The 56,533-nt window shown below is 67.9% G+C and carries 49 protein-coding genes and 7 pseudogenes; 29 read left to right on the top strand and 27 right to left on the bottom strand.

What is annotated here, in order from left to right:
- Positions 1 to 208: 208 nt before the first annotated feature.
- The 6 genes and pseudogenes from ACGFWI_RS07635 to ACGFWI_RS07610 all read left to right on the top strand — a co-directional run bounded on the left by ACGFWI_RS07635 (position 209) and on the right by ACGFWI_RS07610 (position 5,474).
- Positions 209 to 337, top strand: a complete 129-nt coding sequence (locus ACGFWI_RS07635) for a hypothetical protein (RefSeq protein WP_393905003.1) — start codon at positions 209 to 211, stop codon at positions 335 to 337.
- A gap of 248 nt (positions 338 to 585) precedes the next feature.
- A pseudogene (locus tag ACGFWI_RS07630) lies at positions 586 to 933 on the top strand (ABC transporter ATP-binding protein); the annotation flags it as partial.
- Between the two features lie 437 nt (positions 934 to 1,370).
- A complete protein-coding gene (locus ACGFWI_RS07625; protein ID WP_393905002.1) occupies positions 1,371 to 3,407 on the top strand; it encodes an ATP-binding cassette domain-containing protein in 2,037 nt (678 codons plus the stop codon).
- Entirely contained in the window at positions 3,404 to 3,700 is a 297-nt protein-coding gene (locus ACGFWI_RS07620; protein ID WP_393905001.1) for a hypothetical protein, read from the top strand. The genes ACGFWI_RS07625 and ACGFWI_RS07620 overlap by 4 nt, the downstream gene beginning before the upstream one ends.
- Before the next feature lie 137 nt (positions 3,701 to 3,837).
- Positions 3,838 to 5,031, top strand: a complete 1,194-nt coding sequence (locus ACGFWI_RS07615) for a protein-L-isoaspartate O-methyltransferase (protein WP_393905000.1) — start codon at positions 3,838 to 3,840, stop codon at positions 5,029 to 5,031.
- Positions 5,028 to 5,474: a GFA family protein gene (locus tag ACGFWI_RS07610; protein ID WP_393904999.1), complete on the top strand. Its 447-nt coding sequence runs from the start codon at positions 5,028 to 5,030 to the stop codon at positions 5,472 to 5,474. The genes ACGFWI_RS07615 and ACGFWI_RS07610 overlap by 4 nt, the downstream gene beginning before the upstream one ends.
- A gap of 460 nt (positions 5,475 to 5,934) precedes the next feature.
- On the opposite strand, the gene uvrA is transcribed toward ACGFWI_RS07610, so the two are convergent.
- Together uvrA and ACGFWI_RS07600 are read right to left on the bottom strand one after the other, a co-directional pair.
- Positions 5,935 to 8,403, bottom strand: a complete 2,469-nt coding sequence (gene uvrA / locus ACGFWI_RS07605) for an excinuclease ABC subunit UvrA (protein WP_393904998.1) — start codon at positions 8,401 to 8,403, stop codon at positions 5,935 to 5,937.
- A 519-nt stretch (positions 8,404 to 8,922) separates the two neighbouring features.
- Positions 8,923 to 9,486, bottom strand: a pseudogene (locus ACGFWI_RS07600) (class I SAM-dependent methyltransferase); the annotation flags it as partial.
- Between the two features lie 283 nt (positions 9,487 to 9,769).
- On the opposite strand from ACGFWI_RS07600, the gene ACGFWI_RS07595 reads away from it, so the two are divergent.
- Entirely contained in the window at positions 9,770 to 10,186 is a 417-nt protein-coding gene (locus ACGFWI_RS07595) for a nuclear transport factor 2 family protein (RefSeq protein ID WP_393904997.1), read from the top strand.
- Positions 10,187 to 10,335: 149 nt separating this feature from the next.
- Here the strand turns inward: ACGFWI_RS07595 and ACGFWI_RS07590 are convergent.
- From ACGFWI_RS07590 to ACGFWI_RS07580, 3 genes are all read right to left on the bottom strand, one after another.
- A protein-coding gene (locus ACGFWI_RS07590) for an IS5 family transposase (RefSeq protein WP_393905229.1) occupies positions 10,336 to 11,120 on the bottom strand; the annotation gives its coding sequence in 2 pieces (ribosomal slippage) (positions 10,336 to 10,796 and positions 10,796 to 11,120; 786 coding nt in all).
- A 225-nt stretch (positions 11,121 to 11,345) separates the two neighbouring features.
- On the bottom strand, positions 11,346 to 11,762 hold the full coding sequence (locus ACGFWI_RS07585) for a YeeE/YedE thiosulfate transporter family protein (RefSeq protein ID WP_393904996.1): 417 nt from the start codon (positions 11,760 to 11,762) through the stop codon (positions 11,346 to 11,348).
- Positions 11,762 to 12,412 carry a YeeE/YedE family protein gene (locus ACGFWI_RS07580; protein ID WP_393905228.1) on the bottom strand — a complete coding sequence of 217 codons (651 nt, stop codon included), beginning with the start codon at positions 12,410 to 12,412 and terminating at the stop codon, positions 11,762 to 11,764. Before ACGFWI_RS07580 ends, ACGFWI_RS07585 begins: the two co-directional genes overlap by 1 nt.
- A 1,899-nt stretch (positions 12,413 to 14,311) precedes the next feature.
- Between ACGFWI_RS07580 and ACGFWI_RS07575 the strand changes: the two genes are divergently transcribed.
- Entirely contained in the window at positions 14,312 to 15,598 is a 1,287-nt protein-coding gene (locus ACGFWI_RS07575; protein ID WP_393904995.1) for a protein kinase, read from the top strand.
- A gap of 1,164 nt (positions 15,599 to 16,762) precedes the next feature.
- Positions 16,763 to 18,016: a group II intron reverse transcriptase/maturase gene (gene ltrA, locus ACGFWI_RS07570; RefSeq protein ID WP_393904994.1), complete on the top strand. Its 1,254-nt coding sequence runs from the start codon at positions 16,763 to 16,765 to the stop codon at positions 18,014 to 18,016.
- Between the two features lie 166 nt (positions 18,017 to 18,182).
- On the opposite strand, the pseudogene ACGFWI_RS07565 reads toward ltrA, so the two are convergent.
- From ACGFWI_RS07565 to ACGFWI_RS07555, 3 genes and pseudogenes are all read right to left on the bottom strand, one after another.
- Positions 18,183 to 19,174 (bottom strand): annotated as a pseudogene (locus tag ACGFWI_RS07565) (IS5 family transposase).
- Between the two features lie 532 nt (positions 19,175 to 19,706).
- Positions 19,707 to 21,902, bottom strand: a complete 2,196-nt coding sequence (locus ACGFWI_RS07560) for an IPT/TIG domain-containing protein (protein WP_393904993.1) — start codon at positions 21,900 to 21,902, stop codon at positions 19,707 to 19,709.
- Positions 21,903 to 22,386: 484 nt separating this feature from the next.
- Positions 22,387 to 22,818, bottom strand: a pseudogene (locus tag ACGFWI_RS07555) (alpha/beta fold hydrolase); the annotation flags it as partial.
- 706 nt (positions 22,819 to 23,524) lie between these two features.
- Between ACGFWI_RS07555 and ACGFWI_RS07550 the strand changes: the two are divergent.
- Entirely contained in the window at positions 23,525 to 23,701 is a 177-nt protein-coding gene (locus ACGFWI_RS07550; protein ID WP_393904992.1) for a hypothetical protein, read from the top strand.
- A 93-nt stretch (positions 23,702 to 23,794) separates the two neighbouring features.
- Here the strand turns inward: ACGFWI_RS07550 and ACGFWI_RS07545 are convergent, their stop codons facing one another.
- Positions 23,795 to 24,100, bottom strand: a complete 306-nt coding sequence (locus tag ACGFWI_RS07545; protein WP_393904991.1) for a helix-turn-helix domain-containing protein — start codon at positions 24,098 to 24,100, stop codon at positions 23,795 to 23,797.
- 65 nt (positions 24,101 to 24,165) lie between these two features.
- Between ACGFWI_RS07545 and map the strand changes: the two genes are divergently transcribed.
- The 4 genes from map (at position 24,166) to ACGFWI_RS07525 (ending at position 26,504) form a co-directional block, all read left to right on the top strand.
- Positions 24,166 to 24,933 (top strand): type I methionyl aminopeptidase, encoded by a 768-nt coding sequence (gene map, locus ACGFWI_RS07540; protein WP_393904990.1) that lies wholly within the window; start codon positions 24,166 to 24,168, stop codon positions 24,931 to 24,933.
- Positions 24,934 to 25,024: 91 nt separating this feature from the next.
- Positions 25,025 to 25,282 (top strand): hypothetical protein, encoded by a 258-nt coding sequence (locus ACGFWI_RS07535; protein ID WP_393904989.1) that lies wholly within the window; start codon positions 25,025 to 25,027, stop codon positions 25,280 to 25,282.
- A gap of 149 nt (positions 25,283 to 25,431) precedes the next feature.
- A complete protein-coding gene (locus ACGFWI_RS07530; protein WP_393904988.1) occupies positions 25,432 to 25,878 on the top strand; it encodes a hypothetical protein in 447 nt (148 codons plus the stop codon).
- Between the two features lie 413 nt (positions 25,879 to 26,291).
- Complete coding sequence (locus ACGFWI_RS07525) at positions 26,292 to 26,504, top strand: sulfurtransferase TusA family protein (protein ID WP_393904987.1); 213 nt, start codon at positions 26,292 to 26,294, stop codon at positions 26,502 to 26,504.
- A gap of 420 nt (positions 26,505 to 26,924) precedes the next feature.
- Here the strand turns inward: ACGFWI_RS07525 and ACGFWI_RS07520 are convergent, their stop codons facing one another.
- Positions 26,925 to 27,923 (bottom strand): NAD(P)H-dependent flavin oxidoreductase, encoded by a 999-nt coding sequence (locus tag ACGFWI_RS07520; protein ID WP_393904986.1) that lies wholly within the window; start codon positions 27,921 to 27,923, stop codon positions 26,925 to 26,927.
- A 111-nt stretch (positions 27,924 to 28,034) separates the two neighbouring features.
- Here ACGFWI_RS07520 and ACGFWI_RS07515 point away from each other — a divergent pair, with 111 nt between their 5' ends.
- The 8 genes and pseudogenes from ACGFWI_RS07515 to ACGFWI_RS07480 all read left to right on the top strand — a co-directional run bounded on the left by ACGFWI_RS07515 (position 28,035) and on the right by ACGFWI_RS07480 (position 35,389).
- On the top strand, positions 28,035 to 28,454 hold the full coding sequence (locus ACGFWI_RS07515; RefSeq protein WP_393904985.1) for a winged helix-turn-helix transcriptional regulator: 420 nt from the start codon (positions 28,035 to 28,037) through the stop codon (positions 28,452 to 28,454).
- A gap of 331 nt (positions 28,455 to 28,785) precedes the next feature.
- A pseudogene (locus tag ACGFWI_RS07510) lies at positions 28,786 to 28,987 on the top strand (transposase family protein); the annotation flags it as partial.
- 112 nt (positions 28,988 to 29,099) lie between these two features.
- Positions 29,100 to 30,272, top strand: a complete 1,173-nt coding sequence (locus ACGFWI_RS07505; protein ID WP_393904984.1) for an FAD-dependent oxidoreductase — start codon at positions 29,100 to 29,102, stop codon at positions 30,270 to 30,272.
- A 707-nt stretch (positions 30,273 to 30,979) separates the two neighbouring features.
- Entirely contained in the window at positions 30,980 to 33,013 is a 2,034-nt protein-coding gene (locus ACGFWI_RS07500) for an ABC transporter ATP-binding protein (protein ID WP_393904983.1), read from the top strand.
- Positions 33,010 to 33,957 (top strand): NUDIX domain-containing protein, encoded by a 948-nt coding sequence (locus ACGFWI_RS07495; protein WP_393904982.1) that lies wholly within the window; start codon positions 33,010 to 33,012, stop codon positions 33,955 to 33,957. The genes ACGFWI_RS07500 and ACGFWI_RS07495 overlap by 4 nt, the downstream gene beginning before the upstream one ends.
- The gene (locus tag ACGFWI_RS07490; protein ID WP_393904981.1) at positions 33,954 to 34,259 is read left to right on the top strand and encodes an ArsR/SmtB family transcription factor; all 306 of its coding nucleotides are present in this window, start codon (positions 33,954 to 33,956) and stop codon (positions 34,257 to 34,259) included. The genes ACGFWI_RS07495 and ACGFWI_RS07490 overlap by 4 nt, the downstream gene beginning before the upstream one ends.
- 3 nt (positions 34,260 to 34,262) lie before the next feature.
- Entirely contained in the window at positions 34,263 to 34,769 is a 507-nt protein-coding gene (locus ACGFWI_RS07485; protein WP_393904980.1) for an SRPBCC family protein, read from the top strand.
- The gene (locus ACGFWI_RS07480; protein ID WP_393904979.1) at positions 34,769 to 35,389 is read left to right on the top strand and encodes a dihydrofolate reductase family protein; all 621 of its coding nucleotides are present in this window, start codon (positions 34,769 to 34,771) and stop codon (positions 35,387 to 35,389) included. The genes ACGFWI_RS07485 and ACGFWI_RS07480 overlap by 1 nt, the downstream gene beginning before the upstream one ends.
- On the opposite strand, the gene ACGFWI_RS07475 is transcribed toward ACGFWI_RS07480, so the two are convergent.
- From ACGFWI_RS07475 to ACGFWI_RS07445, 7 genes and pseudogenes are all read right to left on the bottom strand, one after another.
- Entirely contained in the window at positions 35,368 to 35,640 is a 273-nt protein-coding gene (locus tag ACGFWI_RS07475; RefSeq protein WP_393904978.1) for a hypothetical protein, read from the bottom strand. The two genes, ACGFWI_RS07480 and ACGFWI_RS07475, sit on opposite strands and share 22 nt — an antisense overlap.
- A gap of 456 nt (positions 35,641 to 36,096) precedes the next feature.
- Positions 36,097 to 36,756, bottom strand: coding sequence for a YceI family protein (locus ACGFWI_RS07470; RefSeq protein WP_393904977.1), 660 nt, complete (start codon positions 36,754 to 36,756; stop codon positions 36,097 to 36,099).
- A gap of 185 nt (positions 36,757 to 36,941) precedes the next feature.
- Positions 36,942 to 37,597: pseudogene (locus tag ACGFWI_RS07465) on the bottom strand (FAD-dependent oxidoreductase); the annotation flags it as partial.
- Positions 37,598 to 37,769: 172 nt separating this feature from the next.
- Complete coding sequence (locus ACGFWI_RS07460; RefSeq protein WP_393905227.1) at positions 37,770 to 38,177, bottom strand: VOC family protein; 408 nt, start codon at positions 38,175 to 38,177, stop codon at positions 37,770 to 37,772.
- Between the two features lie 216 nt (positions 38,178 to 38,393).
- A pseudogene (locus tag ACGFWI_RS07455) lies at positions 38,394 to 39,187 on the bottom strand (IS5 family transposase).
- Between the two features lie 45 nt (positions 39,188 to 39,232).
- On the bottom strand, positions 39,233 to 39,817 hold the full coding sequence (locus tag ACGFWI_RS07450) for a DinB family protein (protein WP_393904976.1): 585 nt from the start codon (positions 39,815 to 39,817) through the stop codon (positions 39,233 to 39,235).
- 158 nt (positions 39,818 to 39,975) lie between these two features.
- Complete coding sequence (locus tag ACGFWI_RS07445; protein WP_393904975.1) at positions 39,976 to 41,064, bottom strand: hypothetical protein; 1,089 nt, start codon at positions 41,062 to 41,064, stop codon at positions 39,976 to 39,978.
- A 225-nt stretch (positions 41,065 to 41,289) separates the two neighbouring features.
- Between ACGFWI_RS07445 and ACGFWI_RS07440 the strand changes: the two genes are divergently transcribed.
- On the top strand, positions 41,290 to 41,790 hold the full coding sequence (locus ACGFWI_RS07440) for a GNAT family N-acetyltransferase (protein WP_393904974.1): 501 nt from the start codon (positions 41,290 to 41,292) through the stop codon (positions 41,788 to 41,790).
- A gap of 64 nt (positions 41,791 to 41,854) precedes the next feature.
- On the opposite strand, the gene ACGFWI_RS07435 is transcribed toward ACGFWI_RS07440, so the two are convergent.
- The 6 genes from ACGFWI_RS07435 to ACGFWI_RS07410 all read right to left on the bottom strand — a co-directional run bounded on the left by ACGFWI_RS07435 (position 41,855) and on the right by ACGFWI_RS07410 (position 48,355).
- Positions 41,855 to 43,081 (bottom strand): Gfo/Idh/MocA family protein, encoded by a 1,227-nt coding sequence (locus ACGFWI_RS07435; protein WP_393904973.1) that lies wholly within the window; start codon positions 43,079 to 43,081, stop codon positions 41,855 to 41,857.
- A gap of 6 nt (positions 43,082 to 43,087) precedes the next feature.
- Positions 43,088 to 43,957, bottom strand: coding sequence for a carbohydrate ABC transporter permease (locus tag ACGFWI_RS07430; RefSeq protein WP_393904972.1), 870 nt, complete (start codon positions 43,955 to 43,957; stop codon positions 43,088 to 43,090).
- The gene (locus tag ACGFWI_RS07425; protein ID WP_393904971.1) at positions 43,950 to 44,939 is read right to left on the bottom strand and encodes a carbohydrate ABC transporter permease; all 990 of its coding nucleotides are present in this window, start codon (positions 44,937 to 44,939) and stop codon (positions 43,950 to 43,952) included. The genes ACGFWI_RS07430 and ACGFWI_RS07425 overlap by 8 nt, the downstream gene beginning before the upstream one ends.
- Complete coding sequence (locus tag ACGFWI_RS07420) at positions 44,939 to 46,234, bottom strand: ABC transporter substrate-binding protein (protein WP_393904970.1); 1,296 nt, start codon at positions 46,232 to 46,234, stop codon at positions 44,939 to 44,941. The genes ACGFWI_RS07425 and ACGFWI_RS07420 overlap by 1 nt, the downstream gene beginning before the upstream one ends.
- 633 nt (positions 46,235 to 46,867) lie before the next feature.
- Complete coding sequence (locus tag ACGFWI_RS07415) at positions 46,868 to 47,512, bottom strand: DNA alkylation repair protein (RefSeq protein ID WP_393905226.1); 645 nt, start codon at positions 47,510 to 47,512, stop codon at positions 46,868 to 46,870.
- A 252-nt stretch (positions 47,513 to 47,764) separates the two neighbouring features.
- Positions 47,765 to 48,355 carry a MarR family winged helix-turn-helix transcriptional regulator gene (locus tag ACGFWI_RS07410; protein ID WP_393904969.1) on the bottom strand — a complete coding sequence of 197 codons (591 nt, stop codon included), beginning with the start codon at positions 48,353 to 48,355 and terminating at the stop codon, positions 47,765 to 47,767.
- Here ACGFWI_RS07410 and ACGFWI_RS07405 point away from each other — a divergent pair.
- Both ACGFWI_RS07405 and ACGFWI_RS07400 read left to right on the top strand, forming a co-directional pair.
- Complete coding sequence (locus ACGFWI_RS07405; RefSeq protein WP_393904968.1) at positions 48,354 to 48,977, top strand: disulfide bond formation protein DsbA; 624 nt, start codon at positions 48,354 to 48,356, stop codon at positions 48,975 to 48,977. The genes ACGFWI_RS07410 and ACGFWI_RS07405 overlap by 2 nt on opposite strands.
- Entirely contained in the window at positions 48,958 to 50,214 is a 1,257-nt protein-coding gene (locus ACGFWI_RS07400) for an MFS transporter (protein WP_393904967.1), read from the top strand. The genes ACGFWI_RS07405 and ACGFWI_RS07400 overlap by 20 nt, the downstream gene beginning before the upstream one ends.
- Before the next feature lie 376 nt (positions 50,215 to 50,590).
- Here the strand turns inward: ACGFWI_RS07400 and ACGFWI_RS07395 are convergent, their stop codons facing one another.
- Entirely contained in the window at positions 50,591 to 51,220 is a 630-nt protein-coding gene (locus ACGFWI_RS07395) for a hypothetical protein (RefSeq protein ID WP_393904966.1), read from the bottom strand.
- A 21-nt stretch (positions 51,221 to 51,241) separates the two neighbouring features.
- Here ACGFWI_RS07395 and ACGFWI_RS07390 point away from each other — a divergent pair, with 21 nt between their 5' ends.
- Entirely contained in the window at positions 51,242 to 51,502 is a 261-nt protein-coding gene (locus tag ACGFWI_RS07390) for a hypothetical protein (protein WP_393904965.1), read from the top strand.
- On the opposite strand, the gene ACGFWI_RS07385 is transcribed toward ACGFWI_RS07390, so the two are convergent.
- Positions 51,499 to 51,693, bottom strand: coding sequence for a hypothetical protein (locus ACGFWI_RS07385; RefSeq protein WP_393904964.1), 195 nt, complete (start codon positions 51,691 to 51,693; stop codon positions 51,499 to 51,501). The genes ACGFWI_RS07390 and ACGFWI_RS07385 overlap by 4 nt on opposite strands.
- Before the next feature lie 5 nt (positions 51,694 to 51,698).
- Positions 51,699 to 52,103 carry a transposase gene (locus ACGFWI_RS07380; RefSeq protein WP_393904963.1) on the bottom strand — a complete coding sequence of 135 codons (405 nt, stop codon included), beginning with the start codon at positions 52,101 to 52,103 and terminating at the stop codon, positions 51,699 to 51,701.
- Positions 52,104 to 52,388: 285 nt separating this feature from the next.
- On the opposite strand from ACGFWI_RS07380, the gene ACGFWI_RS07375 reads away from it, so the two are divergent.
- Positions 52,389 to 52,808, top strand: coding sequence for an SgcJ/EcaC family oxidoreductase (locus tag ACGFWI_RS07375; protein WP_393904962.1), 420 nt, complete (start codon positions 52,389 to 52,391; stop codon positions 52,806 to 52,808).
- A gap of 206 nt (positions 52,809 to 53,014) precedes the next feature.
- Here ACGFWI_RS07375 and ACGFWI_RS07370 read toward each other — a convergent pair whose 3' ends face one another.
- Positions 53,015 to 53,923: a LysR substrate-binding domain-containing protein gene (locus ACGFWI_RS07370; protein ID WP_393904961.1), complete on the bottom strand. Its 909-nt coding sequence runs from the start codon at positions 53,921 to 53,923 to the stop codon at positions 53,015 to 53,017.
- An 87-nt stretch (positions 53,924 to 54,010) separates the two neighbouring features.
- On the opposite strand from ACGFWI_RS07370, the gene ACGFWI_RS07365 reads away from it, so the two are divergent.
- Positions 54,011 to 55,339, top strand: a complete 1,329-nt coding sequence (locus ACGFWI_RS07365) for an aspartate aminotransferase family protein (protein ID WP_393904960.1) — start codon at positions 54,011 to 54,013, stop codon at positions 55,337 to 55,339.
- A 250-nt stretch (positions 55,340 to 55,589) separates the two neighbouring features.
- Positions 55,590 to 56,435, top strand: coding sequence for an NAD(P)H-binding protein (locus tag ACGFWI_RS07360; protein WP_393904959.1), 846 nt, complete (start codon positions 55,590 to 55,592; stop codon positions 56,433 to 56,435).
- Positions 56,436 to 56,533 lie beyond the last annotated feature (98 nt).

The following is a 56,533-nucleotide window of genomic DNA, read 5'->3' as shown; positions in this document are numbered from 1 at the left end:
ACACGGAGAGGGCGCCGCGCCCGCAGGTGCAGCGCCGTCGTCTCCGTCAAGGCTCAGCCGTTCAGCTCGCGTCGGTCGACTCCAGGGCCGAGCGGGCCCAGCACACCGTAGGCGCCCAAACAACGCGGCCCCGCTGCCTGCCCTTCGGGCTCGAAGCGAAGACCCCTGGAATCCGCCGCTCGGCTGCCGCGGGCCGGAATGCATCTTCGTGGACGACGTCGAGGCGAACCTCCGGCCTGCCCAGGACCTCGGCATCACCACCATCCACGCACAACAGCCCGACCAAACTCTCCTACGCCTCAATGAGTTGCTCGGCCTGCCTATCGCTGCCTTGTGATGCCTCTGCCCGTGCCGTTCACCGACGGGCAGCAAGCCCAGCTGTCACACGAGCATCAGCCTCGGCGTTTCGGCCACCCCTGCATGCGCGGCCTTCCGCTGCGCCCCAAGGGTCGATGCACCGGGCACCCACCACCTTCCGCGCGCCCGTGCGGAATCCATACCGACTCAAACACGTGTGTTCGATATCGGCGCTCTGGTCGTTGACCCCGGTGGCGCCGATCGGACCCCAACGACCGTGCAGGAGGTATGCAGTTGACCTCGACTGATGCCAAAACGACGCAAGCCACAGAGCCGCCCCCCCCCCCCGCCGAGATCACCTATTCGGGGCAGTACTCCGTAAATCCGCTGGGCGAGGTCTTGTTCCGCAAGCTCTGCGGACAGCTCCCTTCGGTCCTGCCGCGTATCGCCAAGATGTCCTGGGACGTCGACCGTCCGGCCGTCCTGCTGCTGCTGGCCTGCCAGCTGCTCACCGGGGTGGCTGCCGGGGTGGTGCTGACCGCGACAGCCAGGGCGATGCGCCCGATTCTCGGCAGCGGTGCCGTTTCCGAACGGCTTGCTCAGGCGCTGCCGGCTCTCCTGGTGACCTCGGCCGCCTGAACCTGCGCCGCTCCGAGGCATCGGCACGTATCCGTCGGTGCCCTCCCAGCCCTGCCCTCAGCCCCGCGCGTCGGGGAGCCAACCACCTACTGCCCACGCAATCCCCCGAAAGAGCGGCCCGTGCTGTTCGAGTTCCCGCAGACGCTCACAGGCCAATTGCCATGCACTCTGCGCCAACGACTGGAACATGCGTTCACTATTTGCCCCCGAAGTACCCGTTACGGGGAGCAGTACGGGCCGTTCTTTAGAGCACCTGTGCCCACCAACGCCCTTCCGGGAGAAGTCATGAACTCTGTGTACGTCCACGCACATCACCCCATTCGATTCGAACGGCGGCAGTCCGCGCCCGTGGCGGCGGGCCCCCCTAGTCACGTAATTGACGCCTCTTCCCGTCGTACTCTCCACTCATCCCGTCCGGATACGTGGTGGCAGGCATGAAGCTATGGAGCGACGTGGCCCGCTTCGCCCGGGCTGTGAAGGACCAGCAGACAGACGCGGACGGCATTTCGGCGGCGGAGCGCGAGCTGTTCGGGGGACGGCTGCGCTGGGACCAGTCGTTCATTGAGCACGAAGGTGCGGTCGCCCGTATGCGGTTCGGGCAGATGGCCGCCGCTCTGCCGCGCATGGTGGGCGTCGTGTTACGGGCCGGGTGGACCGCAGACCGACGGGCATTGATCGGCCTGGTGGTCTCGCAGATCGCACAGGGTGTGACGGCCGCGCTCGGCCTGGTGGCCGTGAACGGTGTGCTCAACCAGTTGTTCGCGGACGGTCCGACCGGAGACAAGCTGCGGCAGTCACTGCCTGCGCTGCTGGTGCTGGCCGTCGTCTCCGTGGGGGCGGCCCTGCTGTCGGCCTGGTCGACAGCGATGTCCGGACGGCTGGAACCGCAGGTCGAGCGGGCCGTGACCACCCAGTACTACCGAGCCCTCGCACGGGTGGAAGTCGAGGCTACTGAACGGCCGGACGTGCAGCGGCACTTGGAGGCCGGGAAGTTCGGCACCGACTCCGCCAGGCGGATGCTCGGCCTGTCCGTTGGTGTCGCCGGCGTGGTGATCGGCATGGTGGCTGCGGCCGTCGTGCTGGCCTCGCTGGCCTGGGCCCTCCTTCCGATGCTGCTGGCCATCGCCCTGCCCAAGGGCTGGGGGGCTGTGCGGTCCGCCCGGCGCGAATACATTTCGCGACTGCACTGGGTGGATCACCGTCGGGCAGTGGCCACCCTGTTGCAGTACCTGACGATGCCGCACGCGGCGGGCGAGATCCGGGTGCACGCGGCCTCCGCGCTGCTGCTGCGCGGGTACGGGGAGATGTCGGGGCTGATGGAGACCGAACAGCGGCGCCTGGCCCGGGCTCAAGCTCGTACGGATCTTGCCGCCGGCGCGTTCTCCGGTCTGGCGTCCCTGGGCTGCTACGGGGTGCTGTGGTGGCTGCTGACGAGCGGCGGACTACCGCTGGCGGTCGGTGGCACCGCGGTGGTCGCAATCCGCAACTCCACCGCCCAGCTCACCTCCCTCGTGCAGCAGGTCAACCGCATGTATGAGGAGATGCTGCAGCTCGGCGACACCGAGGCGGCCACCGAGCTGGCGGCGAAGCACGCCATCCCGACGACGGGTGCGCCGCTCCCCTCCCCGGTGCGAGCGATTCAAGTACAGGACCTCTCCTTCACCTACCCGGGAGCGGCGGAGCCCTCACTGCGCGAGGTGAGCGTGACCGTGCGCCGGGGCGAGGTGACGGCACTGGTGGGCGCGAACGGCTCAGGCAAGACCACGCTGGCCAAGCTCCTGGCCGGACTGCTGCTGCCCGGCACCGGAGAAGTGTGGTGGGTGGGGGCGGACGGGGACCGGGTGGAGGTACGCGAGGCCGACCGGGCCCAGGTCTTCGGCTCCATCGGGCTGCTGGCGCAGGACTTCCCGCACTGGCAGATGACGGCCGCCGCAAATATCGCCGTCGGTGCCGGGGACCGCCCACGGGACATGAGCCAGGTCAAGGCCGCCGCACGGGCCGCCGATGTGGGCGACCTGATCGAGGGCTTGGAGCACGGATGGGACTCCATCGTCTTCAAGGGCTATGAACGCGGTGTGCAGCTCTCTGGCGGGCAGTGGCAGAAGCTGGGCAACGCCCGCAGCCGTTACCGCGACGCGCCGTTCCTCCTGGTGGATGAACCCACCTCCGCCCTCGACCCGCACGCCGAGATCGAAGCGTTCGAGCGTCTGCGGTCCGTGGCAGGCGATGGCACCGGGGTCGTGCTGATCACCCACCGTCTCGCCGCGACCGCCACCGCCGACCACATCTACGTCCTCGACGACGGGCGCGTCGCCGAACACGGCACGCACGACCAGCTCATGGCCGCCGGTGGCCTTTACCACGGCATGTTCCAAGCGCAGGCCGCCCAGTACGGAATCGCTCTTCCCCCGGCAGACGCACTCCCGGCACCTCGGCGCGAAGAGACACGTGAGCACAAGGAGGCCCGGTGAGCACCATCGAGGCGGGATCCCGTCGAGAACTCATGCCCCTCGGGGGCGACTACGCCCGGATGTTCACCCCTTCAGGCGGGCGGTCAGACCGTCCCGGTGGCCAACCACTGATGCAAGTGGTCTTCCGGGCTCGCCAGTGGTCGGGAACTCCGGAGGTCCGGGAGCCCGACAAGTGCACGGGCTGGGGCTGGTGGCACCCGGACGAGCTCCCAGCGCCGATCGTGCCCTACACCCGGGCCGCCATCGAAGGCATCCGTGCAGGCCGCCTCTACACGGAGATGGGCTGGTCATGACCGCTGAGACGCGCCGAGGAACGGACCGAACCGCCACGCAAGGCGGTGTGCCACCCCGGCGGGACAGTGCCCGGCCGACAGGGGCAGGCGGCCCAGGACCGGGCCTCGCAGGTGAAGCAGCGTCCGCGCGGGCGGAGATGGCCGCCCGGCTGGAGGCGGCCGGTGCCCTCGTTCCCGGCCGGGTGCACGAGGCACTGCTCGCGTTGCCTCGCGAGTTGCTCATGCCGCAGGCGTACGTCCGCCGCAGCGCGCTCGATGAACGTCCGCCGCGCTGGGACCTGCTGGACTGGTCGGAACCGGGTGACCGCGAGGAGCTGCTGGCTGTGCTCTACGGCGGCGAGAGCGTGCTCATCCAGCACGACGGGGAGCCTCTCGTGGGCCGGACTGGCCGTGCCCGGTCAGGCGGGGGGATCACGTCCATGTCGACCGTGATGAGCCTTACCGCCCTGCTGTTGCAGGAGCTGGACTTGCGGCCCGGACATCGGGTGCTCGACATCGGCGCCGGAGCGGCGGTGACTGCGGCGGTGGCCTGTCACATCTGCGGGGATACCGGCGTTGTCACCCTCGACCGGGATCAGCACATCGCGGTAGCCGCGCAGGCGCGATTGGGAGCCCTCGGGTACCGGCCCGCCGTGGTGAGCGGCAGCGGGGAGGCCGGCTGGCCGGAGCGCGCCCCGTACGACCGGATCTTCGTCTCGTTCGCCCTCCCCTGCGTGCCGGCCGCGTTGGTGAATCAACTCGCCCCAGGGGGGCGGCTGCTGATGCACATCACGACGACGTCGCCGTCGTGGCCCGCGCTGGCGGTGGTCTCCCGGAGCCCGGACGGGCGGGTCACCTCGCACCTGCGGGCGGTGGAGTTCGCCCACCGGGCGGGGCACGGCCGCCAGCAGATCTTCCTGTCCGCAGCCTTCCGCGAGCGCATCGCAGCGCGGTCCGCTGGTAGCGCGGAGGCTCCGCCCTTCCGATCCACTGAGGTACCGCCGTCGGATGAGGCCCGCGGCTTCTGGCTCGCGCTGGACGCCCTGCACCCGGGCCTGGTGCGGCACAGGGGGGTCGACGACCTGGTGATCGGCGCGCCCGGCTGCGGCTCCTGGATGGTCGCCCGCCCGGACGGGGCCAGCACGTGGACGGTCACGGCCAGCGGCCCGCGGGACATCTGGGCCGAGATCCGCGAGACGACCGTCCGGTGGCGGGCCGCCGGGGAGCCGGAGGTCTACCGGCTCGATCTTGAGTCCGACGGCGAACAGCGGGTGAGCGCCGGACGCGGGCAGGGCGCCTTGACGTGGCGGCTGCCCACGCCGCACACAGTCACCGAGGAGGCAACGCAATGACCACACCGCCAAGGGGAGACGAGCCAATGGGCATGAGTGCCGACAACCCCCTACGGTCCGGCGGGTGCTTGTGCCGGAGGATCCGCTTCACCGTCACGGGCGAGGCCGACTATCCCCACACCTGCAGTTGCACGCACTGCCAGAGGCTGTCGGGCGGCCCGATGATGTCCTGGGTCTCCTTCCCTCTGAGCGGCCTGACTTGGACCGGGGAGGGCGGCTATCCGGCGTGGCACTACACCTGGCCGGACTCCCGGCGTGGCTTCTGTCCGTGCTGCGGCAGCCAGCTGTGCGCTCTCGACGACGGGGCCAACAGCATCGCGATCACCCTCTCGGCACTGGATGACGCGTCCGGCCTCGTGCCGGTCAACCAGAGCTTCCGCGAGGACGCCGTCTCATGGCTGCCCCAGGTTCCAGATGCCCAGCACGGCAGCAGCGTCACCTGACCTCGCAACGAGCATCTGTTCCATTCCGGCCGTGGCAGTGGCCTCGCAACTACCCGCCTGTCCAAGTCCAGACCACCGGCGCTCGCGATCAGAGATCTGGGACCCGGTCAGACGTAGTGCCCCGACAGCCCGCGACCGGCCCGATCCGTCCGCGGCAGCCTGACCTGCTCGGGCGGTCCGGCCGCACCTGGCTCGCCTGCGTGCCATCCATCCCGTCTCGGGCGTGATCTCCAGGACTCCACCGATGTTGAGAATGACACAGCGCGAATTCATACGGTCCCCTCATTTGTTGCCCTGCATTGCCTTGCCCGTCCCAGCGCCTGACGATCCATGACCCTCTACTCGCGGGCACGGCACACGCCGCCGCCCACTCCGGGACGCCCTGGGCAAACGGAAACGGAAACGGAATCCGGAAAGGGAAGAAGACCCGCTCCGAGCCGTGGTCGGGCGACTCCCCCGCTCAGGAAGGCACAAGTCGCGGCGCGAGATAGGGCGCGGTGGCGCTGCGCTTGGCTCTGGCGACTTTGGTGGGCGGGCCGGTGGCGACCACCCGGCCGCCCGCGTCTCCGCCGCCCGGTCCAAGGTCGATGATCCAGTCGGCGGTGGCGATCGCATCCAGGTCGTGCTCGACCAGGACGACCGTGTTTCCGGCGTCGACGAGCCGGTGCAGTTGTCGCAGCAGCAGCGCGATGTCCGCAGGGTGCAGCCCTGCTGTCGGCTCGTCGAGCAGGTAGAGGGCGTGGCCGCGGCGGGCTCGCTGCAGCTCGGTGGCCAGCTTGATGCGCTGGGCTTCACCACCGCTGAGCTCCGTCGCCGGCTGGCCCAGCCGCAGGTACCCCAGCCCCACTTCCCGGAGCGTCTCGAGGCTCCGGGAGGCGGCCGGGACGTCGGCGAGGAACGTGGCGGCGTCGTCGACGGACATCGCCAGCACGTCGGCGATGTTCTTGTCGCGGTAGGTCACCTCTAGGGTCTCGGCGTTGTACCGCGCACCGTGGCAGGTCGGGCACGCTGCATAGGTCCCGGGCAGGAACAACAACTCGACCGCGACGAAGCCTTCGCCCTGGCAGGTCTCGCACCGCCCCTCCGGGACGTTGAAGGAGAACCGCCCGGCCGTGTACCCGCGCGCCCTCGCCTCGTCCGTCGCCGCGTACAGCTTGCGCACGGCGTCGAACATCCCCGTGTACGTCGCCAAGTTGGACCGGGGCGTGCGGCCGATGGGCCGCTGGTCGACGCGAACCAGCCGGTCGAACGACTCAAGCCCCGACGCGTCCTGCACGTCGACCTCAAGCCCAGCCTCGTCGGGCTCTTCCGGCGCCTGTCCGAGGTGGCTGCGCACGACCTCGGCGAGCACCTGCGTGACCAGCGTCGACTTGCCGGAGCCGGACACTCCGGTCACCGCCGTCAGCACGCAGAGCGGTACGTCAACGGACACATTGTGCAGGTTGTGACGGGAGACGCCGTGCAGGTGCAGCCAGCCCTGCGGCTTCCGGGGGCGATGGTCGAGCGGCTCGGCGCGCCCGAACAGGTACCGGCTGGTGGCTGACTCCTGGACCTGCTCGAGCCCGGGGACCGGACCGCTGTACAACACACGTCCGCCGCCCTCCCCCGGACCTGGACCGATGTCGACGACCCAGTCCGCTCGTCGTACGACGTCCATGTCGTGCTCCACGACGAACAGCGAGTTACCCGACGTCTTCAGGCGGTCCAGCACGTCCAGCAGCGGCTCCGCGTCGGCCGGGTGCAGGCCGGCGGAGGGCTCGTCGAGCACGTAGACGACCCCGAACAGGCCCGAACGCAGCTGGGTGGCGATCCGCAGGCGCTGTGCCTCGCCGGGTGACAGCGTCGTCGAGCGGCGCCCGAGACTGAGGTACCCCAGGCCGAGGTCGAGCAGTACCTCGACGCGCGTGACCACGTCGGCGCAGATCCGCACGGCGACCTCGGTCGTCTCCCCGGACAGTGCGGTCGACGTGGCGGCTGCGGCCTCGGACAGCTGGGCGACGGGGCTTAGCAGCGCGAGGAGTTCGGTGAGCGGCAGCGCGTTGACCTCGGCGATGGAACGGCCTGAGAAGGTCACCGCGAGCGCCTCCGGCCGTAGGCCGCTCCCGTGGCATACGGGGCAGGTCACGCTCCGGACGAACCGCATCGCCCGGTCGCGCATCCGCTCGCTCTTGGAGTCGGCGAGCACGTGCATGACGTGCTTACGGGCGCTCCAGAACTTCCCGTAATAGCCGTAGTCGATGCGGTCGGGCTCCGGCTCGATGAGGACGGACGGCTGCTCGTCGGTGTACAGCAGCCAGTCCCGGTCCTTCTTCTTGAGCCTGCGCCATGGTTTGTCGATGTCGATCCCCAGACCGCTCACGACGCTGCGCAGGTTGGCGCCCTGCCAGGCACCCGGCCAGGCCGCGATCGCGCCGTCGCGGATACTCAGCGATGTGTCCGGGACGAGCAGATCCTCGGCGACGTCGTGCACCACCCCCAGTCCGTGGCACCGCGGGCAGGCGCCGGCCACGGTGTTGGGCGAGAACGCTTCGGCTTCCAGCCGCGGGGCCCCCGCCGGGTAGGTTCCGGCACGGGAGTAGAGCATCCGCAGCAAATTGGACAACGTCGTGAGGGTGCCGACCGTCGACCGCGAGCTGGGGGCCCCGCGACGCTGCTGCAGGGCCACGGCCGGCGGCAGCCCGGTGATCTCCTGCACATGCGGTGCACCGACCTGCTGCAGCAGCCGGCGAGCGTACGGCGCGACGGATTCGAAGTACCGGCGCTGGGCCTCGGCGTAGAGCGTGCCGAAGGCGAGCGAGGTCTTGCCCGAGCCGGACACGCCGGTGAAGGTGACCATCGCGTCCCGGGGAACGTCGACGTCGACGTTCCTCAGGTTGTGCTCGCCGGCGCCCCTGACGTGCACGAAGTGGTCGGCTGCGTCGTCCTGCACGGCTCCTCCTTCACGACGGCTCACGGCCGGACCGCTGCGATCGGTGTCGTGTGCCGGAGAGCACGGGGCACGGCTCGCCACCGGCGACCGGCGACCGGCGACCGGCGACCGGCGACCGGCGACCGGCGACCGGCGACATCATCGGTGCAGGTGGCGGACGTGTAGTCCGTGCTGAGGGCAGTACGCCGGCCCCGGCGTACTGGGGCTCGATCCCCTCGGTCCCATCGCCCCAATCGGTCCCATCGCCCCCATCGGTCCATGAGCAAACAGAGGGGTGGACGGGACGCTGCACAGCGTGGCGCGATTCCGCACCCCATACTTCAGCCTGACCCCTCCGGTCAGCTTCAGCACCTGGGGAAGGAGCGGCTGCCATCGTCATCGACAGGATGAGCCACGGACTGGCCTACCACGCGATTGTCGCCGACGATTTTCCACGGCTGATCGTCGGTTCCCGATGGCAAGGTGTTGCCCGGATCGGTCCGTAGTTCCACCGGCCGGATTTGTCGATGCGATGCATTCTGGGCGTCGTGCGAGGAAGACAAACTCCCGATCCGGGCGGTCGGGAGCGTCGCGAATGTCCTCCACCACATACCCCTGCGCAATCAGCTCCGCCTCGACCTCCTGACGCTCACGGAAACGCAACGTCGATTCCGAGGTCAGCACCTGCCCGTCCGCAGCAAACACGTAGGTCCACCGGAACGTCACCAGCGGCCCACTCACCTCGACCAACTGGACCCAGCTCTCCACCACGCCGACGCCCGGAATCTCCGTCACGCCGTACGAAGCGTCGTGATTCCACTCCTCCCAGGCACGCCTGGCCGGGTCCCGGGTCTCGAACACCAGACGTCCGCCGGGCCGCAGTGCTTCGTAGGTCCCCCGCAGGGTCTTCCGCAACGCCCGTGGATCGACGATCGCCTGGGCCACATTCGCCGTCATGGTCGCGAGGTCGACCCGCAGCGGCGGGAGTGCCGTCGCATCACCGCAGATCCAACGCACCCGCTCGCTGCCCGGCTTGCCCCGAGCCACGTCGACGGAGGCCACGGCGGGATCCACGCCGACGACCTCGATCCCGCGATCAGTAAGACGTCATTTCATTTGGCGATACGGCGATGGCATATATCCGAAGTCCCGCAGGTCGGCCCTCTCGGCAAAAGATGACCGCACCGTGCCCGGTCGGATATGAGTGAGCGTTCTGGCCGGGCAGGCCCCGCGCCGCCAGTGCCGCGCCGCTGCACTGGCCGTAGGTGAGCTTGGTTCAGATGTATGGTCCACTCCACCCTGGCGCACGCCGACTACGGAGGGCGGCTCTCCTCCGGTGCGCCACACCGGTCGATTCTGATCATGTTCGCAAACGTACAATTCCGGCATGAGCGATAACCGTGCAGAGATCCAGGACCTCAATAGTCGCTACGCGATTGCTTTCGACTCTGGACAGCTTGACGAGTCCGTCGACTGTTGGGCCGAGGACGGCACCCTGGACGAGACCGAAACCGGTCTCGGCTTGTTCGAAGGCCGCGAGGCGATCCGCGTCTTCTTCCGCGACGCCCTCATGGCCAACTCCACGAAAGTCGTCCATATGATGTTCAACCACCTGATCACCAGCATCGAGGGTGACCATGGTGAAGGCAGGGTCAACTGTCTCGTCGAGATCGTGAAGACCGATGGCAGTTACGCGCGCGCCCACGTCACGTACAGCGATCGCTACGTCCGGGCCGCAGGCCAGTGGAAGTTCGCCAGTCGCGTCGTCACCTCGTCCTTCCCGCACGAGACACTCACGAGCTGATGCTCGGGTAGCCGATGCGAACCTCCTCGGCGTCCCGAGCAGCCCGTGACGCCGAAGGCAGCGTTGATCACGACATGCATGAGGAGGCGATGGTCGGCACGGCTGTGGTGGCCGCCCGGCTGTCAGCCCGCCACCCTGCACAGACCTCTTCATTTGGCGATGCGGCGGTGGCATATAAGGGTTGCCCCGATGGCTGTGAAGGCGAGGAAGTGCTCGGGGCTGCGTTCGTAGCGGCGGTGGAGGCGTCGGCATCCCGACAGCCAGGACACCGTGCGCTCTACGACCCAACGGTGTCGGCCCAGGTGCTTGGAGGACTCGGTGCCTCTGCGGGCGATGCGGTGGCTGATTTGCCGAAGGGAGAGCCAGCGCCGCAGGTGGGGGTAGTCGTAGCCTTTGTCGCCGTGGAGCTTGGTGGGCCGTCGGCGTCGGGGGCCGCGGCGGGAGCGGATGAGCGGGGTACCGCGGACCAGCGGGATGAGGGCCTGGCTGTCGTGGAGGTTGGCCGCGGAGACGCCGAGTGACAGGGGCAGGCCGTTGCGGTCGACGAGCAGGTGGATTTTCGATCCGTTCTTGCCGCGGTCGGTCGGATTCGGTCCCGTCAGCCGTCCCCTTTGAGGGCGCGGACGCTGACGGAGTCGACCGCGCACCGCGACCAGTCCAGCTCGCCCTGGGCGCCGAGCTCGTCGAGTACCAAGCGGTGGAGCTTGGCCCACACTCTTGCCTCGGTCCACTCGGTGAACCGGCGGAACGCGGTCACCCCCGAAGGTCCGAAGCCCGGCGGCAGTTGGTTCAATGTGCATCCCGAGGTGGCCACGAAGATGATCGCGGCCAGGACCTCCCGGTCACCGTGCCGCCGCCGGCCACCGCCCTGCGGGCGTTCCGGAGCCGGCAGAACCACCCGCTCGAACAACTCCCACAGGTCGTCCGCCACCATCCGCTCAACAAGCGATGCAGTCACCGTTCCAGACTGCCGCAAGATGCGTTCTGGCTGGCCGTCGACGCAACCGCCCGCACCCCGGCCGCTTCGCGGTCCGTGACGCCGCGGGAGCCGGGCTCTGCGTCGCCCAGTCCCAGGTGGGCATGGGCGACGCAAGCCGTCGGGGAGATCGTCAAAGCGAGAGCCCCAACCTCCATGGCTCGTGTCGGTGGGCGTTCTTGGTTATAGCCCGCAGGAGCCGCGGTCGAGGTGGAAGTACCGGGCGTTGGCCCAGCGGCACAACCGGATACCGACGATGACGCCGACGATGGTGATCAGGGCAGGCAGGTATCCGCTGGCGACCTGGATGACCGGGATTGCAGGGCACCCACCTGAGATCGCCCAGCCCGTACCGAACAACACCGCGCCGGGGATCACGCCGGCGTGGATGCGCCCTGGGGTGCGGCGGACCCGCAGCAGAGCGAACGCGCACACGAGGATCACCACAGCACCCGCGAAGGAGAGGAACATGCGCAGGTCCTGGAAGGTGAACATGCGGTTCAGCTCGGCGTATTCGCCGAAACCGATGTTGGTGACGGTATAACCGAGGGCCAGTCCGGTGATGATGTTGGCCAGCAGAATCGCGCCCCGGGTGCGCATCAGATCACCTTCCACAGGAGGAACGACACCGCGACGGCGGTGCCGAAGAACACGGCGGTCGCGACGATGCTGACCGGCCGCAGCCGGCCGCAGCCGCTGAGTCCGTGGCCGGAGCTGCACCCACCGGCCAGCCGAGTGCCGAAGCCGACCAGCACACCTCCCACGAACAGCATGGCGATCATGGTGGTCGAATCGGCGGTGACCAGGTCCCGAAAACCCGGGCCCATGTCGTAGCGGAGGTGGAAGCGCCCGGAGGCGACCGCGGCGATGAACCCACCGAGGAAGATCGACATCAGCAGGGCAGCCTGAGTGACCAGCGGGGCCGGGCGCAGGCTCGTGGCTGCCGGGCGCTCACTCGCTGCCGATTCGGCGTCGGCTTCGAGCGGCTGCGACTTCTCGTACGGAACCTGCGGCACGGTAGGCGTGCCGGTGCCAAAGTGCTCCGCTGTGGCTGCGGCAAGCGCCTCAGCGAGAGCTTGGTCGTCGGCGAACTCCTCGTCCATCCGCTCGAGCTGGTGTTCGCGACGCCAGTGCAGCACGCGATCCCACGCGGCCGACACCCCGAGAGACCGATCGGTGATGAGGGTGTGGTTGATGGTGATCAGAGCGAGCCCGATAGCGCCCGCCCACCAGGGCCAGTAGGGACTCATGCGGGTCCTCTCATCCAATCGGCAAATCGAGCCCACCAGCCGCGCTTTGAGCCGGGCGCAGCGAGGCGGTCTGAAGGTCGGGCAACCTGTGGTGACGGTTGGTGATGCCAGACACCTGCTCGCGTAGGTGTTGCCTCGAAATGGGCCATGGCCTCCGGTGTCGCGGTTCCAGGTCCTGACTGCTCATGTGGCCGGGTCGTCCGGGTGGCGCTGGATTGGTCCACCTCAGCCGGGGCTTCGAGGTGCCGCGCCTGGGCTCCGTTGGGCAGCAGGCTGATCGGCACGCGCTCGCCGGTGAGTGACATCTGGTAGCGCGCACAGCCGAGCCATCGATCCGCGCTGTCGCAGTAGTACTCGCGCCAACCTTGCAAGCTCGCCTTGAGTAGGGGGAAAAGGGGGCATCCTGCGGCGTGCGAGCAACCCACGTTGCTCCCTCCTGACTGGCGTACCACCCGTTGGGGGAGAGCGGTTGCTGTTCTCGATTCCTGCCCCCGCTGGCCCGGTCGACGGCCTGAAAAGCAATGCGGTGGCGGGCAGTGACAGAGGGCTCTGTGCCTCAATTCCTCGACCGGGCGCGATGCAATCATTGTTTCGGTGTGCCGAGCAACTCGGGGAATTTTTCCAAACAGGTCACTTGGCACTATTTAGTGAGATACTCCCGCGACGGATTTGCGGTGCGTGTCTCTCGTGTCCGGATATTTGCGACCGCTAGCGAGGCCGCTTGGATCGTGATTCGACTTCGTGATCGCGGCCCGCGCTGGCGCAAGTCAACCGTTTATGGAGAGGGTGTAAATTCTAGAGTTCCTTGCGGCGATGGCGTGAATGTCGCATATGTCAAACGAAGGGCTAAGGGAGAGTAATCATGTGTCAGCGTGCCGTCTGTCGGTCGTGCCGGAAGTTGACCTATGAGGGCTGCGGAAGGCATGTGGACCAAGTTCTCATGGGTGTGCCAACGGCTCAGCGGTGCATGTGTGAGCCCGCGGAACGCAAGCGTGAACGCACAGTCGAGGCGACGACTCGATCGGAATCTGTGCCGACCCGACAGAGCGGGGCGTCGCGACGCACACACGCTCCTGGGTACCCGGGGAGTCGGCCGGGCCGATCGAGAGGCGGCTTCTGGGATCGGCTCATCGATTGGGTGAAAAGACCGGCATGAGATAGTGATCCGAGTGCGCTCGCTTTGGGTCCCTTTAGTGCAGGGTGTTGGTTATTGGGCCATGAGAATGCGGATTTCAGAACTCCGGGGTGCTGCCAAGTGGCACCGAGCGCGGAGCCGGCACCGACACCCGCCTCTCGCGACGAACGTCATCGGCACTTTGCATGACAACATGCGCTTCGCCTGATGACCTCATCCACTTTCTGCGGGCCCGCTGCGCCAAAGAATGCCTTAGCGCGATGATCCTCCGGATGTAGAACTGACAGTCGCTCGTCGCCGACGTGAATGCCGGGCAAGCCGTCAACTGATGAGGGCAGCCCGCGGGGCATTGCCACGTGGGACGCCCGGGCTGCCGTATGCGCGCGGGAGCGGGCCGGCACGGGGGGAACCAGCCCGCTCCTGCGGTCGGCGCCCGAGCGAGCGCCTCGACCCTCACGATCGGGTCACTCCTTCCAGCGCGCTGTACCCCTGGAATGTCACTGGTGGCGAGAGATGGTCACCAATCCAGCACTCTTGTGAACAAAGCAACTTAAAGCCGTCACGACTCAGCCGCCAACCATGCGCGCATCCTTGCCCTCCGGCGGGACTGCCCGTAGCAGCCGGGCTCTACGCCACCCGGAAAGACAAGGTTGCAGGGCCGGTACGCTGAGGCCGCTGCGGCACCCCGCACCTTGATCCGCGCCCCACGGTGAGTCATGGCTTACGGCGATCAAGACGTCTTTGGGCATGAGGATGAAAAACAAGTGCTGATAGCGGGCCGATACCGGCTGCGAGACACCATCGGGCGGGGCGCGATGGGGGAGGTCTGGCGGGCCTTCGACGAGACGCTCGGCAGACCGGTTGCCGTGAAACTCCTGCTCCCCCACGGCTCCGACCCCACCGCGCTCTCCCGCTTCCGGCTGGAGGCACAGACCGCCGGTCGCCTCAGCCACCCGCATGTGGTCGGCGTTCTCGACTTCGGCGAGCACGAAGACCGGCTGTACCTGGTGATGGAGCTCGTCGATGGGGACAGCCTCGCCGACCGGCTCACCGTCTCCGGACCGCTGCCCGCCGAGCACGTGGCCCATATCGCCGCACAGGCCGCCCTTGGGCTGGCCGCCGCGCACCAGCAGGGCATCGTGCACCGGGACATCAAGCCGGCCAACCTCCTGCTGGGCACCGACGGCACCCTGAAGATAGGCGACTTCGGCATCGCCCGCTTCCTCGACGACCCCGGTGCCGCGCTCACCGCCACCGGTCAGATCGTCGGCACCAGCCTTTACCTCGCGCCCGAGCGGGCCCTGGGCCGCACCGCCGACCCGGCATCCGACGTGTACTCCCTGGGCTGCCTGCTCTACCAACTCCTCACCGGCCGACCGCCGTTTCAGGCGGACAGTGCGCTCGCGGTGCTTCATCAGCACCTCGATGCCGCCCCCGTCCCACCCCGGCGACTCGGCGCCGATCTACCGCCCGCCTTCGAAAGCTATCTGCTCAGTCTGCTGGCCAAGGAGCCCAAGAGCCGACCCACGGCTGAGGAGGTGGCGGCCTGGTTCGGACGCGAAGCCTGGCGAGGCGCGCCGGAGCCGCTGCCGAGCGAACACCAGCATCACGGCGGCCCGGACCGGCCGCACGTCACCGGCTCAAGGGCTGCCGCCCCTGCAAGCTCCCTCTCCGCTCCCACCGCCCACTCCGACCGCGCGTTCGCCCCGGTGGCGGACACCGAGTGGCAAACGAGCGTGCACCGGGCCGCGACCCGCCGCTCACACCTGCCGTTCCTCCGCCGTTCCCGGCTGGTGGCTGTGCTGGGCGGCGCCGGCCTCTTCACCCTGGCGTTGGTGGTGGGCATGCTGTGGTTCTCGCCCGACACCAGCTCAGCGCAGGTGCCGCAGACCAACCCCTCCACGACCACGAGCCCCGCCACGCCGTCCCCTTCAGCGTCATACGAGACTGCTTCACCCCCGGCACAGCCTGCCGAGCAGAAGCCGGAGAGAGCCCCCGAAGTCAAACCAGGCCCCAAGAAGGCCAACAAGCCCGGCAAGCGCAAGCACTGACAGGGCGCGGGGCCCGTAGTCCTCACACGGTCTGCATCGCCTGGCTCCTGTCGCCCCACCTGCGGCGAGGCGAATGCGCACCGGCCAGCAGGCTGAGCATGACCAGCAGGGCCAAACCTGCTGGTCAACCGCGCTTCGTGCGTGGGCGCGACGCATCGCCACGGACGTCCTTTGACCAGGTGGTTTCGGACAACGAAGCAGTCCCCGGGACCACCCACCACACCCCCGCCAGGACTCCTCAAGCGGGGGCTGCGGCTGTGCATGTCAGACCTCTGCCCGGCAGGGACATTCCTTCGCGCAAGCGATCCGCATCCCGTCGGCAGCGATGCCCGTGGCAGACAGCGCAACGGCGCCTGCGGAAATGCTCCGGTTCGGGGCAGCATCGCCCGCCGTGCCAGTGTCGTGCCAGATAGACCGGTAAACAGCGGTCACCAAGGGGCAGAGATTCAAGTGGGCACTCCTAGGCACTGTTTCTCGGATCATGTTCGGAGCCAGATCATGAGGGTCGCGACCGTGACGGTTCCGAGGTAGACGTAGGCGCGTTTCTCGTAGCGGGTGGGTGCGCCACGAGGCGCCATGGAATCGAGTGAGGTGAGAGACCTTCACCACCGGGTTGTCGTAGCAATCCGGTTGAAGCTGGGGGCAGTTCGGTTCGGGGGATGCCGAGCCGAGCGGTAAGCAGCCCCGACAACGCCGGGACGGTTTGGTACTGCCAGACGACCCGGGTCCGGCTAGCGAGGCAGGAAGGTGCACGCGAGAAATCAGTGCCTGACGCCCCGTAATTACGACACCGGCTCGAACCTGGCGGATCTGGGCCGGACGCAGTGCACGACCACCAGCGCTCGTCGGTGGTCGACTCCGAAGCCGACTCTACTCATCGGTGGGGAGGCCACGCCGAAAGTCTGCGGCGTAAGCGTGGCGATGCTGCCGGGGTAGAGCTGGGCACCTCACCTGTCGATCGATTTCGTGGTGAACGTGGGAACTGCCCGCGGGCGCCCCTATATCGGACATCCAGTCCGATCGGGGGCAGGCCCATCGCCGGCTGATGGCCGTCGGGCAGGACGGAGGCTCCGTAGTACTCCGAGGCCGGGAAAGCCGGTCACATGGGGAAGGGGGCCAGCAAGTCAGCAGTAAGGAGACTGGAATGCCAGGAGGCGGTCGCCGGTGAATGCCGACGAGCTGGAATGGGCCTTGATGAAGGCCGAACGCCGGGTACTGGAGATCCAGACCAAGCTGCACCGTTGGGCTGCCGATGATTCTCATCGCAGGTTCGACGACCTGTTCAACCTCGTGGCCGATCCCGCCTTCCTGTTGGTGGCGTGGGACCGTGTCCGGGGAAACAAGGGCGCCCGCACGGCCGGAGTGGATGGGAAGACCACCCGCTCCATCGAAGCCGGGCAGGGAGTCGAGGCGTTTCTCGACAATCTGCGGACCCAGATCAGAAACCGCAGCTTCCATCCGGTCCCTGTTCACGAGCGGATGATTCCCAAGGCGAATGGCAAGCTTCGTCGTCTCGGGATTCCGACCGTGGCGGACCGAGTGGTCCAGGCGTCCTTGAAACTGGTGCTGGAGCCGGTATTCGAAGCGGATTTCCTCCCGTGTTCCTATGGGTTCCGCCCGAACCGCCGAGCTCACGACGCGATCGCCGAGACTCGCTACCTCGCCAGCCACGGATACGAGTGGGTGGTGGAGGGCGACATCACGGCGTGCTTCGACGAGATCGCGCACGCGGCCCTCATGGAGCGGGTGCGGAATCGAATCGGGGACAAGCGGGTGTTGTCCTTGGTGAAGGCGTTCTTGAAGTCCGGGATCCTGTCCCGGGACGGAGCCTTCACGGACACACGCACCGGGACCCCGCAGGGCGGGATCCTGTCGCCGCTGCTGGCCAACATCGCACTCTCGGTCCTGGACGAGCACATCGCCCAGGGCCTCGGAGGACCAGATGGCACCTCCGAGGATCGGCGCAGGAGACGGCGCCGAGGATTGCCCAACTACCGGCTGGTCCGGTATGCGGACGACTTCCTCGTACTCGTCTTCGGGCGCCGTGAACATGCCGAGGAACTACGCGACGAGGTCGCAGAGGCATTGAAGCCAATGGGCCTTCGCCTGTCGGTGGAGAAGACAAATATCACGCACATTGACGAGGGCCTTGATTTTCTCGGATGGCGCATCCAGCGTCACCGGAAAATGGGCACTGACCGGCAGTACATCTACACCTACCCGGCACGGAAATCAGTGCGTTCCGCCACGGGCAAGGTGAAGGAGCTGACCGGACGGCAGAACGTCGGCTTGTCGCTGGAGTCCTTGCTCCACCGACTGAACTCGGTGTTGCGAGGATGGTGCGCGTATTTCCGTCCCGGAGTGTCGAACGTCGCTTTCTGTTACCTCAGCCACTACACGTGGATGAGGGTGACATGATGGATCCGACGCAAGCATCCCGGGATCACTTGGAAGCAGCTCCGTCGACGCTATTACGGCGGCGGCTGGTGGCCTGTCACGGAGGAAGCGGAACTGTTCAACCCGGCAAAGGTAAGCACGACCAGATACCGATACCGGGGAAAACTCATTCCGGCTCCGTGGCCCACTACGGCATGAGGAACTGAACACACCGAAACGGGATTTGTGGAGAGCCCGGTGCCCGGAGACGGGCACGCCGGGTTCGGGAGGCGGCTCGGGGAAACCCACTGGTGAAAATACCAGCAGGGCGCCCCGAGTCGACCTCACCGACGGCCCGGAAGCCCTTGAGGCGGTTGATGGCTCGCTCGACAGTGTTGCGTTTCTTGTAGCGTTCGCTGTCGAGTCCGGTGGGCCGGCCGCCGTCGGAGCCGCGGTTGTGCCGGTGCCGTTGCTGGTCGAGGCGTTCGGGGATGGTGTGCCGGATTCCGCGTCGTCGCAGGTAACGGCGGTTCTTGCGGGAGGTGTAGGCCTTGTCCGCCAGGACGTGGTCGGGTCGGCTGCGTGGCCGTCCGACTCCGGTGCGGGGCACGGAAACCTGCTCCAGCACCCGCTCGAGCTGGGGGCCGTCACCGTAGTGCCCGGGTGTCAGAACGAGCGCGAGGGGTCGGCATCGTCCCTCGGCGGCGAGGTGGATTTTGGTGGTGAAGCCGCCGCGGGAGTATCCCAGGCATTCGCCGATCTGACCACCTCCTCCAATCGGACGACCAGTTTCCGCAGCACCGGACCGACCCGGTTTGTCCCCTGCCCGGCCCCCTTTTGAGGAACCGCGGCTGGGGGCACCTTCCTCGCGCCGGCGGCGTGCTGGTGAGCCCGCACCGCGGTGGAGTCCACTGACACGTCCCAGTCGATTCGGCCCTCAGCGTCCTCGGCGGCCTGGACACGGGACAGCAGCATCGTCCACGTTCCGTCCGCTGACCAGCGGCGATGACGTTTGTAGACCGTCTCCCACGGCCCGAACCGCTCGGGAAGATCCCGCCACTGCACCCCCGTCCGCACCCGGTACAGCACCCCGTTAATCACCCGCCGATGATCACTCCACCGACCCCCACGCGCACCACCACGAGGCAAGAACGACTCCAGTCGATGCCACTCCGCGTTCGTTAAATCCCCACGACCCATGGAACCAGCCTGACCCCAACACCCCACCCACGTCCGGAGATCCGAGAAACAATGCCTAGCAGCTTGGAACTCGGATCCGACCGGGTGGAAGACTTCTCGGGAAGCGCTTTCGCCAAGCCGAGGATAGCCTCGCCGAACACACGGAGCGCAGCTCCTTGGTGCTGTCTGGTCGGCGTGCGGGAAGGACGGCGAGGGTGCATGCGACTCTGGCGCGGGGGATCTCGCAAGCGCTCGTCCTGGTGCGAACGATCAGCTGGCTTAAGCCACTTCGCGGGGCCCGATGCCGCGAAGTTCTCCGTGCCGGCCGCCGCATGACCTGAGCTCGTCCTCCGGCTGCGCCCTCAGGGAGGGCGTACGAACGCGATCCGTGTGCACGGTCGCCCGATGTGGGCGGCCGGGGACACGGATCGCGTTCTTCGTGCACGGTGGAGGCCGCTGTGTCGTGCCGGCCGGTCCTTCTCCGGCGGGCCCATGGCCGCTGACCCCGGCTGTGGGGGGTGGGCTCTGCGCAGACGGGGCGTCGGGGACGGTGTCAGAGGGCGAGGAAAGGGGCGTGGGCGGTGGACGGCTGGAGGGTGGGGGTGCCGGCGAAGGTGGCGTCGTAACCGCCGTTGAGGATGATCAGCAGGAGGCTGAGGACCTCGACGAGGCTTGCGGTGCCGTTGGCGTCGGTGATGGCGGTGCCCAGGAAGTGTCCGCCGGTGCTGAAGGTGATGATCTGGCCGGGGACGGGCAGTCCGGTGACCGTGTCGGTCAGCGTGGCGGTCAGGAACGGGAAGTGGAGTTGGAGGGGGAAGAGCTGGATGAGGGCGGGGGTGGCGGTGAGGCTGGTGGCGTGCGGGGTGACCACGGCTTGGTAGGTGAAGCAGCAGGCCAGGGTGGCGGTGCCGCCGGGGGTGGTGACGGTGACGGCGGCGGTGCCGGGGCTGCCGGGCGGGGTGGTGGCAGCGATCTGGGTGCCGGCGGGGTTGACGGAGACCGCGGTGGCGGGGACGCCGTTGAAGGTGACGGTGGCACCGGTCAGCCCGGTGCCGGTGATCGTGACCACGGTGCCGCCGGCCGCGGGGCCCTGTCCGGGGGTGATGCAGGTCAGCACCGGGACGGCGAGGTAGGTGAAGCCGCCCGGCACGGTGCTGGTGCCGCTCGGGGTGGTCACGACCACGGGGCAGGTGCCGGGGGTTCCGGGCGGGGTGATGGCGGTGATCTGGGTGCCGGCGGGGTTGACGATGACGTTGGAGGCCGGGCGGCCGCAGAGGGTGACGGTGGCGCCGATCAGGTCGGTGCCGGTGATGGTGACGAACGTGCCGCCGGCGACCGGCCCTTGGGCGGGGGTGATGCTGGTTGTGGTGGGGGCGGCGACGTAGGTGAATGCGCCGGGCAGGGTGACGGTGCCGACCGTGGTGGTCACCACCACGGTCGCCGGGCCGGGAACGCCGGCCGGGGTGGTCGCGATGATCTGCGTACCCGCGGCGTTGTAGAACAGGTTGGTTGCCGCATTGCCGTTGAACGTCACCGTGGCACCGGACAGATTCGTGCCGGTGATCGTCACCACTGTGCCACCCGTGACCGGCCCCTGCGCCGGGCTGATCGAGGTCACCGTGGGGGCAAGCAGGATGACGCTGACAGTGTTCGAACCGGTGTTGGTGACGTAGACGTTGCCGCTGGGCGCGACCGTCAGCGCTTCCGGGTCGGTGCCGACAGGGACCGTGTCGGTGACGGTGTTGGTGGCGCTGTTGATCACCGACACAGTGGCCGAACCCGCGTTGGCGACGAAGACGTTGCCGTTGGGCGCGACCGCCACCGCGCCGGGGAAGTTGCCGGTGGGCACGGTGGCGATGACGGTGTTGGTGGCGCTGTTGATCACCGTCACGTTGGCCGAACCCGCGTTGCCGACGTAGACGTTGCCGTTGGGGGCCACCGCCACCTTGAACGGGTTGGCGCCGGTGGGGAGGGTGGTGGTGACGGTGTTGGTGGCGCTGTTGATCACCGTCACGCTGTTCGAATTGGTGTTGCCGACGTAGACGTTGCCGTTGGGGGCTGCTGCCACCGACTGCGGGCTGTTGCCGACAGGGACCGTGGCGATGACGGTGTTGGTGGCGCTGTTGATCACCGTCACGCTGTTCGAACCCTGGTTGGTGACGTAGACGTTGCCGTTGGGGGCCACCGCCACCGCGTCCGGACCGGCGCCGGTGGGCACGGTGGCGATGACGGTGTTGGTGGCGCTGTTGATCACCGTCACGTTGGCCGAAATGACGTTGGTGACGTAGACGTTGCCGTTGGGGGCCACCGCCACCGCGAACGGGTTGGTGCCGGTGGGCACGGTGGCGATGACGGTGTTGGTGCCGCTGTTGATCACCGTCACGTTGGCCGAACCCTGGTTGGCGACGTAGACGTTGCCGTTGGGGGCCACCGCCACAGACGACGGGCTGTTGCCGGTGGGCACGGTGGCGATGACGGTGTTGGTGGCGCTGCTGATCACCGACACATTGGCCGAATTGAAGTTGATGACGTAGAGGTTGCCGTTGGACGCCGCCGCCACCCCGACCGGGGTCGTGCCGACGGGGATGGTGAGGGTCGCCAGGAGAAGAGCGAGCGACGGCTGGAGCGCCGAGACCCCCTGGGCACGGTGTGCCACGGTCGCGGCTGTGGGAAGCCCGCCCAGCAGGGAGACCTGGGCGAGTGCGGCAGGAATCCGCGGCGTCAGCCACGGCTGAATGGTCGTGCTCATGAGGAGCCCCTTCTTCGCGATGAAGTGGGGTGCCCGCGATCCCGGGCCCTGTGCGGCACCGTGTATCGCGGCCCTCTCGCCGGAGGGGCGCCTTCCAGGCATGTGGCCACACAGGCATGGGCTGCCCATCCCCCGGGGAGGGATGGGCAGCCCACCGGTTCGCATCAAGTAACCCATCAGAGTGGCGGCCTAGCAATGTCCTTGACGGGCGCTCACCCGGATGGCCGTGCCCGCCAGGCGGCCGGGCCTTGCTCCGCCATCAGCTCCGTCACCAGGCGTCCGTGATCTTCGCAGCCGGAAGGCTCAAGTGCAGGCTGTGCGCGTAGTTCTCCAGCTCATCCGTCATGCCGACGTGCTCGCTGCGTGCCACGGAGGTGTGGGTTCGGCAGATGCGGCGGACGCCGAGACCATCGGAAGCCAGGACACGGCTGCGGCGCTGGTGCCGGTCATCCGCGGCCTCCCTCCCCGGCCCCAGGCTTCGGCCTCAGTCCGCCGCCGCTCCCGTATGGGCCAGGATCGCCGCGGCGAGCGGCCCCAGTACGGCGGGCGGCAGCGCATGCCCCACCCCCGGGATCTCGACGACGGACGCGCCACGGACGCACTGCGCGAGGTGCTGGGGGTGCGGCGGCGAGAAGATCGGCGTGGCGGGGGCGCAGATCACCAGCGCCGGTACCTCGTTCGCGGCGAGACGGTCCGTGCGGAGCATGCCCTCCACCGCGCCGCAGGCGTGCGCGGTACTCGTGCGGTGGCGCCCCGTGTGGGCGATGACGCGCTGCTCCAGGGCGCGGAACCAGTCTGCGTCGAAGGGGAGTTGGTCACCGGCGACTACCCGCCAATGTGTGATCCGGCGGGCCACCTCGGCCGCCTCCCCGTGCTCCTCGACCGGGCGGGACCACAGCTCCAGGACCTCGGGCGCCCCGGCAGCCTCACCGCCGCCATCGGCTGCGATAAGCGACTCGTACGCCTCACCACATAGGACATGGCCTGATTAGGCGACGTCGCCGCGACCAACCTGACTCTCGATGCTCAGGACGGCCCGACCCAAGCAGAGAGGACCTCTTTCTCGACCGGGAAGAGATTGCGGCATCCTTTCGCCGGGGGCCTGCCAGCCGACGAGGCGCGATTCCTGGCCGACGCCCAGCCCGCCGTGGAGCATGGGCGCCCCGGGCGGCGCGGTCTCCACCACAGTGACGGTCCCTGACGGGCGGCGACGACCGCGGGCGTTGCTGTACTTCGCTGCTGTACAGCACCAGTTGGAAGATCGCGTATGTGGATGGGTGCTGACCTGGCGAGAAGGTGACCTGCGCGTTCCTGCGACGCTCGCCGGCATGCCCCTGTGCCCGTCAGTCGCCGCTTGATCGGGCACGCTGGGGGCACGAGCCCGATCGTGCCTACGTCAGGCGGTGGTGTGCGTCCGTTCGTCGTAGTCCGCGCGGGCGGCACGGATCACGTCCACGTGCTGGTCGGTCCAGCGGGCGAGGGCGCATGTCGCCGCGATGTGGCTTCAGGAGCGCAACGGCGGGCTGACGCCGCAGAAGGCGACGCCGAAGATGCAGGTCGCGGTGTGGTGACGGCGTGCGGCCGGGCACGAGTGGGAGGAGCGGATCTCCAACCGCACCGCGATGCCGAAGTGGAAGAACGGCGATGTCGCCGCCCGCCGCGAGTGCGTCGGCTACCGGGTCTCCCACACCTTCCCCGTGTGCGGGCACACCGCGAGGGTGAGGGCGCTCGCGGTCTTCGGGCAGGAAGCGACGGAGCCGACAGGCGGCCAGGTCGGTGTAGCCGCCGAGGTCCGCTAGGCGGTGCTCGGGCTGGTCGACGAGGTGATCAGCGTGCGCGCAGGCGTACCGGCACAGCGCGGTCAGTGAACCGCTGACTCTCCGAGTGCGGCGTTACGAAACCAGCGAAGGATGCCGTGTGACAGGCAGGACCGACTGATCCTCGACGGTTCGCTCCGCCTGGCTAATCTCGGCCCAGACGGCATCGAGAGACAGGCCGAGGGTGTCGGCGATCGCTGCGATGGTCGGGAAGGCGGGGGTAGCCACACGGCCGGATTCGATCTTCCGCAGAGTTTCCGGCGAGATGTGCGAAGCGAGCGCCACGTCCAGCATCGAGCGGCGGCCCCGGGCTCGGCGGAGCAGGGCGCCAAGGCGCTGTCCGCGTTCTACCTCGGCGGGGGTGAGCGGCAACCTGACCATGGCCCCATTCTAATACCGGTATAGTTAGACCGGGATAGTTATTGGACGTACATGAGAGGTCCCCCATGATTGAGATCCTGAACTCCGCGCGGCTTGAGCGGGCGAGGGACACCGGCGCCCTGGTCGGAAACATCCTGCACACGCTGAAGCAGCGCAGCACGGTCGGGACGAACCTGCTGGACATCGACCAGTGGGCCAAAGAGATGATCACCGAGGCGGGAGCGCAGTCCTGCTACGTCGACTACGCGCCTTCCTTCGGGCGCGGCCCCTTCGGGCACTACATCTGCACGGCCGTCAACGACGGAGTGCTCCATGGGCGGCCTCACAACTACACGCTGGCAGACGGGGATCTGCTGACTCTCGACCTCGCCGTAGCCAGGGGCGGGGTGGCCACGGACGCCGCGATCAGCTTTCTGGTGGGCAAGGCCAGGCCAGCGGAGAGCGTCGCGATGATCGAGACGACCGAACGTGCACTCGCCGCCGGCATCGCCGCCGCCAAGCCCGGGGCGCGCATCGGCGACCTCTCCCACGCCATCGGCACGGTCCTCAGCGAGGCGGGCTACCCGATCAACACCGAGTTCGGAGGCCACGGCATCGGCTCGACCATGCACCAGGACCCACACATCGCGAACACCGGACGGCCCGGCCGCGGATACAAGCTGCGCCCCGGACTGCTGCTCGCCCTGGAGCCCTGGGTCATGGCCGACACTGCCACACTCGTCACCGACGCCGACGGTTGGACGCTGCGCAGCGCGACAGGCTGCCGGACCGCGCACAGCGAGCACACCATCGCCATCACCGACAGCGGAGCCGAAATTCTCACCCGACCGTAAGGGAGCCCACACCGCTGCCGCCTCAGCAGACCCGGCTGCCAGGCGCGGCCGGGCCTCAACTATCCCGGCCGCCTCGAACCGGGAGGTCACCATGTCCGAGCTGATCGCCGCTTGCACACCGAACAGCCACCCGCACGATGGCGAGGTCCTGGTTGCCATCAACCTTCCGAACTGGGAGAGCTTCCAGAAGGTGGCGGCCTGCCCGCCGCTGCCTCGCCGACGCGGGCTTCGCCCCCAGCCAGATCTCGACTCCTCCGGCTCGGCCGGCCGGAGCCCCGCTGGCCTCGGCTTCCTCGTGCCCGTCGTGCGCACCGGGACGACCGTGCCCTCAGCGGCCGGCCACCGCTGACGAGCGACAGCCCGTAGGAGGGGCCGATGCCGCGGTCCTCGACTACGCCCGGCCGGGCGACACCGTCCACATCTCCGAGATGTTCCGCCTCGTACGCGGCACCGGCCACATCCTCGACGTCCTCCACGCCGACCGCCTCGTCCGGCCATGTGCGCGTAACGGCCCAGTGCCTCGATGCCGCACCGCCCGTTGAGGCGGCCGACTGGGAAGAGATCGTAGAGGTCAGCGTGCGGTCGGTCGCCGGCGATCCGCGCATCAACTCCGGTTACGACATCACGCCCGATGACCTTCCCGCGCTCAACCCCCAAGGACCGGGCTGGTATCGAATGCGCGTCCACGCATCGGGGCGTTCGATCAACCCGGACGGGGTCAGCGAAGAGCCTGGCGAGGACTACCTCATTGCCGTCTGGCCGCAAGAGCCGGCGGAGGCCGGCGTCATCCGCTCCAGCAAGATGATCGACGAGGCACTGCTGGCCAACGCCGACACAACACCCGACGACATTTCACACGCGACCCCGGAGCCGGACGACGCAGCCGAAAGAGACCGGAGGGCCGACGTACGAGCACGCCTTCTGCGGTCACTGCAAGACGACTGAACCACGAGTCCCGCGCCGTTCTCCTGCGACTTCCCTGACGAGAATTCCTGGCTCGCTGTCCACCGACCGCATGCCATGTCGGCCCTGGACATCTCGGGGCCGACAGCAGCCCTTGCGCCCGGTCGGCAGGCACCTGTGTCCCTGGAGGCTCCCGCCGAAGTCGCGGCGGTGCTGGAGGTCTGCACTCCTGGTCTCGGCTGTGTTGATATACCCCGACACCACCGCTGATGGCCATATCCGAATCTCCCCACCACGCGCTCGGGGCTGCCTCAGAGCTGCTCGGGTTGATTCCCCAGGTAGACGCCGCTGATCTGCGGACGGGTGCCACAATTGGTCCGGCCAAGGTAAGCAAGGTGGACAGCGGGACGGTCTCGGAGTGCGGAAGGCCGTACGGTCCGCTCTCGATGGTTGCGATGGCGGACCGTACAGGCCCGCCGGGCACCCTCGTGCACGTCATCACGACGGATCCGGCCGCTTCCCTCGACCTTCCCGCCTGGTGCCATATGACCGGCCATCACTACCTCGGGCCCGTGATCGACGGTGATTACAGCAGCGCCTACGCCCTGCGGCTCGCCGCCGGTGCACGCCCGACCCGCACCGACGCCCCCTGGCACCCTGCTCAGTAGGGCGTCTCCGATCCACCTCTTCAAGGATCTTCACGGGTGCATCACTGCTGGGTGCCACTCCGTCGCGTTGCACAGCCACGTCCTCAGCATCCCGCACCTCCGGTCGAGGAAGACGCTGCCCATGTCTGGCATCGCCCGTGCCCTCGTACCGGTGCGGCCCTCGGCACCGGGAATCCGACCGTCGTCGCGGTGATGGCCGGGCAAGGCATCAGGTCGTCGCTTGACCAGTGAGGCCGAGCGGCACATCGAGCCTGTTCACCCGCGGCTGTCCTCGTCAGAGGTGGGGGTGCGGCATCGGCAAACTCGTTCGTGAATATCTCTGCCCACCGTGAGGCGGCGCCCGGCCGCGGTGAGGCAGGGAAAAGCACGAAGCAGCGGCTCACCGCTGTAGCGACTGCGGTGTGCCGGGAGCCGACAGAGTCAGGGGGGCCCCGTCCGCCTCATGAGGGCCGCGGCATCCGCGGCGATGTCCGCCACGATGCGGCCCGCCGGGACGACGTCGTGGACGAGCCCGGCGCTCTGGCCCGCGTAGAGGGCGAGGGCCTCCACATCGCCCGACATGCCGGGCACGGGGACCATGTCGCCGTAACGCGACCAGTCCCGCCCGTCGGCGCTCCGGGCCACCACGGCGCCTTCGCCGGGACGGTTCGGCACGTCTGGACGGTCCGCGGCCTCCCAGGCGCGGAGCGTGGAGTTGCGCAGAACCCGATGCGGGGCGTTGGGCCAGCCGCCGTCGAAGCACCGTGTGTGCACCGCGTCCTGCGGCGCCGCCTGGATGACGGCTTGACGGTAGACCTCGTGCGTGGCCGCCTCGGATGCCGTCAGGAATCGAGTGCCCAGCCATCCGGCCTGGGCCCCGAGAGCCAGTGCGGCGGCGAGCCCGCGGCCGTCGGCAATGCCGCCGGCCGCGATGACGGGCACCGGGTGCACAGCGTCCACCACCGCGGGCACGAGCGCCATCGTGGTGGTCTCCCCGCGCACATGACCGCCCGCTTCATACCCCTGGGCCACGATCACATCGACGCCTGCGGCAGCGGCGCGTTCGGCCTCGGCGACGGAACCGACCGTGTGGAGGTGAAGGGCAGCGGCCGAGTGTGCGCGTTCGGCGACGGCCGAGGGATCACCCCAGAACGTCGAGATGGCCGGCACGCCTTCCGCCAGGCAGCCGTCGAGAAGCTCGTCGACCGGGAAGTCCAGCACCAGGTTCACGGCGAAGGGCCTCGGCGTCATCCGCCGAACCTCCCGGATCCGGCGCACCGCCTCCTCCGCGGTGACCCACGTCAGAGCAAGAGTGCCGAGTCCTCCCGCATCCGCGACCGCAGCCACCAGCTCCGTGGTGACCGCGGACCCGATGGGCGCCTGCACCACGGGTACCTCGATGGCCAGTTGCCGGCACAGAGGTGTGGTCAACGTCGTCATGCCCTCCTCCTCATGCAGGGTGCTTCGATTTTCGAATCACCCGGCGATGTTAATGTTTCGCAAACCGAAACGCCAGGGGCTGTGGATCTGCAGGAGCGAAGGAGGACCGCGATGGTCACACCGACACCAGGACGGCCGGTGCGTGGCTCGACCACCGGAAGCCCTCTCATGGCCGCGCTCGACCTGTTCGGCCGGCGATGGAGCCTGCGTGTGCTGTGGGAACTGCACGAAGGCGCCCTGGGTTTCCGTGCCCTGCGCGAACGCTGCAGCAACATGTCCTCCAGCGTGCTGCGTCAACGCCTCGTCGAGCTGATCGAGGCCCGTCTGGTGCACCAGACCCCGGACGCCCACTACGCCCTCACCGCGTTGGGGCGACAGGCTCACACAGCCCTCAGCCCCCTCGTCGACTGGTCCGTCGCCTGGGCCTCCGACCTGGCCGAGCAGTCCGCCGACCACGACGCCCCTATCGCCGACGCCCCGGACACACCCGGTACCTCTCATCGTCCGCTCGATGATGCCACCGGGACCTGAGCCGACGTTGTCCATACGGTCGCCGACACTCGACCGCGCCGACTACGCGGAGCCGGCCCCGGGCCACCTGGCGATAGTCGATAGTCGAACGCCCTGGAGAGCGGCAGCAGTTGATCGAGAACTTCCTGGCGGAGCACATTCTTTTGCCGCCGCGACGGGCCCTCGTGTGGGCTGCGGAGTGCTGAAACTGGGGCAGCGGTGTCTCGTAAACCGCCGTCCAAAGGCTGCTGCCCCGCTAACTGCCGGCCGCGGCTGAGATGACCTTGCAGTACCTGGTGTGATCACGGCGTCGGAGTCGTCTTGAACAGCCTCGTTCACCGGGCTGAGCCCCCTGCGTGTTCGCCAAGCCGATGCGCCAACTACGGCGCATGCAAGAGGGCATACCCCGCCGTGGCCGGCCATGGAGTCTGCCGCTGGAGGACCGGGTACTGCTGGTCGCGGCCTACTGGCGTACCAACCGGAGCCTGCGCCAAATCGCCCCGCGCTTTGGGATCTCGAAGTCGGCAGCCGATCGCATCATTGGCCGTGCCGGCCGGAGGCGAGAAACAAGGCATCGCCGCCTGAACACTGAACTATCGGGCCCGACCGGGTACATCATTGATCTGGACGCCCGATGGGGGCTGTTCCGGAAGAGCGGAGTGGTACGTGACACGCATACTGGTCATCGGCGGCGGGATCGCCGGTACGGCGACCGCGCTGGCCCTGCACAAGGCAGGATTCGACGTCGCCGTGCACGAGGCGCATCCCGACACAGCCGAGGACATCGGGGCGTTTCTGACCTTGGCGAGCAATGGAATGCGTGCGCTGGCGCAGCTCGACGCCTCGGATGTGGTCACCGCGATCGGTTTTCCGCTGCACTCGATGCGTGTTCTCGACGACCAGGGTGGTGAGGTGGCCCACGTGCCACTGGGCGAGGCCGATGACGCGCTCCTGCAGTACCGGTGCCTGCGCCGTGGCGAGTTGAACGCAGCCTTGCAGGCCGAGGTCATCCGCCGGGGCATCGGGCTGTCGCACGGGGCGCGGCTGGTGTCCGTCGAGAACGGCGCGGACAAGGTGACCGCGCGTTTCGCCGACGGCAGTGTCGCGACCGGTGATCTGCTCGTCGCCGCAGACGGCCTGAACTCGACCATCCGGCGATCGATCGCGCCCGGCGCAGAGCCGGTCTACGCGGGGCAGAGCGTCTTCTACGGCTACACGCGCAGCACCCCGGTGGCGGAGGACACGGGGCACATCACCATGGTGCGGGGCAGCAGCGCCGCCTTCGGCTACGCGGTCTCGCCGGACGCGGAGACGTACTGGTTCGCCCGCGTCGCCGGTCAAGCCATCCCCGCCGATGAAATCGCTCACCCCGCACCCGCCCGTTGGCGGGAGCAACTAGTCGAGTTGCTGCGCAAGGACCCGACCCCAGCTGCGGGCATCGTCGCGGCCTCCACCGACGGCATCATGGCCACCAACGCCACCGAGATCCCACTCGGAACGCCCTGGCGCTCCGGGCGGACGCTGATCATCGGTGACGCGGCGCATGCGGCTTCACCGGCGACGGGGCAAGGGGCTTCGATGGCGTTGGAGGACGCCGTCATCCTCGCCAAGTCCCTGCGGGACACGCATGATCTGGACAGCGCGCTCTCCCTCTACGAGGCATGCCGCCGCCCACGCGTGGAGCACAACATCACCGCCAGCGGAGAGATCTCCCGCGGCACCCGCACCCCGCCACGCACCGGCCGGGCACCGTCCCCTCAGCGTCCCGGTGACGACACGCTGGCCCGCCAGCTGGACTGGGACCTCGATATGAACGCCGTCTCCGGCAACACGGACTAAAAAAACTGATCGTTTCAGAATGAGGGGCGGAGCCGCCTCAAGCAGATGATGCTGCAGGCGAGTTCGTTCGAGGGCCCCTGGTGCAGGTCGGCTCGTATCTCGTCCGGTCGCCGTTTGGGCCCTGCTCCCCGTGCCTCCGGGGATGGCCCGCCGTGAACCGCGCCTTCGAGCGCTTCGACGTCTGCTCCCCGCACCCGCGGGGACGGCCCCCATGACGGTGCTCGCCCCGGACGCGCTCGACGCGTGGAACCGGACCCTGGAGACCTCAGCCGCCTGAGTTTGCTCCGCCCCAAGGCAGCGGCACGCATCCGCCGGTGCCCTCCCAGCCATGCCCACAACCCCGCCCTTCGCGAAGCCACCCACTGGCGGCGCAATACCCCGAAAGGGCGACCCACGCTGTTCGAGTACCCGCAGACGCTCACAGGTCAACTGCCATGCGCCCTGCGCCAACGACTGGAACATGCGTTCATCACGTGCTCCCGAAGTACCCGTTACGGGGCGGGATCCGGCCCGTTCTTAGAGCACGTGTACTGATCGATCCCTCCCGGAGGAACCGTGAATCCCGTAGCCGTACTCGTGAATGGACCCGCCGCGTTCGAACATCGCCCAGCCTTCGTCTGCCGGCCCCAGGGCTCCGCGGTGCATGCGGTTGACGCTTGCGAGCGTGGCGCTTCGCGCTCATCACGACCGGATCCGAGGTGGGGGGCATGAGCGAGTCGACCTCCTCCGCCGACATTCCCGGCCCGCGGGGCAAGGTGCCCGCACCTCTCCGCGATCCCCTGGCGCTGCCGCCGGCGGCTATGCCCGCAGGTCCGGCGAGCGACGACATCGCCGACGACATGAAAGAGGCGTACTGGTCGATCTACGACGGCGCCGCCGCCAAGGCGACAGTCGGCCAGATCCTCGCCGGACTCCCCCGTATCGTGCGCCAGATCGGGCAGTTGGCGTGGCGGGCCGACCGGCCGGCGACCGTGGCCGTGGTGGTGCTCCAGCTGGTGTCCGCGGCGATGTCCGCCTTCGGTCTGGCAGCGTCCGTCGCCGTCCTCCACCAGCTGTTCGCCCAGGGCCCGACCCCGGACAAGGTCCGCTCCGCCGTCCCGCAGATCCTGCTCGTGGTGGCCTTCCTCTCCGCCCGGGCTCTGCTCGAAGCCGGGGTAGCCGTCGCGCAGGCCCGCGTGACACCGAAGATCCGCACCGCCTTGGAGAGCGACTTCCTCCAACTGACGGCCCACGTCAGCCTGGAGGTGGTGGACGACTCCGACTGGCACGACGACGTCTACCGGGCCAATGACCGCGGGCTCTTCTACGCCCGTCAGATCGTCGGCCAGGTCGTCTCCTTGGCCTCCGCCTTCCTCGGGCTGATCGGCACGGCCGGCGTCCTGACCGTCCTGCACCCCCTGCTGCTGCCCCTGCTTCCGCTGTCCGTCCTGCCCGTGGGAGCGGCGGCCGTACGCACCGCGCGGGCGCGCTTTCACAGCTTCAGGCGGTGGAATGCTCTGCAGCGCCGGGTGCGGGTCTTCTCCTGGCTCCTGCTGGACCGCGACTCGGCCGCCGAGCTGCGTGCGGACACCGCCCAACGGGCCCTGCTCGACGAGCATCATCGCCTCACGACACGTATCGCCGAGGAGGACACCCGCCTGGGGGTGAGTGCGGCCCTCCTCACGCTGGCCGGTCGTGGCCTGGGTGGCGCCGGGGCCGGTGTCACGTACGTCGCACTGGGGGCCATGCTGATCGCCGGGTGGCTTCCGCTGGCGGCCGGCGCGGGCGCGGTGATCGCCATCCAGGTCAGTCAGACATCCCTGACCCGGTTTGTCGATATCGCCCACCTGGTCTACGAGCACGCGATGTGGGTGAGCGACCTCCTGGCTTTTCAGGAGCGATGCCGCACCCTGCAGCCCCGCCGCGGAAAGCAGACGGCACCCGAAACCGTCAAAACGATCACGCTGCGGAACGTCAGCTACACCTACCCCGGCAAGGACTCCCCAGCTCTCGATGACATCTCCCTGACCCTGCACGCCGGGGAGACCGTGGCCTTCGTCGGCCTCAACGGGTCCGGGAAGAGCACCTGTTCACGGCTGATCGCCGGTCTCTACGATCCGCAGGAAGGGTCGGTCCTGTGGGACGGAGTGGATGCCGCGGACCTGGACACCGAATCCCTCCAGCGGCGTGTGGCCACGGTGCTGCAGGATCCGGTCCGTTTTCCCTTCAGCACGCTGGCGAACCTCACGGTCTCGCGCGGCACGCTCACCGAGGCCGATCCCCAGCGGGCGCTGGACGCCGCGAGAGCCTCCGGTGCCGAACAGGTCATCGCCGACCTGCCGGGCACCTGGCAGGCGCTGCTGTCCAAGCGGTTCCGCGACGGACAAGAGCTGTCAGCCGGACAGTGGGCGAAGATCGCCGTGGCGCGCGGACTCTACAAGGACGCCCCGGTACTGCTGCTGGATGAGCCGACTGCGAGCATGGACCCGCGCGCCGAACACGACGTCTATCAGGCCGTGCTGCGCGGCAAGCTCCGCGACGACCAGATCACCGTGCTGATCTCCCACCGCCTGGCCAGCGTCGTCGACTGCGACCGCATCTACGTTTTCGACGACGGGCGCATCACCGAGGCGGGACCCCATCAAGAACTCATGGCCCTCGGGGGCGACTACGCCCAGATGTTCACCCTCCAGGCGGCCGGCTACCAGACCGCGTCCGCAGCCTCCGACTCCGACTCCGACTCCGGGACGGTGCACCCGTGAACGAGGAGACCTCACAGCTCAACTCCGCTCTGCTGCCGGAGCATGAGCAGGCGAACGCTTCGGCGCTGATTCACGACGGGGCCGGAGCGTACCTGCTGCACCTGCGGGACGAGATTCCCGGGATCTGGGAGCCGGGGTCGTGGTCCCTGCTGGGCGGCGGCCGTGAACCGGGCGACCGGTCCCTGGAGGAGACGGTCCGGCGCGAACTGCGGGAAGAGGCCGGCCTCGACATCCCCAGCCTCGTCCCCTACGCCGTGGAGGAAGCCCGGAGCAGCGATGGCACCGTCGTCCCGATTCAAATCTTCGCCGGCCAGTGGAACGGCGACCCCGCGTCGTTGCCGCTGACCGAGGGCGTCATGCTGCACTGGTTCCGGCCGGATGTCATGCCGCGCCTGCGGATGGCCCCGTCCACCCTCGATCTGGTCCGCCGCCACGCCGAGACGCATCCCGCCGCCCACCGCACCCCGCGACCGCGTCCCGCTCGCGTGGCGACCGCGGGCGGAAGCACCGTACTCAATGGCGTTGGCGTCCACCTCTATCTGGAGAACGCCGACGGCGAGGTGCTGCTCGGTCTGCGTCACCCCGACTCCGCCTACGCCGGATCGACATGGCATTTCCTGGCAGGCCGCTGCGAGCAGGAGTCGGCCCTCGCCTGCCTCGTCCGCGAGGCACAGGAAGAAGCGGGGCTGCTGATCGAGCCCGGCGACGTCGAACTCACTCATGTCGTCCACCTCGTGGACACGCCCGGCGGCCGGCCACTGATGCAAATGATCTTCCGGGCTCGCCAGTGGTCGGGAACTCCGGAGGTCCGGGAGCCCGACAAGTGCACGGGCTGGGGCTGGTGGCACCTGGACGAACTCCCGGCGCCGATCGTGCCCTTCACCCGGGCGGCCATCGACGGCATCCGTGCAGGCCGCCTCTACACGGAGATGGGCTGGTCATGACCGCTGAGACAAGCCGAGGAACGGACCGAACCGGCACGCAAGGCGGCGCGCAACCCCGGCAGGGCCCGGCCGAGGAGCTGGGAATGACGCAGCCCGGGGCGTCCAAGCACCTGCGGGTGCTCCGCGAAGTCGGCTTGGTGCGGGACCGCAAGGCGGGCAAGCAGCGCCTGTACGGCCTGGACGCACGTGGGCTGCGAACGGTTCATGAGTGGACCGGCGGGTTCGAACAATTCTGGAACGAGAGCTTCGACCGGCTGGACGCATACGTGCAAGAACTCAAGCAGGCAGGGCGACAGGAGTAGCTGATGAATTCGACTGGACGAGAAGCGCCGTCGCAGTCCGCGACGGCCGACCGCGAGATCGTGATTTCCCGGGACATCGACGCCCCACGGGAACTGGTGTTCGAGGCGTTCACCGAGGTGCGGCACCTGTCGCGCTGGTGGGGGCCAGAGGGGTTCACCACCACTACGCGGGCCTTCGAGTCCCGCGTCGGCGGGGTGTGGGAATTCGTGATGCACGGGCCGGACGGCACCGATTACAGCGAGTGGATCACCTGGACCGAGATCGTCCCGCCGGAGCGAATCGCGATGCTCCATGGCGAGTACCGCGGCGACCCGAATGCGTTCGAGTCGGTCCTCACGTTCGCGCCCCACGGGGAGACGACCCGGATCCAGATGGTCACGGTCTTCCCCACCAAGGAGCTGCGCGACGAGGCGATCAAGAAGCACGGCGCGATCGAGGGTGGTCAGCAGACCCTCGGCAACCTGGCTGCCTACGTCGCGGAGATCGCTCGGAAGGGAGTTGAGGACTGATGGTCGGCAAAGTGTTCTTCAGCGTGTCGATGTCGCTCGACGGGTTCATCGCGCCCGAGTCCCCCGAAGAACTGATGGGGCAGCAGTGGATGGAACTGCAGCAGTGGGTATTCCCACAGCGGTTCTTCCGAGAGAACCTGAAGCTCGGGGAGGGCGGCGAGGAAGGGCGCGACAACGACATCGTGCGGGAGACGTTCGAGCGCACCGGCGCAAGCGTGATGGGCAAGCGCATGTTCGACGCCGGCGAGCAGGCGTGGCCCGAGGATCCACCGTTCCACACGCCGGTGTTCGTCGTGACGCACGAGAAGCGTGACCCCTGGGTGCGGCAGGGCGAGACCACCTTCTACTTCGTCAACGACGGCATCGAGTCCGCGCTCGATCAGGCCCGCGAGGCCGCGGACGACCGAGACGTCCGCATCGCGGGCGGCGGCGCGACGATCATGGAGTACGTGAACGCCGGCCTGATCGACGAGTTCACGATCGCACTCTCGCCCGTGCTGTTCGGCTCCGGAATCCGCCTGTTCGAGGGCGTCGACGCGAGCCGCGTGGCTCTTGACCTGGTCCGTGCAGAGCCGTCGCCGAGGACGACGCACCTCAGTTACACCGTGCATCCGCGGTAAGCGCGGAGGGCGGCCATGAGGAATCTGGCGGGAGCGACGACGACGTCGGCCTCGTGCTCAGCTACAACGTCGATGCGGGGGGCGTCGGCCAGTTCGCGGGCCCCCTGCTCGCCGACATCCTGGGCGGCGCGGTCGGAACGGGCGGTGCTCATCGCCACCGCGGCACTCGCCGCTCCCGGTTTGATCATCGCGCTGCTCACATGCTCCTCTGCACCGGGAACATGCTCGGCGACGAGAACACACAGGTTCATCAATTTCATCGAAGCGGCCTACATCACGCCGGTGAGCGAGGCACAGTCGGCCTGACAGTAGCCGCTCGTCAGAACCGTTGAGTGGCCGTCCCACTCCTTCGACGGCCACCACCGCACGCCACCACGCAGAGGAGCAAAGAACTGAACACATGGACCTGACAGGGAAGCCTGCAGTTGCCCGCACTGCTGCGCTGCGCTGATCCGCCCCGAGCCTCCGGATGTGGCGCCACACGTTCGCGTAGCTGCGCCGCGCCGCGCGCACCCAGGACGGAACGGAGCGCCAATCGACAAGCCACCTCGCGCTCACCTCAGGCCGGCCCGAACAGGATGTTGCATCCGTTCTCACGACGGCGGGCCGTGAGAACGGGTGCACGTCAGACCAGTTCCGTGTGACGGCACGCAGCTCGCCTCGTCGAGCTTGTAAGCGTACGGAACGCAGGGGACCTTCCGGGGCAGCTACGCCACGGGCATGGCCCGGATCGCGGAGATGTCGAACTGCAGCCGAACTTTCTCGCTCACCATGGCGCCGCCCGCCTCCAAGCGTTGGTTGTAGACCAAGCCCCAATCGGTGCGGTCGATGGTGGTGGTGGCGTCAAAGCCGGCCCGCTCATAGCCGAACGGGTCCACGACCGAGCCGAGGTAGTCGAGTTGCAGCTCGACCGGCCGGGTGATGCCGCGGATAGTCAGGTCCCCTGTCATGCGGAAGCTCTCCGCACCCTCGTGGATCGTGGAGGTGCTGCGGAACACCATCTCCGGGTAGCGGTTTGCGTCGAAGAAGTCCGTGCCGATGAGGTGTGCGTCCCGCTGTTCTACGCCCGTGTCGACGCTGGCGACCCGAATGACGAGGACGGCCCGGGACTGGGAGGGCCGCGCCCCGTCGAAATACAGCGTGCTGTCGTAATCGGCGAAAGCACCCCGCACCGTCGTGACCATCGCGTGCCGCACGGAGAATCCGATGCGACTGTGCGGGCGGTCGATGGTCCATTGCCCGGTCAGCGCACGAAGTGCGGGGTCGAGCGCGACTCCGGTGGCGTCGGCCGCCGGGAAAGGGGTACGGGGGCCAACAGCCTGCGTCGGCTCGATAGCCGTGCTCTGGCGACGGCTGAATATACCCATGCGGTCGTAGCCTCCTTCGAATCGGATTGCTCCGTGCTATCACGGCATAGACAAGCGCTACACAGCGAGATGGGCGGCCTCGTCCGGATTCCATGTCCCCGACTGCAAAGATGCACAGGATCGACACGAATATGGATGCACTGACGGACAGTCCATGATCCGCAGGATGTCCTCCCAGCGCCGCTCGATCCTCGCGAGGTGGCCAGGTCGGCGCCTTCGCCGTTCGGGGCCGAGAGGTGGGCCGCGGCGCCGACCAACGTCACCCGCGGCGCCCATCCCAGCGGTGCCCGATCGGCAGAGTACAGAGGGGGCGCAGGACCGGCGCGGTGTCGCCGTCGGTGATCAGCGCGGTGAGCTCCGGCGCCCAGCCGTCGAACTCCTGCGCGATCTGCGCGGCAGCATCGGTGAAGTCGATGGCGGCGAACCAGTCCTGCGGCTTGGACAGCGCCACGTAGGTGTGCAGGGTCCCGCCCCTTTCCCGGTGAGCCTGGATCCCCTTGCCCGGCGCGAGCGCAAGCAGCGATCCGCCGCCGACCACCTTCGCGGCGGCCGGGCGCCACGTGTCAGCGTCGGACAGGTAGGTCTCGACGAACGACATGCCGGTGTACTCGGGTGTGGCGGTGGAGAGCAGCGGCCGGACCCGGAACACGCGCCGTCCGCACCGTCCGCGCCGACCAGCAGGCTCGCGACGACGGTGCTGCCGTCGGCGAAGCTCACCTCGTAGCGGCCCTCGCCGAGGGCACGGGCGCCGCTGACCTTGTACCCCCCACCGGACGGTGCCGTCCGGGAACGAGTCGAGCAGGATCTGTCGCAGCTCGCCGCGTTGCACCTCGGGGCGTCCCTGGAAGATCCTTCGCGACTGCCGACTGAAGGACGATGGCATTCACACCGCGAAGCTCGGCATCGCCCGACTTCACCACCTCTCCCCCACGGATGACTCCCGCTCCATACGGGACCACCTTTGAGAGAGGCTCAAGGGAGACGGTTCCCCACCTCGCCGTCTCGGAGAATGCTCAGTCGAGACAGAACTCGTTGCCCTCGATGTCCTGCATCACGATGCACGAGTCGTTGCCGTCGTACAGTAGCCGCACGCGTACCGCGCCGAGCGGGACCAGGCATGCGCACTCGGCTTCGAGTGCGGCGAGGCGCTCCTCGCCCACGAGCCCAGTGCCGACCCGTACGTCGAGATGAAGCCGGTTCTTGACAGCCTTGCCTTCGGGAACGCGCTGGAAGTACAGGCGCGGGCCCACACCTGACTCATCTCCCGGTGAGAATCCGCATCTTGACGGGGGATGATCCTTGCGATCCGCTGCTGTGTCGTGCGGTCGCAGGCGGTGCCCCGACTTCGATGCTGCCACGGGGTTGTCCGTCGCTCCGGACCAGGCCGCGGCCACGGATATCGCCGCGTTTCCCGAGGACAGCCTGCCGACCCGGGTCCGCACCTACGGAGAAGACTCCTCCCGTGTGAGGACCGGACCCACACCCCCAGGCTCTTGGACATCAGGTGATTCAGACCGGACAGCCCGCGGGAACGATGCAGCCCTGGCGGCGTAGCCGACCGGTGGGACCCAGGACCCAACCTCGACCAACCACCCTCATGCCAAGGATCAGTTACGGGGCAGCCCTTAGCGGGTGTCTCACGTGACAAGTTTCGCGAGCTTCTTGTAGCAGGTCAGGGCGGCGGCCAAGCCGAGGAAGGCGAGGAAGTGCGAGCCCTTTCGTTCGTATCGGACGGTGAGGCGGCGGTAGCCGAAGAGCCAAGCGATCGACCGTTCGGTCTTCCAGCGGTGCCGACCGAGGCGTTCGCCGGACTCGATGCCGGGCCGCGCGATGCGCGCGACGAGCCCGCGCTCGCGCAGCCAGGCCAGGTGTCGGCGGAGAAGTACGCCTTGTCCGCGCGGAGTTTGACGGGTCGGCGCCGCCGTGGTCCCCGGCGGGACCGGACGGCGGGTATGCCGCGGATGAGCGGCTTGAGGGCGAGGCCGTCGTGCATGTTCGCGCCGGACACGGCGACGGCGAGCGGGATGCCCTGGGCATCGGGCAGCACGTGCAGCTTGCTGCGCGATCGACGTCAGCGATCCCCCCTTTTGGCGCGAACGGAGGCCGCGTCGACGATCGCCGAGGTCCAGTCCACCTCGCCCCGGGCCCCGAGTTCGTCCAGCACCGCCCGGTGCAGCCGACGCCACAGGCTGGCCTCGGTCCATACCGTGAAGCGGCGATGCGCGGTGGCGGGCGACGTGCCGAACGTCGGCGGCAGATGCCGCCAGCCACAGCCGCTGGTCAGCGCGTACGCCACTGCCGTGAACACGGCCCGCTCGTCACACGGAGCGGTCCCACCACCTTGCGGACGAGCAGCGAACGACGGCAGCAACGGGGCGGCCAGCTCCCAGAGTTCATCAGGAACCAGATGCTTCGATAGATCAGCACCCACGACCGGCATCATGCCGCACGAACATCAAGTCACGTGAGACAACCTCTAAGCCTTGATTGGTGCGGCCGACCTGGCGGCCTGCTCGATCTTCGCGCAGTAGGCTGCACGGGCTTCCTCGTCGATCTGCTTCTCGAGTTCGGCGCGCAACCCGGTCCGGCCGTCGAGGCTCTCGCGCAGGATATCGGCGTGCCCGGCATGCCGGATGGACTCGCCGAGGACATGGACCATGATGGCGAACAGGTTCGTGTCGGCATAAGGCTCCGGCCACCACGGCACGTGGCCGGGGGCGTCGAGGGGAAGCTCGTTGATCGTCGCGTCCGAGTGTTCCCACGTGCGCCGGTAGAACCCGAGGATCTGATCGCGGGTCTCGTCCTCGGTCGCCCACAGATCGCTGCCGTTGGAGTCCTGCCACTGGGGCAGCGGTTCCGGGGAAGGGCGGTCGAAGACCTCGCCGAAGTACCTGGCCTCGACGGTGGCCACGTGCTTGACCAGGCCGAGGAGGTTGGTCCCGGTCACTGTCAAAGGTCGGCGGGCGTCGTATTCGGACAAGCCGTCGAGTTTCCAGAGCAGCGCCTTGCGGTCCCGCCGCAGTCTCCCGTGCAGGTTGTCTTTCGCGAATTCATCGATCATGCGGCATGAGCCTGCCATGGGCTGCTCGTGGTCTCAAGATCTCGTAGGTGGTCCGCAACGACAGGCAGAGCCGAGGCCTGGCCAGGGCCGCCGCCCTGACCTGCTACAAGAAGCTCGCGAAACTTGCCACGTGAGACACCCTCCTAGTCGAGGGGATGTCAGTTCGCCCCTAATCTCAGGTGCCATGGCGCCGCCCCCGCCCGCGCATGATGAATGGCGCTATCGTGCCGCCGGCTGGTGGAGCCAGGGGCGCTGGTGGCCCAGAAGATGGCGTCGGCACCGAGGGTGTTCGTGCCGAAATCGGTGAACTCTTGGCGGGTGTACGGCTTCTTCGTTTTGGGGCTCTTGTATTGGAAGTCGGGTTCCTGTACAGCCATGGCCACGAGTGGGAGCTGTCCTCCGTATTTCTTGAAGAAGGGGTACGAGTTTTGCATCTGCGCCGGGCGGTTCGGCAGGATGTCAGGCCCACCCAGGCCGATTCCGTGCGACTTGGCGAACTCGAAGGTGCGCTTCATGTAGTTTCGACTGTTGTTCCATTCACCCGGCCAGAAGTTGACGTACTGAATGAACGGCGTCTTGGTGAAGACCTTCCTGCCGTAGGCCATGTTGGCGAGCTCTGCCTTGAAGTAGGAGTCGTCGCTGTATCCAGTACGGTCCTTCTTGGTGTCCACTTCGGTAGCGGTCTCCGGAAGGTTCACCCCGGCGAGGCGACCGTCGAACCGCTGTGACAGTGCCTTCAGTAGGTGCTGAAAACGGCTCCGCACCTGCGGATTCCATTGCGCCGCGATCGTTCCGGGCTTGCCGGGGCCAAGGCCGCTTTCGTTCTTTGTCGGAGCCGCGCCTCCCCTGTATGCCGGATCGCTCAACAGGTAGGCGGGGAGCCTGGTCGGCGGTGCAAAGAACCGGTCCTGGATCTGGATGAACAGCTTCTTGTGACGGGACTGCAGATAGTTCAGCGCCCGATCGATCTCCGAGAAATCGTACTGATACTTTTTCTGCTCGAGCGCCTTCCACGGCACCACCAGCTGCACGCCGGCGACGTCGGGGCGATCGATCAGCGGTTTCACGTTTGTGTCGAAATCCCCGATGGATGCGTACAAGTAGTTTTTCGCCGCCTTGTTGCCGGGCGCTGAGGCGGAAGTCTTGTCGGAGACCGGAGAGGGAGCCGCGGTGGCCGTCCCGGCTGCACCCGTCAAGGTTATCGTCATGAGCATTCCGAAACCGGCGGCAATATGTTTGGTCACCATGAACCCAACCATGGGGCGCAGTTATGAGAGGGATGTAAGAACGCCGCGACCAGCTACCTGGCCGGCTTCACCTCGCAGGCATCTTCCTTCGGCCGCCCGAGGAGCCGGGAGAAGCCGCCTGGTGTTCCAGTCGTAGATCGTTATGTGCCCTGGTCCTGGTCTTGAGACTGTCTGCCGCTGGCGGAACGCAGGTGGCCCCACGCGCCATCTGGGTAGAGTCGGGCAGTGCCCGAACTGAAGCAGCTGCATGGTGGTCATGCCCCGGCGGTCCTGGCCTTCGAGCTGGCGAACCGCGCCTACTTCGCTGCCTCGGTCTCCGACCGCGGCGACGACTTCTTCGACCAGTTCACCGACCGGTACAACGCTTTGCTGGCTGAGCAGGAGGCCGGCATCTGCGCTTTCCACGTGCTCGTCGCCGAAGACGGCTCGGTACTCGGAAGGTTCAACCTGGTCGACATCGAGGATCGCACTGCGGAACTCGGCTATCGGGTCGCGCAGCATGTCGCCGGCCGCGGCGTGGCGACCGAGACCGTTCGGGAGCTGTGCCGGCTGGCGGCGTCGCGGCACGGGCTGCGCACCCTGCGGGCGGCCAGCGCCCACGAGAATGCCGCGTCCCAGAAGGTGCTGGCAAAAGCCGGGTTCGTCCTGGTCGGCCCAGCTGACCCGGCCGACCTCGGCGGTATGCCAGGCAGTTGGTATCAGCGCGACCTGGTACCCCAGCCGTAGACCGCGATCTTGCTGGTGGGGTCGCCTGAGAGACAGGCGCGGCCACCGCCGCTGCTCGACGTACTCAGCTCTGGCCGTTGGCGAACCAGTCGGCCAGGTCGGGGGCGACACGAGGCACGGTGACGGGGCGGCCGTCGGCGCGCAGTGATTCCGTCGCCGCAACCCCGGCGGCGACCGCCTCGCGGGCAGCGATCGGGTTGGTGTCCGTCGGGCCGCCGGAGCGGACGAAGCGTAGGAACTCGGCCACCAGCATCGGGTCGGAGCCGCCGTGCCCGCCCTCGCCGGGCGAGGTCATCGGGACGACGAGGTCGGCGTCGGTGCGGTAGCCGCTGCGGTGCTTCCACACGCGGACCTCGGCGCTCTCCCCGTGGTCGCCGAAGTTCTCCAGCCTGCCCTCGGTGCCGATGACCGTGTAGTTGCGCCAGTAGTCGGGCGTGTAGTGGCACTGCTGGTAGCTGGCGTGGACGCCGCCTTCCAGCCGCATGACCATCATCGACAGGTCCTCGACGTCGACGACGGGGTTGAGGCCGGTGAGGGAGAGCGGGGGCCAGTTGTGCTCGGGGTCGTACCAGTCGGGCATGACGGCGCCGGGGGGCTGTCCCGAGCGGTCGGTGATGTCGCCGTAGACGGTGAGGCCGCCGAGCGCGGTGACGCGCTCGGTGTATGCGCCGGCCAGCCAGTGGATGACGTCCAGGTCGTGGGCGCCCTTCTGGAGGAGCAGGCTTGTGGTGTTGCGGCGGTCGGCGTGCCAGTCCTTGAAGTAGAAGTCGCCGCCGTGGCCGACGAAGTGCCGGCACCACACGGCCTTGACCTCGCCGATCTCGCCGCGTCGGATGAGGTCGCGCAGGACCCGCACCACCGGCATGTGCCGCATGTTGTGGCCCACGTACAGCCGGGTGCCGCCGGTCCGTGCGGCCTCCAGGACGCGGTCGCAGCCCTCGGTGGTGATGGCGAGCGGCTTCTCCACGAAGACGGCGATCCCGGCGTCCAACAGGTCGACCGTGAGGGCCTCGTGGGTGTGGTCGGGGGTGATGACGAAGACCGCGTCGAGGTCTTCGTCAGCCAGCATCTGACGGTGGTCGGGGTAGACGTGGACGTCGTCGCCGAACCACTCGCGGGCCCGGCCGAACATGCCGGGCGCGGTATCGGCGGCGGCCACCACCACGGAGCCCTCGCCGGGGTGGTGGGCCTCCTTGGCAAGGGTGGCGCGCAGGCCGAGCCCGATGACGCCCAGCCGCAGGTCGCGGGTGTGCGGGCGGTCGTCCGCCGCGTCGACGGAGGTGTCGGTCATGTGTGCTCAGCCCTTCATTCCGGAGAACGCGATGCCCTGGATGAACTGGCGTTGCATCGCGACGAACACCACGATCACCGGGAGCGTGGCGAGGAGGGACCCGGCCATCAGCACCGGGTACTCGGTCAGATGGGCGCCCTGGAGAGAGGCCAGCCCGGCCGACAGCGGCATCTTGGCCGGGTCGCTGTTGACGATCAGCGGCCACATCAGGTCGTTCCAGGACCACAGGAACGTGAGGATGCCCAGCGCCAGCAGCCCCGGCCGGGCCAGCGGCAGGGCGATCCGCCAGAAGACGGTGAAGGGATTGGCGCCGTCCAGCCGTGCCGCCTCCTCCAACTCCGCGGGCAGCCCCATGAAGAACTGCCGCAGCAGGAAGGTTCCGAAGGCGGAGAACATCCCGGGGATCACCAACGCCTGCATCGAGTCCAGCCAGCCGAGGCTCTGCATGATCTGGTACTGCGGCAGCAGGAAGAGCTGGCCGGGCACCATCAGCACGGCGAGGAACCCGAGGAAGATCGCCCCGCGCCCCGGGAAGCGGATGCGGGCGAAGGCGTAGGCCGCCATCGCGCACAACAGCAGCTGGGCCGCGGTGCGCAGCAGCGCCATCACGACCGTGTTCACGAACTGCTGCCCGAACGGAATCGCCTCGAAGACCTTCGAGTAGTTCGACCAGTCCCAGTGCGCGGGCAGGATCGTCGGCGGCACCCGTACGGACTCGCCGAAGCTCTTGAAGGAGGTCAGCACCTCCCACACCAGTGGGAAGACGGTGATCACCGCGCCCAGTGCGAGCAGGACATGGGCGGGCCACAGTTTGCCCACCCGGCTTCCGCGCCGGGAGTTCAGGGGCCCCCGGGTGCCCCGCATCGCCTCAGGCATAGTGGACCCACCTCTTCTGCAACCGGAACTGGACGGCGGTCAGCGCCATGATCAGGACGAACAGCACACAGACGATCGCCGCGCCGTAGCCGCGCTGGTTGTCGAAGAACGCCTTCTGGAAGAAGAGCATCACGACGGTCTGGCCATCGCCGTAGGCCGGGTTCTGCAGCGAGTTCTGCGTGTTGGCGCCGATGATCAGATACACCAGGTCGAAGACCTGCAGGGATTGGATGATCGACAGCACGGTGGTGAAGAACAGCGTGGGACTCAGCAGCGGCAGGGTGACCGAGAAGAACTGCCGGATGCGCCCCGCACCGTCGAGCGACGCGGCCTCGTAGTAGTCGCTGGGGATGCTCTGGAGGCCGGCCAGCAGCAGGATCATGTTGTAGCCGACGGTCATCCACACGCCGACGATGGCGACCGCGAAGCGGATCGTGTCCGGGTCGGACACCCAGTAGGTTCCGTCGATGCCGATCGCGGACAGTGCGTGGTTGAGGATGCCGACGTCGCCGTTGTAGAGCCAGCGCCAGACCACCGCGACTGCGGCGGGCATCGTGACCACCGGCAGGAAGTAGAACGTGCGGTAGATGCCGGTGCCGCGCAGGCCCTTGAGGTTGAGCAGCACCGCCAGCACCATCGACAGCGGGATGCCCAGTAGGACCAGTCCGGTGTAGGTGCCGGTGTTGCCCAGCGACTGCCAGAACTCGGGATCGTCCACGAGCGTGCGGTAGTTGGACAGGCCGATCCAGCTCGTCCCGCCGAAGGCGCCCCACTGGGTGAAGCTGTAGTACACCGTCTGCACCACGGGCCACAGGTAGAAGACCGCGAGGCCCAGCCCGGCCGGGGCGATCAGCGCGTAACCCCACCACTTGTCCCGGTGCTGGAAGCGGCGTTCGCGGCGGCGCAGTTCCCGCTGGTCCACGGCATCCGGGTGGGTGCGTTGTCCTGGTACGGCGGATTCCGTAGGCACATCGAGGCTCATCAGGACCGGCCCTTTCTCTCCTGCGCGAGAAGCTGATTCATCGCTGTGGTCAGGGAGCCGGTGGCGTCCTTGAGGCTCTCATCGCCGCTCCACGCCTTGGCGAGCCACATCTGCTCCTTGTGCGACCAGGCGGCGCTGTTGGCGGAGCTGGGGAAGGGCACCGCGTAGTCGAGTGCGTCCAGGTGCACCTGGAGGTCGAAGTGCGGCATGCCGGCGGCCCACGGTTCGGCGGTGCCGTTGCGCGCCGGGATGGCGGTGCCGTACTTGCCCTGGAGCAACGAGGCGCGCTTCCCACCGAGGAACCGGACGAAATCCCGAGCCAGTTCGGGCTGCGGCGTGTGGGCGTAGATGACATTGGCCAGGCCGTGCAGGACGGTCGCGCGCCGCCGGCCCTTGGGCATCGGCGCGACGTCCACCTTGGCGCGCAGCTCGCGGTCGGCGTAGAACGTCGCTGCGTTGTAGGACGCCTCGTAGGTCATGGCCAGCGTCCCGGACTGGAACATCTGAGTGGGGTCGGTGTCGGTCATCTGCTGCAGGGACGGCGAGGCGCGGTAGCGGTGGATCAGGTCGATCCACAGCCGCAGCCCCTCCCGGGTGCGCTCGTCGGAGTAGCCGGAGTGCCCCTTGTCCGGGGAGATGACCCAGCCGCCGGCCTGCGGTATCGAGTTGTAGTAGTTCTCCTGCGCGCGGACCGGGGCGCCTACGCCATAGATCCCTCGCTTGCGATCGGTGAGCCGCTGCGCGGTGGATATCAGGTCCTGCCAGGTCCAGGTGGAGTCCGGGTAGTCGACCTTGGCCCGGTCGAAGATCTCCTTGTTGAACCACAGCGCGACCGTGTCGAAGTCCTTCGGGGCACCGTATTGGGTGCCTTTCCAGTGGTAGAGGGAGACCAGGTCGGGCGGGAAGTCGGCGGGCCGCAGCACCGGGTCCGGCCCGTCGGTCTCCAGCAGGAGCAGCTGCCCGGCATCCGCGTAGAGACCGAAGTTGGGGCCGTTCATCCAGAAGACGTCCGGAGCGGCGCCGCCGGTACACGCGGTGCGGAGTTTGGTCCAGTACGTCCCGTTGGGAGTGAGCTGAACGTCGACGGTCACCCCCGGCCGGGAGCGCTCGAACTCCCGCGCCACCCGCTTCATGGCGGGTACTTGGTAGACGTCCCAGACGCCGTAGGTGAGATGGCCGCGCCGGGAGCGGCCGCCGGAGGCCGATGACGACGAGGTGGGGCCGCAGCCGGTCGCGAGCGGAACCGCCGCAAGCGTCGAGGCGGCGGCCGCCGTGAGGAGGGAACGTCTACGCACGCGGAGCCTTCCTGGGGTGGTGCCGTCGGCCCCACCGCGCGGGCGAGACCGTGAAGTCGGCGGAGGTCACCCGTGGGGGACGCCCTCCCACTGCCGAGACACCCGGGACGGTATTTGCTCAAAGTTGACAGGGTCAAGACCCTTTCAATCACCTTTTTGCATTGGGATGCTTGGGGTCGGGCCGTTAGGCCACACAGACGCCGATCCGTCCGGCGCCTCCGCATCCCAGAGGCATCGGTGACGACACGGTCCGCATGAATGGCGCATCGGCTCTGACCAGCGACGCCGCAGACACAAGTCCCCGGCTGGACGGGGGTGGCCAGCCGGGGACCGTCGTGCATGTGCTCCGCGCATTACAACCAATACGCGCAGGCTCGATCACCGCATGGGTGAGTGGGTGCAGGTGTCGCGCATGGCGGTCAGGGCGGTCTTCTCGCTGTCGGGCGGGGTGAGCTTGAAGACGGACTTCACGTGGGTGTAGTCCTCGGCGCAGGTGCACCAGAAGGCGTGGTTGTGGTCGGCTTCCGGTCGGCCAGGCCGCTGTCGCTCTCGGATCCCTTGGAGGACTCAGAGGCGACGACAAGCTGGGGGTCTTTGAGGGAGGTCGCTGCCGAAGGCTTTGCGCTGCTCCGCCTACTTGTCGTGCTGTCGACGCACCATCTCGGTGATCCAGATGGGCGCGAACGGAGACGTGCAGCCCGGGGAAGTCGGGTAGTCCTTGAGCACCGCCAGGCGCTCACCGATGCCGATGGCACGGGTGCGGTGCTCGGCGTGCTCGATCCCGATTTGAGCCAGGCAGTGGTTCATCGCCCACTGCAGGCGATCCGGGGCGTCCTTCATCTCCGCCTCGATGACGTCGAGCAGCCCTGCGAGGTCGAGGCCCTCGGGCTTCCTCGACACGCGTTCGGTGGTCAGCGCCCAGCCGGCACTCGCGACCACTGGATCCGGATCGGCAAACCAGGACAGGCGCAGCTCTTCGGAGTGCGGGTTCTTCTTCACCACATAGTTCACGAGCCAGTCGTGCACCTTGGGTGTCCGCGCCGCGCGCACCATGACGTCCAACTCGTCACGCTCGAACGCCTTCGGGCGGCAGATCAGGATCGCCAGCAGTCTCGCCGCGGAGTCATCCGTCGCCCAGAGCCGGCACGCGAGTTCCTGCTGCGTCTTGAGCCGCTTCGCGAGCGCGCGCAGCTTGCTGAGGTTCACACCATGATCGTCACCGTGCTTCTGGTTCACCTCGCGTGTCTTCGGGTCCTCGAGCTCGGCCACCTCGGCCATCACCTCGGCCACCGTCGCCTCGGCCACCTCAGCCTCCTGTCCATCACGTGCGAAATTCAGCCTACGACGGAGGTCGGCCTCCTGACGTACACGCCGATTCGGCGGAAGCCACCGACACGAAATTCCGTGTTTTCACGGACTCGCGGCGGTTCTCGGGCGGTGGGTACTGGCGCAGCGCGTCGGTCGGTGCAAGCCCACCGCGCTGGCGCACGAGGTCCGCTTCGGGGAGCTGCTCATGGGGGGCAGGTATGTCTACGCCCCGTCATCTCGCCTGCGGGTGACCGACGCCTCGCCTTCGGGTGACCGATCACCCGCGGCCAGCGTGGAGGCGAGTCGTTCGAGCAGGCCGGCGAGCTGAGTTTGCTCATCCCCGCTGAGCCCGGCGAGAAGCCGACGCTGGTTGTCCAGGTGGACGTCGATGAGGTCGTCGGTCAGTTTGACGCCTTCGGTGGTGAGGGTGATGAGGCGTCCGCGCGAATCGGTCTCGGCTACGGATCTGCTGACCAGGCCACGGGCTTCGAGTCGGTCGACCCGCTTGGTGATTGCGCCGGTGGTGACGAGGACGGTACGGCTGAGTTCGCCTGCGGACAGGGCATGGGGCGTCCCTGAACGTCGAAGCGCCGCAAGTACGTCGAAGTCACCGCTCCCCAGTCCTGCGGCGCCGAAGGGCGGGCGTAGCCGTTGGTCCAGGGCGTCGGTGAGCCGGAAGAGTCGGCCGATGACGAGCATCGGTGTCGCATCGAGATCGGGCCTCTCGCGTTTCCACTGTTCGACGATGGTGGCGATGGGGTCGGGCTGCATGGCTTCCACTATATCTTCCATGGATGATAATTTACCTTCCATGGAAGATAGTGCTGCTCCTCAAGCCGCCGTGGCGGTTGTCTGTTACTTCGACCCCACCTGCCCCTTCGTCTGGGTCACCTCCCGGTGGCTGCTCGAAGTCGAACGGCTTCAGCCGATCGACCTGCGCTTCCGGATCATGAGCCTGTCCGTGCTCAACGAGCACCGCGAACTCGAGCCGTGGTACCGCGAGTTCAATGACCGGGCCTGGGGCCCAGCCCGGGTGTGCGCGGCCGCCGAAGCTCTCCACGGAAATGCGGTCCTGCGCGACCTCTACACAGCGCTCGGCAGCCGCGTCCACGTGGCACGCAACAAGGACTACGACGTGGTCATCACCGAGTCCCTCGACGAGCTGGGGCTGCCCGCATCCCTGGCCAAGGCCGCTCACACCGACGAATTCGACGCGACTCTGCGCGCCAGCCACCAGGCCGGACAGGAAGCGGTCGGTGAAGAGGCCGGGACACCCGTCGTCACCGTGGAGGGTGCCGGCTTCTTCGGCCCCGTCCTCACCTCCATACCGAAAGGCGAGGAGGCGACCCGGCTGTTCCAGGCCACTCGGACCCTGGCCGGTATGGGAGCGTTCGCCGAACTGAAGCGGGGACGCGGTGCGCTCGACTTCCGCTGAACCCGCCATTCGCACCCGCCGCCGCCTCATCGCCGCAAGCCTGGTCAGCTCGATCGGCGACGGCATATACGTGCCACTGACGATGCTGTTCATCCACTCGCTCACCAGCCTGTCGCTGACGTCGATCGGCGCGGGCCTGACCATCGCCGGGCTCTGTGCCCTGGCGTTCATGCCCGTCACTGGCGTCCTCATCGACCGGTTCGGCGGCCGACGGTTGCTCATCGCCGCGCTCGCCTTACGTGCGGCCGGTTTCGCCGCCTACCCGTTCGCCGACTCCTACCCCGCGTTCCTGGCGATCGCCCTGGTGGTAGCGGTGGGGATGTGGGCCTCCTCGCCCAGCCAGCACGCTCTCATCGGTGAGATCGCCGAAGGCGCCGAGCGTGACCGGCTACTGGCGTGGGACCGCAGCCTGCGCAACGCCGGCATGGGATGCGGCAGCCTGGCGGCGGCGGGCATGCTGGCGTTGAACGGCAGCGCCGGCTTCATCGGCGGCGCGGTGGTTCTGGCCACGGTCTTCGCCATTGCCGCGGTGCTGGTGGCCCGGATCTCGGCCGTCCAGGGCGGCGTCAGCCGGCCGGAGGGGACACGGGACGGGTACCGGCAGGTGCTCGCGGACCGGCCCTACCTGCTCATCACAGCTGCCAACTTCCTGATCGCCTTCGGCTACACCACCCAGGCGATCGCCTTGCCGGTCTTCCTCACCCGCGACGTCGGCATGCCCGATGCCCTGGCTGGGGCCGTTTTCGCAGTCAACACCGCTCTGGTCGCCGCGCTCGGTGTCCCCACCGCCCGGCTGACCATGCGCGGCAGGCGCACCCGCGTGGCCGCGCTCGGCGCCGTCATCTTCGCGCTCTCCTTCGCCGCCTTCGCGGCCCTTCCCCAGCTCATCAGCGGTGCCGACGCCATCGTCGCCGTCCTGGCGATCGCGGTCCTCTACACCGCCGGTGAGCTCGTCCACTCCGCACCCTCGCAGGGCCTGTCGGTCCAGGCCGCCCCCGATCACCTGCGGGGACGCTACCTGTCGATCTACCAGCTGTCCTGGTCGGTCTGCCGCACCACCGCGCCCCTGCTGCTGGGATTCCTGCTCGACGCCGGGAAATGGCAACTGTGGACGGTCCTGGCACTGATGGTCCTGACCGGCGCGGCGGTCCTGCTGTACGCCGAGCGGGTGCTGCCGGCACACGTGGTCAGTACCCGCGAAGCCACCACCACCGCTCCTCAGGAGGCCACGACCTGACGGCCGAAAGCTTGCGCGATCTGCCCCCGGCTCTGCCGGTCGACCCCGGCGAGAACAGACAGCGGACACTCCAGCCGACACCCACCGGCCGCTCGCTCATCTCCTGACTCGGAAGCCGATGAGCCAGAAGAAACGAACCGGAGTCAGCAGAACCAGCCGGTGAGAAAGGGCCGGTGCTGTCAGTTCCCGGGCTCTGGCTCGGCTTCTGTGGAGCTGTCCAACGCCCCCCGCGTGCAGCTGCGCTCAACACTCTCGCGCCTCCGTGGCGCAAACGCCCTGGACGTCTCCCGGGCAGCGGTCGACGGCTCCCACATCAGGGCGTTAAAGGGGGAGCCACGGCCGGGGGCAGGCGCGCCGACCCCCGGCGGCCGCACAGCTAGGCCGACGGGCCCATGATCGGCTCTAGCTCCCCCGGCACCTCGATCGTGAGCGTGCCGTCTCCGTTGTCGAAGGCGGTCAGCGAGGTCAGGGTTCCGTCACGCCACCAGTACAGGTACGGGGAGATGGGGCCGTTCCCTTCGTCGGCGTCGTTTCCGTACGATTCGAGGCCGAAGGACGCCAGGGCTTTGACGGCCGTGCCCGCATGGTGGTCCATGATCGGGTGGAAGGCGAAGTGGTGCCGGCCGGGGACGGCGACCAGCACGCCTTCGGGTGGCGGAGGGTGTCCGTGCGTGGTCCGCATAACCTCGTCGAGCACCAGCACCTGGCTCCCCACGTAATGGGAGTCGCCGGCGACGAGGTGGAGGACCGTGCCGTCATCGAGCTCGGCCGTGTCGTACTCGAACGGATCCTTGAGGAGGTTGGCCCGTCCGGCCGCCCGCAGCTTTTCCAGCCCGCCGTACTGCGCCACGTCACAGTCCCTGAGCATGGTGACGGCGTCACCCAGGTCGAGGGAGAGGGCCTCGACGAGACCCTCCGCCACGGGCCGCACGTACTCGTAGGCGTCGACGATCTCCGGCGGCAGCATGTCATCGGCTATCAGCCGGAGATAGACACGCTCTGACATGTTGTCAGGATTGCGGTCGGGATGGCTGTTGGGGTTATGGAAGAAGTTCACAGCAGGAGCGTAGGGCGCCCCACTGACAGTCCTCACCGCGAAGCCGACATCGCCGTCAAACTTGCGATCCTGGCGGCTGCGCTCCTCAATGTCGGCACGCTCGTGAACGTGGCCCAGTTCTTCTGGAACAACCCTCCCGGCTCGGAGGGGACGCGTCATCTTCCGCTGATGGATCAGCGGGCTGACGACCTGTTGGACGGTTCCGCGGCCGACGTCGCTAAGAACTCCTAACGCGATGACTTCAGGCGCCGCCAGCAGATGAGTGCGCATCCGAGGGTGAGAAAGGCGTCGTGGATGTCGTCGCGTATTTCCCAGCGGATCCGCAGGCGGCGGAACCATTGCAGGTGGGCGAACGCGCGCTCCTCGGCCCAGCGTTGGACGCCCAGGCCGGAGCCGTGCTCGGTGCCGCGGCGGGCGGTCAACGGCTTCAGGCCGAGGCCCCAGAGGAGACGGCGGTATTTGTCGTGGTCGTAGCCGCGGTCGCCGCCCAGCACCACATCTGGGCGGCGCCACACGAGCGCACCTGGCCGCGCCGGACCTTGGGGCGTACGCCGTCCGCCCACACGTAGACGAAGTCCCGGTCGGACAGGTCCCGGGCCTGGAAGGCTGCGTGGGCGTCCTGCCACTGCTTGGTCAGGCGGGTCACGGTAGCCGCGACAGGCCCGCGGAGCTGCCGAGGAACTTGCTCCAGCCCGGCCACCAACTCGACTACGTGCTGGTTGACTTCAGCCTCCAGGACGGCGGCGAGCATCCGTCGGGCGCCCTCACGCACGATCTCGTCGATCGGAGAGCCGGACCGTGTGGTGCCATCGTCGTTGACTCCGCCGAGCATGGGCGTGCCTTCCCAGCCCGCGCTGCGAACGCGGGCCTACTCTGTGACCGCCAAAGGATCATTCGGGAAGGCACGTCTTCCGCGTCCCTCCCAGGGGCCGATCCACAGGTCTTGAGTATTGCTCCGTCGCAGCGCTGCCCTTCCTTGTGGGCAGAGCCAGTGCCGGGTGATTGGCTACCAAGCTCAAGCGCAGAGAGCGACTTGCTCTGCGATGTAATGACGTGGGAGTCGATTGCCAGGAAGGGGCTTGATCTCAAGTGCAGTTGAGGTTGCATGCTGATCCGTATGGATACGACTGTTAGCGATGACCAGGTGCAGGAAGCTGAGATCGAGGCGATCAAGCAGGTGATCGCTACGCTTGAGCACTGCCAGCAGAACGAACTCCCCGACGAGTTCATCGGCCTGTTCCGGCACGATGCGATCTGGACGACGGGCCACGGCAAGCGGCTCACAGGCCGCGATGAGATAGCGGATTTCACACACAAGGTGCTCCCCGGTGCGATGAAGGAATCGACGGCCACCTACGAGGTGGTGGATGTGCTGTTCATCCGCCCTGACGTGGCTGCCGTCAAGGTGCACGCCCAGTACTTGACGCTCGGTGGTCAGCCCACCGGGAACCCGGGCACTCCGCTCTACGTCATGGCGAAGGAAGACGGGCAATGGCGCCTGGTCGCCTGCCAGAACACGGAGATACTCGGCGCATGACCTGACAACGGCCGTACGGGTTGGCCGAGTTGTGAGGCGACCTGGGCCCGTACGGCCGGTCCCCATACCGCCCGCGGCACCGGCGGGCGGGTAAGCGGCGAGCAGTGAGCAGTGAGCAGTGAGCAGCGGGAGAGGCTCTCTCCGAGACAGGTGCGAAACCGTGCTCGTCGTCGTGCCAGGGCACATCAGGGTTCTGACTCGATCTGTCACTCACGACCCAGCGGCGGCAGACCCGGATTGTGTCGCAGCGCGTCCAACACGACGCGCACCGCCGCGCGAGGTGGTGAGCCGCGGCGGATCGCCGCCGTGATCGTGCGCGTCACTGGGGTCGCGAGCTCCCGGGTGGCGACGCGATAGCGGTGGTCGACCGCCAGGCCGGGCAGCAGCGCGATCGACAGCCCGGCCTCGACGTGCTGCAGGGTCATCATGTAGTTGCTGAACCGGCACACCACCCGTGGCTCGAACCCCGAATGACGGCACAGTCGTAGCGCGAGATTCGCCATGTACGACTGTGGCATGTCGAACGCCCACGGTTCGTCCGCGTACGCCGCGAGGTCCACGGCGCCGCGCCCGGCCGCGGGATGCTCGGCCGGGACCACCAGCACGATCGAGTCCGTGGCCAGCGGTACGAGGTCGAGGTCCGGCCCCAACGGCAGTTCGTCGAAGTCCGTGGTGGTGATGATGAGGTCCGCGTCACCGACCCGCAGCGCGGGCATGCTCGCGTGCGGCTCCAGTTCAAGCAGCTCGACGGCCAGATGCGGATGCTCGCGCGCCAGCCGGGTCACCGCCGGCACGGCCATGGTGTGGATCGCGCTTTGGAATGCCCCCAGTCGCACCAGCCCGGCCGGTTCCTGGCCGAACCCGCGCAGCTCCGCCTCGACGGTGTCCATGTGATCGAGGATCGCCCGTGCCCGCCGCGCGAGGATCAGCCCGGCCGAGGTCAGCCGCACCCGGCGTCCCGTCCGTTCAAGGAGCTGTGTGCGCGTCTCCGCCTCGAGCACGGCGAGCTGCTGAGACACGCTCGACGGGCTCAGGTGGGCAGCTTGGGCGACTGCCCGGACGGTGCCGAGCGTGTCCAGCTGGCTCAGCAGCCGCAGCCTCCAGGGGTTCATCACGCCTTCATTGTTGTGCGGTTTTGCCGAACAGGACAGCCGGAATTGAGAGATGGACGTGTCACTCGGGGCCGACCTACCGTCGGGGACATGGCTGCTTCGACCACCACCCCGCCGTCCACCACCGCCTTCTGGGCCGATGCCGAGAGGCATCTCGTGCGCTACGGCGGCGACTTCACCCGAGAGATCATCGACCGCGCGGCCGGGAGTTTCCTGTACACCGCGGACGGCCGGAAAATCCTCGACTTCACCTCCGGACAGATGAGCGCGATCCTCGGCCACTCGCACCCGGAGATCGTCGCGACCGTACAGCGACAGGTCGCGACCCTCGACCACCTCTACAGCGGCATGCTCAGCCGCCCGGTGGTCGACCTCGCCCGGCGGCTGGCCGACACTTTGCCCGCGCCGCTGGAGAAGGCGCTGCTGCTGACGACCGGCGCCGAGTCGAACGAAGCCGCAATCCGGATGGCCAAGCTCGTCACCGGCAGGCACGAGATCGTCTCGTTCGCACGGTCCTGGCACGGCATGACGCAGGCCGCCGCGTCCGCCACCTACAGCGCGGGACGCAAGGGCTACGGCCCGGGCGCGCCCGGCAACTTCGCCATCCCGGTGCCGAACGCGTACCGTCCCGACTTCACCACCGCCGACGGCTCGCTGGACTGGCACCGCCAGCTGGACTTCGCCTTCGACCTGATCGACGCCCAGTCGACCGGCAGCCTGGCCGCGTGCCTCGTCGAACCGATCCTCAGCTCGGGCGGAATCATCGAGCCACCGGCCGGGTATTTCGCGGCCCTGCAGGCCAAATGCCGCGAACGCGGCATGCTGCTGATCCTCGACGAGGCCCAGACCGGCCTCTGCCGCACCGGGACCTGGTACGCGTTCGAACGCGACGGTGTCGTCCCCGACATCCTCACCCTGTCCAAGACGCTCGGTGCCGGACTGCCCCTTGCGGCCGTGATCACCAGCGCCGAGATCGAGCAGGAGGCACACGAGCGCGGGTTCCTGTTCTTCACCACACACGTCGCCGACCCGCTGGTGGCAGCGGTCGGCAACACCGTCCTCGACGTCCTGATCGACCACAAACTCGACGAGCGCGCGCACTCGCTCGGCGCCTTCCTCCGCCACGGTCTCGCGGACCTCGCCGGCCGCCACGAGGTCGTCGGCGACATCCGCGGCCGAGGCCTGCTGGCCGGGCTCGAACTCGTCGTCGACCGCGAGACGAAGCAGAGCTCGGACGAACTGGGCACGCGGGTCACCCGGCGCTGCTTCGAACTCGGCCTGCACATGAACATCGTCCAGCTCCCCGGCATGGGCGGAGTCTTCCGGATCGCGCCGCCGCTGACCGCCACCGAAGACGAGCTTTCCCTCGCCTTGACGATTTTGGATACGGCGATCGGCGACGCCTGTGCCGTCCTCTGATCACGCGGCTGTTGTCGGCCAGGCTGTGGGACGCGGGCAGTCCACGGGTGGTCCTTCCACGAGGCGTGAGGGAGGTTTGACATGCACCTCCTGCCACTAGGCCTGTCGTTTATCCCTTCAGGTCGAAAGGTGACTCAAGCGGGGTCTTGCACCTCACCCAGGCATTCGCCGGACGTGCGGGCGCCCTCGGCCTCGGTGCACCGGCGCCGGCAGGCGGAATACTCCGAGCAGGGCCGAGGCTGACCTGATCATGAGTGAGATTCTTGTAACGGGCGCGACCGGCAATGTCGGCCGACAGGTTGTGGTTCAGCTCCTGGCCACGGGCACCGCTGCGCGTGCATTTGCGCGTGAGCCCGCAACAGCCGGACTACCGGAAGGAGTCAAGGTCGCAGGCGGAGACCTGTCCGAGCCGGACACCCTGGAGGCGGCGCTGAAGGGGACCAGCACAGTGTTCCTGATCTGGCCATTCCTCACGACCGAGGGCGCGCCCGCCGTGCTGGAGGCGATCGCGAGACATGCCCGCCGCATCGTCTACCTCTCCTCGTCAGGTGTGAACGAAGACGCCGAACGGCAGACCGATCCAATCACTCAACTCCACGCCGATATGGAGCTCCTGATCGAAGAATCCGGCCTGGAGTGGACCATTCTGCGGTCTAACACCATCGCCTCCAATGCTCGCGGGTGGGCCCAGCAGATCCGCACCACGCGCGCCGTTCGCGGCCCCGACATCGCCGCTACGGCGGTGATCCACGAGCGCGATATCGCGGCCGTGGCGGTACCTGCGCTGACCGAGGACGGGCATGTGGGCGCGAAGCACGTCCTGACCGGTCCGCAGGTACTGAGCAGAGCCGAGCAGGTACAGACGATCGGGGAAGCGATCGGCCGCCCGGTGACCTTCGAAGGGGTCCCGGTACAGGTCGCACGCCGTCAGATGCTCGCCGACGGCAGGCCGCCCGCTCTCGTTGAGGCGCTGCTGGCCAGCGCTGAAAAGCGGTCCGCATCGAACTTGATCACCTCCACGGTGGAAGAGATCACCGGAGTACCGGCGCGCACGTTCCGCTCATGGGCGGAAGAGCATGCGGACGACTTCCACTAGATGCAATACCGGTGACTTTGGGGTGTTCGGGTCGTTGGGAGTGGTGTGCCAAGGCCCGGACAGGTGAAGTCGTCGGTGGATGACCGGCTTTCGGACCG

Origin of the sequence: Streptomyces sp. NPDC048434 (assembly GCF_043200375.1) — a bacterium.
GTDB lineage: Bacteria > Actinomycetota > Actinomycetes > Streptomycetales > Streptomycetaceae > Streptomyces.
Note: the sequence above shows the minus strand (reverse complement) of the source record. Positions and strands in the feature narration are given on the sequence as shown.

Excerpts from the sequence above, each read along its gene's own strand:
- ACGFWI_RS07625 (WP_393905002.1), top strand. The coding sequence starts at position 1,371 with ATGAAGCTATGGAGCGACGTGGCCCGCTTCGCCCGGGCTGTGAAGGAC.
- ACGFWI_RS07615 (WP_393905000.1), top strand. The coding sequence starts at position 3,838 with ATGGCCGCCCGGCTGGAGGCGGCCGGTGCCCTCGTTCCCGGCCGGGTG.
- ACGFWI_RS07610 (WP_393904999.1), top strand. The coding sequence starts at position 5,028 with ATGACCACACCGCCAAGGGGAGACGAGCCAATGGGCATGAGTGCCGAC.
- ACGFWI_RS07595 (WP_393904997.1), top strand. The coding sequence starts at position 9,770 with ATGAGCGATAACCGTGCAGAGATCCAGGACCTCAATAGTCGCTACGCG.
- ACGFWI_RS07585 (WP_393904996.1), bottom strand. The coding sequence starts at position 11,762 with ATGCGCACCCGGGGCGCGATTCTGCTGGCCAACATCATCACCGGACTG.
- ACGFWI_RS07580 (WP_393905228.1), bottom strand. The coding sequence starts at position 12,412 with ATGAGTCCCTACTGGCCCTGGTGGGCGGGCGCTATCGGGCTCGCTCTG.
- ACGFWI_RS07560 (WP_393904993.1), bottom strand. The coding sequence starts at position 21,902 with ATGAGCACGACCATTCAGCCGTGGCTGACGCCGCGGATTCCTGCCGCA.
- ACGFWI_RS07550 (WP_393904992.1), top strand. The coding sequence starts at position 23,525 with ATGCCGAAGTGGAAGAACGGCGATGTCGCCGCCCGCCGCGAGTGCGTC.
- ACGFWI_RS07545 (WP_393904991.1), bottom strand. The coding sequence starts at position 24,100 with ATGGTCAGGTTGCCGCTCACCCCCGCCGAGGTAGAACGCGGACAGCGC.
- map (WP_393904990.1), top strand. The coding sequence starts at position 24,166 with ATGATTGAGATCCTGAACTCCGCGCGGCTTGAGCGGGCGAGGGACACC.
- ACGFWI_RS07535 (WP_393904989.1), top strand. The coding sequence starts at position 25,025 with ATGTCCGAGCTGATCGCCGCTTGCACACCGAACAGCCACCCGCACGAT.
- ACGFWI_RS07525 (WP_393904987.1), top strand. The coding sequence starts at position 26,292 with ATGGCGGACCGTACAGGCCCGCCGGGCACCCTCGTGCACGTCATCACG.
- ACGFWI_RS07520 (WP_393904986.1), bottom strand. The coding sequence starts at position 27,923 with ATGACGACGTTGACCACACCTCTGTGCCGGCAACTGGCCATCGAGGTA.
- ACGFWI_RS07515 (WP_393904985.1), top strand. The coding sequence starts at position 28,035 with ATGGTCACACCGACACCAGGACGGCCGGTGCGTGGCTCGACCACCGGA.
- ACGFWI_RS07500 (WP_393904983.1), top strand. The coding sequence starts at position 30,980 with ATGAGCGAGTCGACCTCCTCCGCCGACATTCCCGGCCCGCGGGGCAAG.
- ACGFWI_RS07490 (WP_393904981.1), top strand. The coding sequence starts at position 33,954 with ATGACCGCTGAGACAAGCCGAGGAACGGACCGAACCGGCACGCAAGGC.
- ACGFWI_RS07485 (WP_393904980.1), top strand. The coding sequence starts at position 34,263 with ATGAATTCGACTGGACGAGAAGCGCCGTCGCAGTCCGCGACGGCCGAC.
- ACGFWI_RS07480 (WP_393904979.1), top strand. The coding sequence starts at position 34,769 with ATGGTCGGCAAAGTGTTCTTCAGCGTGTCGATGTCGCTCGACGGGTTC.
- ACGFWI_RS07475 (WP_393904978.1), bottom strand. The coding sequence starts at position 35,640 with ATGAACCTGTGTGTTCTCGTCGCCGAGCATGTTCCCGGTGCAGAGGAG.
- ACGFWI_RS07470 (WP_393904977.1), bottom strand. The coding sequence starts at position 36,756 with ATGGGTATATTCAGCCGTCGCCAGAGCACGGCTATCGAGCCGACGCAG.
- ACGFWI_RS07450 (WP_393904976.1), bottom strand. The coding sequence starts at position 39,817 with ATGATCGATGAATTCGCGAAAGACAACCTGCACGGGAGACTGCGGCGG.
- ACGFWI_RS07445 (WP_393904975.1), bottom strand. The coding sequence starts at position 41,064 with ATGGTGACCAAACATATTGCCGCCGGTTTCGGAATGCTCATGACGATA.
- ACGFWI_RS07435 (WP_393904973.1), bottom strand. The coding sequence starts at position 43,081 with ATGACCGACACCTCCGTCGACGCGGCGGACGACCGCCCGCACACCCGC.
- ACGFWI_RS07430 (WP_393904972.1), bottom strand. The coding sequence starts at position 43,957 with ATGCCTGAGGCGATGCGGGGCACCCGGGGGCCCCTGAACTCCCGGCGC.
- ACGFWI_RS07425 (WP_393904971.1), bottom strand. The coding sequence starts at position 44,939 with ATGAGCCTCGATGTGCCTACGGAATCCGCCGTACCAGGACAACGCACC.
- ACGFWI_RS07415 (WP_393905226.1), bottom strand. The coding sequence starts at position 47,512 with ATGGCCGAGGTGGCCGAGCTCGAGGACCCGAAGACACGCGAGGTGAAC.
- ACGFWI_RS07405 (WP_393904968.1), top strand. The coding sequence starts at position 48,354 with ATGGAAGATAGTGCTGCTCCTCAAGCCGCCGTGGCGGTTGTCTGTTAC.
- ACGFWI_RS07410 (WP_393904969.1), bottom strand. The coding sequence starts at position 48,355 with ATGGAAGGTAAATTATCATCCATGGAAGATATAGTGGAAGCCATGCAG.
- ACGFWI_RS07395 (WP_393904966.1), bottom strand. The coding sequence starts at position 51,220 with ATGTCAGAGCGTGTCTATCTCCGGCTGATAGCCGATGACATGCTGCCG.
- ACGFWI_RS07390 (WP_393904965.1), top strand. The coding sequence starts at position 51,242 with ATGGCTGTTGGGGTTATGGAAGAAGTTCACAGCAGGAGCGTAGGGCGC.
- ACGFWI_RS07380 (WP_393904963.1), bottom strand. The coding sequence starts at position 52,103 with ATGCTCGGCGGAGTCAACGACGATGGCACCACACGGTCCGGCTCTCCG.
- ACGFWI_RS07375 (WP_393904962.1), top strand. The coding sequence starts at position 52,389 with ATGGATACGACTGTTAGCGATGACCAGGTGCAGGAAGCTGAGATCGAG.
- ACGFWI_RS07365 (WP_393904960.1), top strand. The coding sequence starts at position 54,011 with ATGGCTGCTTCGACCACCACCCCGCCGTCCACCACCGCCTTCTGGGCC.
- ACGFWI_RS07360 (WP_393904959.1), top strand. The coding sequence starts at position 55,590 with ATGAGTGAGATTCTTGTAACGGGCGCGACCGGCAATGTCGGCCGACAG.